Raw genomic sequence first — 56,195 nt, 5'->3', positions numbered from 1 at the left:
AACACGCTGCCCGGCACCGAGCCGGCGACCGCCCCGGCGGAGTGGAACGACACCGCCCGGGAAGGACTGAGAAAGACCCTCCCCAAGCTGTTCGAGACGCAGGCCCGGCGCGTCCCCGACCGTACGGCCGTCGTCCACGACCGCACCGAGCTGACCTACCGGGAGCTCAACGAGCGTGCCAACCGGCTGGCGCGGGTCCTGGTGGACCGGGGCGCCGGGCCGGAGCACCTGGTGGCCGTGGCGACGCCCCGCTCCGCCGAGACGCTCGTCGCGATCCTCGCGGTGTCGAAGGCCGGTGCCGCCTGGGTCCCCGTCGACCCGGAGTACCCGCCGGCCCGCGTCGCCGCGCTGCTCTCGTCCGCGGCGCCGCTGCTCGTGCTGACCACCGGGGCCGTGGCGGCCGGGCTGCCGGAGGGCACCGGGCGCGTCGTCCTCGACGCCCCGGACGTCGCCGCGCAGGTCGCCGGCCGGCCCGGCCACGACCTGACCGACGCCGAGCGGCTCGCCCCGCTCGACCCGGACCACGCGGCGTACGTCATCCACACCTCCGGCTCGACCGGCAAGCCCAAGGGCGTCGTGGTGACCCACGCCGGTCTGGCCAGCCTGGCGGCCGACCACATCGAGCGCTTCGGGATCACCGAGGGCGACGGTGTGCTGCAGTTCGCCTCGTTCAGCTTCGACTGCTCCGTCGGCGACATGCTGATGGCGCTGGCCTCGGGCTCGGCCCTCGTCATCCGCCCGGGGGACTGTCTGTCCGGGGACGAGCTGGGCGCGCTGATCGACCGGGCCGGCGCCACCCATGTGACCATCCCGCCGCAGGTCCTCGCCGCCCTGCCGCCCGCCGCGTACCCGACGCTGCGGACCATCGCCACGGCCGGTGACGTGTGCTCCGGCAAGCTCGTCGACCAATGGGCCCCGGGCCGGCGGATGTTCAACGCCTACGGACCCACCGAGGCCACCGTGGACGCGGTGGCGACGGAGGTCACCCCCGGCACCCCGGTGCCGCCGATCGGCCGGCCCGTGGTGAACACCCGGGTGTACGTGCTCGACGACGACCTGCGGCCGGTGCCGGTCGGCCGGGAGGGCGAGCTGTTCATCGCGGGCGCCGGGCTCGCCCGGGGCTATCTGGGGCAGCCCGGCCCGACCGCCGAGAGGTTCGTGCCGTGCCCCTTCGGGGCGCCCGGCGAGCGGATGTACCGCACGGGCGACCTCGCCGTGTGGCGCCCGGACGGGAACCTGGAGTTCCGGGGCCGGATCGACGAGCAGGTGAAGATCCGCGGTTTCCGTATCGAGCCCGGCGAGGTCGAGGCCGCGCTGGGCGCACACCCCGAGGTCGCCGACAGCGTGGCCGTCGCCCGCGAGGACCGGCCGGGCGACAAGCGCCTGGTCGCGTACGTCGTCCCCGCGCCCGGGGCCGCGCCGGACCCCGCCGGGCTGCGCCGCCACCTGTCCGGGCTGCTGCCCGGCCACCTGGTGCCCAGCGCGGTCGTCGTCCTCGACGCGTTCCCGCTCAGCCGCAACGGAAAGCTGGACCGCGCCGCCCTGCCCGCGCCGGACCTGTCCGGCACGGTCTCCGCGCGGGCCCCGCGCACTCCCCGCGAGGAACTGCTCTGCGGCCTGTTCGCCGAGGTGCTCAAGCTCGACCGGGTCGGCCCCGACGACGCGTTCTTCGACCTGGGCGGCGACAGCGTGCTGGCCATCCGCCTCGCGGCCAGGGCGCGGGAGGCGGGCTGGGTGCTCTCGCCCAAGGACGTGTTCACCCACCAGCGGGCCGAGGCGCTGGCCGGGCTCCTCGAACCGGCGCCGGCCGGCGGGACGGGCGAAGCCGCCGCGGCCGTGGAGACGCCGCTGCTGGAGCTGAGCCAGGACGACATCGACGATCTCACGGGGGAATGGACAGATGAGTTCTGACAGCCGGAAGCCGGCCATCCTGCCGCTGGCCCCGCTCCAGGAAGGGATGCTGTTCCTCTCCCAGTTCGACGACCAGGCCGCCGGCGTCTACATGCCGCAGCTGGTCGTCGAGCTCGAAGGACACGTCGAGGCGCCGGCCCTGGAAGCCGCCGTCCGCGCCCTGACGGAGCGTCACGCCAACCTGCGCGCGTGCTTCCGCATGGCCAAGAAGCAGGGCACCCCGGTGCAGATCGTCCCGCCCTCGGTGGACGTGCCGCTGCGGGAGTTCGACCTGTCCGGGCTGCCGGAGGACGCGCGCGAGAGCGAACTCGCCCGTCTGATGGCCGAGGACCAGGCGGTCCCCTTCGACCTGGCCAGGCCGCCCCTGCTGCGGTTCACGCTGATCCGGCGCACCGCCACGCGCTGGCGCCTGGTGATGACCCACCACCACATCCTGCTGGACGGCTGGTCCGTCCCTCCGCTGCTGGACGAGCTGCTCGCCCTGTACCGGCAGCGGGGGGACGCCGCGGGCCTGCCCCCGGTCGTGCCGTACGAGAACTATCTGCGCTGGCTGGCCGCCCAGGACCGCGACGTGGCGCGGGACGCCTGGCGGCGGGCCCTGGCGGGCGTGGAGGGACCCACCCTGGTCGCCCCCGGGGACACCGGCCGGCGCACCACCCCGCCCGTCACCCTGGAGAAGGGCCTGGGCGAGGACGTGACGGCGGCGCTGACCGCCCGCGCGCGCGGCGCCCGGCTCACCCTGAACACCGTCGTCCAGGGCGCGTGGGGCACGGTGCTCTCCCGCCTCACCGGCCGGGACGACGTGGTGTTCGGCGTCACCGTCTCCAGCCGCCCCGAGGAGGTCGAGGGCGTCGACCGGATCGTCGGCCTGCTGATCAACACCCTCCCGGCCCGGCTGCGGGTCACCGGCTCCGCCCCGCTGTCCGAGCTGCTCCGCGGCCTCCAGGACGAGCAGGCCGACCTGCTGCCCCACCACAACCTCGCACTGACCGAGATCCAGCAACTCGTCGGCCCGGGCCCCCTGTTCGACACCCTGATGGTGTTCCAGAACTACCCCGACCGGGCCCCGGACGAGACCGGCCGGGGACCCCGGATCGTCGACGCGTACGACATCGACGCCACCCACTACCCGCTCAGCCTGACCGTGCTCCCCGGCCCCGACCTGCGGCTCCGGCTGGAGCACCACGGCGACGCGCTCGACGGGGACACCGCCGGCCGCGTCCTGGACTGGCTGGTACGGCTGCTCGCCGCGTTCGCGGACGACCCGGACCGGCCGCTGTCCTCGGTCGACCTGCTGGGCGAGGCCGAACGCCACCGCGTCCTGGTGGAGTGGAACGACACCGCGCACCCGGTGCCCGCCGTCACGCTGCCGGAGCTCTTCGAGGCACAGGCGGCCCGCACACCGGACGCCGTGGCCACCGTCTTCGCCGGCACGGCGCTGACCTTCGCGGAACTCAACGCGCGGGCGAACCGGCTGGCCCGGGTGCTCATCGCCCGGGGCGCGGGCCCCGAGCGGCTGGTCGGCCTCTCGCTGCGCCACTCCCCCGAGATGATGGCCGCCGTCCTGGCGATCCAGAAGACCGGCGCGGCGTACGTGCCCATCGACCCGGACTACCCCGCCTCCCGGATCGCCCACCTGGTGACCGACGCCGCGCCCGTGCTGGTCGTCACCGCCGAGGAGCACGCCGCGTCCCTGCCCGAGGGCACCGGGCTGCTCCTCCTGGACGACCCGCAGGTCGCCGCCGCGGCGGCCGGACGGTCCGGCGCCGACCTCACCGACGCCGAGCGGGCCGCCCCGCTGGACCCCGCCAACGCGGCCTACGTCATCTACACCTCCGGTTCCACCGGCGTCCCCAAGGGCGTGGTGGTCGAGCACCGCAACGCCGTCAACCTCTTCCACAACCACCGCGCCGAGTACTTCCGGCCGGCCGCCGAACGGGCCGGCGCCGAGCGGCTGCGGATGGCACTGGCCTCGTCGATCTCCTTCGACGCGTCGGTGGCCGGCATGCTGTGGATGCTGGACGGGCACGAACTCCACCTCGTCGACGAGGTGTGCCGCTACGACCCCGCCGCGTTCGTCCGCTTCATCGACGAGAACCGCATCGACGTCGTGGACGTCACCCCCTCCTTCGCGGAGCAACTGGTGCTCGCAGGGCTGCTGACGGGCCGCCGGCCGGCGGTGCTCGTCATGGGCGGCGAGGCGATCGGCGAGGGGCTGCTGGCCGAGGTCGGCGCGCTGCCCGACATGGAGATGTACAACTGCTACGGGCCGACCGAGTGCACCGCCGACGCGACCAGCCCGCAGCGGCTGCGCGGCACCAGCGGGCAGAACATCGGCCGGCCGGTGTGGAACGGCCGGGCCTACGTGCTGGACGCGGACCTCTCCCCCGTCCCGGTGGGCGTCGTCGGCGAGCTGTACATCGCGGGCGCCGGCGTGGCCCGGGGCTACCTCGACCGGCCGGGGCTGACCGCCGAACGGTTCATTCCCTGCCCGTTCGGCACGGGCGAGCGGATGTACCGCACCGGCGACCTGGCCCGCCTGTTGCCGAACGGCGAGCTCGAGTACATCGGCCGCGCCGACGAACAGGTGAAGATCCGCGGCTTCCGGGTGGAGCTCGGCGAGATCGAGGCGGTGCTCCAGCAGCACCCCGCCGTGGCCCAGGCCGTCGTCGTGGCCCGGGACGGCGGGAGCGGGGGCAAGCGGCTGGTCGGCTACGCGGTACCGGCGGCGGACGGCGACGGCGACGCCGGCGGGCTCCCGGCGGAGCTGCGCCGCCACGCGGCGGAACGGCTGCCGGACTACATGGTCCCGGTCGCCGTCGTCGTGCTGGACGAGCTCCCGCTGACGCCGAACGGGAAGCTGGACCGCGCGGCCCTGCCGGAGCCCGAGCTGACCGGGGGCGCGGCGAGCCGGGCGCCGAGGAACGAGCTGGAGGAGACCCTCTGCGGGCTCTTCGCCGAGACGCTCGGCGGCGGACGCGTCGGCATCGACGACAGCTTCTTCGACCTCGGCGGCAACTCGCTGCTGGCCATGCGCCTGGCCGCCCGGGTCCGCGCCGTGCTGGACGTCGAACTCCCCGTCCGCACGGTCTTCGAGGCGACCACCGTCGCCGGCCTCGCCGGCCGGCTGGGCGGCGCCCCGGCGGCCCGCCCCGCCCTGCGGCCCCGGCCGCGCGGCGCGTCCGCGCCCGCCTCCTCCGGGCAGCGCCGGCTGTGGTTCCTCGACACGATGGACCCCGAGCACTCGCCCTACAAGATCCCGCTGGCCGTCCGGCTGGAGGGGGAGCTGGACCGCGACGCCCTCACCCACGCCCTCGCCGACGTCGTGGACCGCCACGAGGTGCTGCGCACGGTCTACCCGGAGCGCGACGGCGAGCCCTACCAGCACGTACTGCCCACCGGGCAGGCGGCGCCCGTCCCGGCGGTGCGCGAGACCACCGAGGACACGCTGGCCGACGCGCTGCTCGCCGAGACCTCCCGTCCCTTCGACCTGCGGACCGAACCGCCGCTGCGCGCCACGCTGTTCGCGCTCGGCGACCGCGCCCACGTGCTGCTGCTCGTGGTGCACCACATCGCCTCGGACGGCTGGTCGATGGGCCCGCTCGGCCGCGACCTCTCCCGGGCCTACGCGGCACGCCTGGACGGCACGGCGCCCGGCTGGGAGCCGCTGCCCGTGCAGTACGCCGACTACGCCGCCTGGCAGCTGGAGACGACCGGCTCCGAGGAGACCCCCGGCAGCCTGATGGCCCAGCAGGTGGACCACTGGAGGTCCGCCCTGGCCGGCCTGCCCGAGGAGCTGACCCTGCCGACGGACCGGCCGCGCCCGGCGGCCGGCGCGAACCGGGGCGGCGTCGAGCTGTTCACGGTGGACGCAGCCCTGCACGCCGCGCTCGGCGGCCTGGCCGCCGAGCGGCGGGCCAGCCTCTTCATGGTGGTCCAGGCCGCCCTGTCCGCCCTGCTGTACCGGCTCGGCGCGGGATCCGACGTGCCGATCGGGGCCCCGGTCGCCGGGCGCGCCGACGAGGCGCTGGACGACCTGGTCGGGTTCTTCGTGAACTCGCTGGTGCTGCGCGCCGACGTGTCGGGCGACCCGTCCTTCGCCGAACTGCTGGAGCGGGTGCGTCAGACCGACCTCGCGGCGTACGCGCACCAGGACGTGCCGTTCGAGCGCCTGGTGGAGGTGCTCAACCCGCCCCGCGTGCCCGGCCGCAACCCGCTGTTCCAGGTCGAGCTGGGCGTCCAGGAGAACGTCGCGGAGGAACTCGGCTTCCCGGGGCTGACCGCGACCGTGCTGCCGGTCGGCGCCGCCGCCGTCCCGTTCGACCTGTCCTTCGAGCTCAACGCCCGGACGGACGCGTCCGGCCCCGCCGGGGTGTCCGGCAGGCTGGACTACAGCACGGAGCTGTTCGACCCGTCGACCGCGCGCGCCCTCGTCGAGCGCCTGCTGGGGATCCTGCGGCAGGTCGCGGCGGACCCGTCGCTGCCGGTGAGCCGGCTCGACGTCCTCGGTGACGCGGAACGCGAGCTGCTGCTCACGGAGTTCAACCGCAGCGACCGCGAGACGGACCTCGGCGACCTGGTGGCCCACGTCCAGCGGATCGCCGCCGAACGCCCCCGGGCGGCCGCGCTCGGCGACGGCCGCGACGAGCTCGACTACGCCGCCCTGGCGGGCCGGGCGTCCGCCCTCTCGCGGCGGCTGACCGCCGCCGGGGGCGGGCCGGGCACCGTGGTGGCCGTGTGCGCGGCCCGTTCGGTGGCCGTGCCCGTCGCGCTGCTCGGCATCCTCGGCGCGGGGGCCGCCTACCTCCCGCTGGACCCCTCGGGGCCCGTCGCCCGCAACGCCGACATGCTGGCGCGCAGCGGCGCCCGCGTGGTGCTCGCCGACGCCGCCCACGCGGAACGGGCCGGGGAGCTCGCCGCCGCGGCGGGCGTGGGCACGGTGCTGGTGCTCGGCGAGGAGTGCGACCCCCTGGACTCCCTGGCCGCGCCCGTCGGGGAGCCGGACGACCTCGCGTACGTCCTGTTCACCTCCGGGACCACCGGCCGCCCCAAGGGCGCGATGGTGCACCGCCGGGGCATGGTCAACCACCTGCTGGCCAAGGTGGAGGACCTGGACCTCACCGAGGCCGACAGCGTCCTGCAGAACGCCCCGCTGAGCTTCGACATCTCGGTGTGGCAGATGCTGGCCGCCTTCGTGACCGGCGGGCGCACCCGGATCGCCGGTGACGACCTGGCGGCCGACCCGGACCTGCTGTTCGGCATGGTCGCCGCCGAACGGCTCACCGGCGTCGAGGTGGTGCCCTCGCTGCTGCGCACCGCCCTGGACGGCTGGGACGTCACCGGGGACGCGCCCGAACTGCCCCACCTGCGCTGGCTGATGGTCACCGGCGAGGCGCTGGCGCCCGACCTGTGCGCCCGCTGGTTCGCCCGCTTCCCCGGCATCCCCCTGGTCAACGCCTATGGTCCGACGGAGTGTTCGGACGACGTCACGCACGCGTGGCTGACCCCGGAGAACGCGCCGGGGTCCGGTCAGCGCGTGCCGATCGGGCGCGTCATCCGCAACACGCGGCTGTACGTGCTCGACGAGGCGCTGCGGCCGGTCCCGCTGGGCGCCGTCGGCGAGTTGTACGTGGGCGGCACCGGAGTGGGCTACGGCTATCTCGGGGACCCCGCGAAGACGGCGGACGCGTTCCTGCCGGACCCGTTCTCCGGGGTTCCGGGGGCGCGGCTGTACCGGACCGGGGACCAGGCGCGGTACCGGCCGGACGGGCAGCTGGAGTTCCTCGGCCGCAACGACCACCAGGTCAAGATCCGCGGCCAGCGCATCGAGCTCGCGGAGGTGGAGTCCGCCCTGCGCGCCCTGGACGGGGTCCGGGACGCCGTGGTGGTCGTCCGCGTGGATCCCGCCGGGCACAACAGGCTGGTGGGCTACTACACCGGGCAGGCCCTGGCGGACGACGTGTCGGCGCGGCTGACGGGCGTCCTCACCCCGGCCATGGTGCCCTCGGTGCTGGTCCCCATGGGCGTCCTGCCGCTGAGCGACAACGGGAAGGTGGACCGCAAGCGGCTGCCGGAGCCGGAGCTGCCGGCGGCCGGGTCCGGGCGTCCTCCCGCCACGGAGCGGGAGAAGGTCCTCTGCGGCATCTTCGCCGAGGTGCTCGGTGTGCCGTCCGTCGGCGTGGACGACGACTTCTTCCAGCTCGGCGGCCACTCGCTGCTGGCCGGCCGGGTGGCGACCCGGGTGCGCGCGGAGCTGGGCACCCGGCTGCCGGTCCGGCTGCTCTTCGAGGCCCCGACGGTCGCGGCGCTGGCCGGCCGGCTGGGCACCGAGGACCGGTCGGCGGGGCTGGGCGTGCTGCTGCCGCTGCGCCGCGCCGGCGAGAAGCCCCCGCTGTTCTGTGTCCACCCGGCCAGCGGCCTGGCCTGGCCGTACGCCCGGCTGGTGGGGCTGGTGGACCCCGGGCGGCCGGTGTACGGCCTCCAGGCCAGAGCACTGACCCGGCCCGATCTGGCGCCCGCCACGACCGGGGAGATGGCCGAGGACTACGTGGCGCGGATCCTTTCGGTGCGGCCGGAGGGCCCCTTCCACCTGCTCGGCTGGTCGTGGGGCGGGCGCATCGCCCACGAGGTGGCGGTGCGGCTGCGGCGGCTCGGCCACGAGGTGGCGCTGCTGGCGATCCTGGACTCCGAGCCGTCCGCCCCGGACTCCCGGGTGCCCGGCGAGGAGGAGTTCGTCTCCCACCTGCTGCACGAGGCGGGCCTCGGCCGCGAGGCGCTGGGGGACGGCCCGCCGACCCTCGGCGGGCTGCGGGCGGCCCTCGCCGACGGCGGCACGGCGGGCGCCGGGGCGCTCGCCGAGGCGGGCTCCCCGCTCGCCGGTCTGGAGGAGGACACGCTCCGGGCGGTGTACGACACCTTCCGCAACGAGGCCGGCATCGGTCTGGAGCCGCCCGCGGAGCCCTACGACGGGGACGTGCTGTTCTTCGCCGCGGGGCTCGACGCGCCGGAGTCGTCGTCACTGGCCGAGCTGTGGAAGCCGTACGTGACCGGCACGGTCGAGGAGCACGTCGTCGACTGCCGGCACCTGGAGATGACCGCTCCCGGGCCGCTCGGCGAGATCGCGGCCGCCGTCGAGAGCCACCTGGCGGGTACCGCGGAAGGACCATCGAAATGATCTTCGAAAGAGCCTCCGACGTCGTCCTCGACGACGTGTTCCTCCGGCTGCCCGGCTTCCTCCCCACCGCCGAGGTGTTCCTGAAACTGGAGGGACTCAACCCCGCCGGCTCCGTCAAGCTCAAGACGGCCGTCGCCCTCGTCGAGTCGCTGGAACGGGAAGGGGCGCTGCACACCGGCTCCCACGTCATCGAGTCCTCGTCCGGCAACCTCGGCGTCGCCCTGTCGGTGGTGTGCGCGGCGAAGGGCTATCCGCTGACGGTGGTGACGGACCCGAACGCCTCCCGCCACTCGCTGCGCGTCATGCGGAGCCTGCGCACCGAGGTGGTCGAGGTGACGACCCGGGACGCGCAGGGCGGTTTCCTGAACACCAGGATCAACTACATCCACCGGCGTCTCGCCGAGGACCCGACGCTGGTCTGGCTCAACCAGTACGCCAACCCCGCCGGGGTACGGGCCCACCGCGACCGGACCGCCGCGTCCGTCCACAAGGGGCTGGGCACCGTGGACGCGCTGTTCATCGGGGCCGGCACCACGGGCACGCTGATGGGCTGTGTCGAGTACTTCGCCGAGCACAGCCCGGACACCCGGGTCATCGCCGTGGACACCGTGGGCTCGGTGACCTTCGGCGGCCCCGCCGCGCCCCGCTTCATCCCGGGCCTCGGCACCAGCCGGCGGCCCGAGCTGTTCACCGACGGCGGCGGCTTCGAGAAGACCCTCATCGAGGAGCCCGACACGGTGGCGATGTGCCGGCGGGTCGCCGAGACCTACGGCCTGCTGGTGGGCGGCTCCACCGGAACCGTGCTCGCCGCCGTGCGGCAGCTCGGGCACACATTGGCCGACGGGTCCCGGGTGGCCGTCATCTCCCCGGACATGGGCGACAAGTACATCGACACCGTCTACTCCGACACCTGGACCGCCGAGCGCTACACCGGCATCCCCGAACTGGCCGGTCTCGGCCACACCACCACCAGCAGCCGATAAGGAAAAGAGCCCATGTCCGACTTCTTCGTCGTGCCCGGCGCGGCCGTCTCCGCGCTCCTCGCCGACGCCCACAAGGACGTCCTGCGCATCGTCGCCGACACCTACGTCGCCCACGAGCGAGGGCTCTCGGTGAACCCCGACAGCTACTTCCTGCGCTTCCCGGAGAAGCCCAACGCCCGGGTCATCGCGCTGCCCTCGTACCTCGGCGGCGACGTGGACACCATCGGCATGAAGTGGATCGCCAGCTTCCCCGACAACGTCCAGCAGGGGCTGCCGCGCGCCTCGGCGACGCTGCTGCTGAACGACTACGCCACCGGCTACCCGCTCGCCTGCCTGGAGGCGGCGGGCATCAGCGCCGTCCGCACCGCCGCGTCCGCCGCCGTCGCGGCCGCCGAACTGATCACCTCCACCGGGCCGGTGCGGCTCGGCGTCGTCGGCGCGGGCGTCATCGCCCGCACCATCCTCGACTACCTCCACGCGAACGGCGTGAAGGTCGCGGACGTCCTGGTGCACGACCTCGACCCCACGAGCGCGGGCCACCTGGCCGGACACGCGACGGCCCGCATGGGCGTGCCCGCCACCACGGGCGGCCTCGACGAGGTCCTCTCCCGCGACCTGGTGGTCTTCGCGACCACGGCGGCGACGCCCTACGTGCCCGCGGACACCGCGCTGCGGCCCGGCCAGGTCCTGCTGAACGTCTCGCTCCGCGACCTCGCCCCCGAACTGCTGCTGCGCTGCAACAACGTCGTCGACGACGTCGACCACTGCCTCAAGGCGCAGACCTCGCCGCACCTGGCGGAGCGGCTCACGGGCGGCCGCGACTTCATCACCGGCACCCTCGGCGCGCTGCTCCAGGGGAACGTGGCCCTCGACCCGGAGAAGCCCACCGTCTTCTCCCCCTTCGGTCTGGGCATCCTCGACCTCGCCGTCGGCCACCACGTCCTCCACGAGGCCCGGCGGCAGGGCAGCGCCGTCCGGATCCCGGACTTCATCGGCGAAACCAAGCGCTGGTAGCCCACCGGCAGGAGGCACAGGGGTGACGACCAATCCGCAGGACCTCGATGTGCTGTTCCCCAGGACGGACGTCCAGAGGGTGGACATCCAGCAGCTCGCGGCGCTCGCGCCCCTGGAGCCGGGCGCCGTGGAGATCTACGAGTACACGACGCGCGCCACGAGCGTCTCGCTGTCCGAGCTGATCCGGCTGACGGGCCGGCCGGAGGGCGACGTCGCGGAGTCCGTCCGGGTCCTGCTGCGGCTGCGCCTGCTGCGCTGGGCGGAGGGCGAGCCGACCCGGCTGACCGCCGTCTCCCCGGACAGCGCCGAACTGCACGTCCTGAAGCCCGCCGCCCAGAAGGTCGCCGAACTGCAGGAGGCGCTGGCGCAGGTGCGGGGAGAGCTCTCCGCCCTGTCCGACCTGTACCACGACGGGATCGTGCACCGGCTGCGCGGGGAGAGCACCGAGATCGTCACCGGTCCCGGCGAGGTCCGCGCCCGCGTCGACGATCTGGTCGAGCACGCGGCGCGGGAGATCCTCGTCGCCCAGCCGGGCGGGACACGGCAGGAGGGCGTGCCGTGGGAGTCCCCGGAGCGCGTCGAGGCGGCCCTCGCGCGCGGGGTGCGGATGCGGGTCCTGTGCCAGCACACCACGCAGTTCAGCCTCCCGGCGGTCGCCCGCGTCGAGCGGGTGACCGCGCTGGGCGCCGAGGTCCGCACGCTGGGGGACCGCGTCGAACGGGTCCTGCTCGTCGACGGGAGCGTCGCCGTCATCCCGCTGCGCGACGACCCGCGCGGCGCGGTGCTCGTCCGGGACCTCAGCACCGTCGACTTCATGGCCGGCACCTTCGAGCGGCTGTGGGTGCAGGGCACGCCCTTCCCCGCGAAGCTGGGCCGCGGGCCGGCCATCGCCGCGTCGGACGCCGTGAAGTCCGACATCGTCCGGCTGCTGATCGCCGGGGAGGACGACAAGGCCATCGCCCGCCGCATGGGCATGTCGGTGCGGACCTGCCAGCGGCACATCGCCGAGATCATGAACCGCCTGGGCGCCCGCACCCGCGTCCGCGCCGGCTACCTCCTGCGCGAGTCCGGCGAGTAGGGCACGCCGCCGGCGGGTGGGTACGCCGAAGCCCCTGCCCGCGGAGACCGCGGGCAGGGGGCTCGGGTGAGCGTTACTTCTTCTTGCCCTGGTTCTTCACGGCCTCGATGGCGGCCTTGGCGGCCTCCGGGTCGAGGTACGTGCCGCCGGGGACGACCGGGCGGAAGTCGGCGTCGAGCTCGTAGGCGAGCGGGATGCCGGTCGGGATGTTCAGGCCCGCGATGTCGGCGTCGGAGATGCCGTCGAGGTGCTTGACCAGGGCGCGCAGCGAGTTGCCGTGCGCGGCGACCAGGACGGTGCGGCCGGCGATCAGGTCCGGGACGATGCCGTCGTACCAGTACGGCAGCATCCGCGTGACGACGTCCTTGAGGCACTCGGTGCGCGGGCGCAGCTCGCTCGGGATCGAGGCGTAGCGCGGGTCGTCGCTCTGCGAGAACTCGCTGCCGTCCTCGAGCGCCGGCGGCGGGGTGTCGTACGAGCGGCGCCAGAGCATGAACTGCTCCTCGCCGAACTCGGCCAGCGTCTGGGCCTTGTCCTTGCCCTGGAGGGCGCCGTAGTGGCGCTCGTTCAGCCGCCAGGAGCGGTGGACCGGGATCCAGTGGCGGTCGGCGGACTCCAGCGCGAGCTGCGCGGTGCGGATCGCGCGCTTCTGGAGGGACGTGTGGACCACGTCCGGGAGCAGGCCGGCGTCCTTGAGGAGCTCACCGCCCCGGACCGCCTCCTTCTCGCCCTTCTCGTTGAGGTTGACGTCCACCCAGCCGGTGAACAGGTTCTTCGCGTTCCATTCGCTCTCGCCGTGGCGGAGGAGGATCAGCTTGTACGGTGCGTCGGCCATGCCCTTGAGCGTAATCGACCGTGCGAGCTGCCCGCGCCCGGGACGATTGACGCCGATCGTCAATTGAATGGCGTGGACACGATCACATACGTAAGGTGCGGAGAGCTTAGTACCACTTACTTTCGGGGGGCGCGGGAATGTCGGTCGCGAGTATCGGGCGGGCCGCGAGGCAGAGCGTCTCGGGGCTGCCCCGGGCGTTCTGGTGGCTGTGGACATCAACCCTGATCAACCGGATGGGCGCCTTCGTCGCCACGTTCCTGGCGCTCTACCTGACCGTCGACCGGGGCTACTCCGCCTCCTACGCCGGATTCGTCGCCGCGCTGCACGGGCTCGGCCAGGTCGTCTCCTCCCTCGGCGCCGGGGTGATGACCGACCGGCTCGGCCGCCGCCCCACGCTGCTGATCGCCCAGGTGTCCACCGCCGCCACCGTGGCGCTGCTCGGCTTCGTCCAGCAGCCCGCCGCCATCGCGGCCGTCGCCTTCCTGGTGGGCGTGACCAGCAACGCCTCCCGTCCGGCCGTCCAGGCGATGATGGCCGACATCGTCGCCCCCGAGGACCGCGTCCGCGCGTTCGCGCTCAACTACTGGGCCATCAACCTGGGCTTCGCGTTCTCCTCGCTCGTGGCCGGTGTCATCGCCCAGTACAGCTATCTGATCGGCTTCCTCGGCGAGGCCGTCCTGACCCTCGCCTGCGCGGTCCTGGTCTTCCTCAAGCTCCCCGAGACCCGGCCCGAGCCGGGGGCGAAGGAAGCGGCCGACGAGGCTGCGGTCGGGCTGGGGACGGTGCTGCGCGACCGGCGCTTCATGGGCGTCGTCGGGCTGTCCTTCCTGATGGCCCTGATCTTTATGCAGCACTCGGTGGCCCTGCCGGTGGCCATGGGCAAGGACGGCTTCTCCAGCAGCGACTACGGCATGGTCATCGCCGTCAACGGCGTCCTGATCGTCGCCCTCCAGATCCCCGTGACCCGCTTCATCGAGCACCGCGACCCCCAGCGGCTGCTCGTGATCTCCGCCCTGCTGGCCGGCTACGGCTTCGGGCTCACCGCCTTCGCGGGCTCGCTGGGCGTGTACGCGCTGACCATCTGCGTCTGGACCCTGGCGGAGATCATCAACTCGCCCACCCAGATGGGGCTCGTGGTCCGCCTCTCCCCCGCCCAGGGACGGGGTCGCTACCAGGGCGTCTACACCCTCTCCTGGTCCCTCGCGTCGCTGGTCGCCCCGCTGGCGGGCGGGTCCGTGATCGACGAGTTCGGGTCGGAGGTGCTGTGGGCGGGGTGCGCGGTCGTCGGCACGGTGGCGGCCGCCGGGTACTGGGGCTTGATGCGGGGGCTTCCGGCGGAAGGCGCCGTCGGCGCCTCGGGGGCGCCCGGAGCGGCCCCGGCCACACCGGCGGAGGCGGCGTCGGCCTGACGCCAGTGGGACCGGGGCTCCCTACCGCTACGGCACCTCGTCACGCGTCAGGCGCGCGAACGCGTCGAGGTTGCGCGTCGACTCGCCGCGCGCCGTGCGCCACGCGTATTCCTTTCGGATCGCGCTGGCGAACCCCATCTCCAGCAGCGTGTTGAAGCTGCCGTCCGCGTGCTCCAGGACCTGCCCCAGGATGCGGTCCACCTCGTCGGGCGTCACGGCCGCCAGCGGCAGCCGCCCGACGAGGTAGACGTCCCCGAGCCGGTCGACGGCGTACGCGAGCCCGTAGAGCTTGGTGTTGCGCTCCAGCAGCCAGCGGTGCACGGCCGCGTGGTTCTCGTCGGGGCACCGTACGACGAAGGCGTTGACGGACAGTGAGTGGTTGCCGACGACCAGGGAGACGGTCGTCGAGAGCTTGCGCGTGCCGGGGAGCTTGACGACGTACGTGCCGTCGGAGCCGGCCGGGCTCTCCCATTCGAGGCCCGCCTCGCGGAGCGCCTGCTCGATCGTGGTCTTCGCGTCGGTGTCGGACATGTGCCGAGCGTAGGCGACGCGGGGCGCGCGACGAGGGGCGGGCGTGCCGCCCGTGGCCGGGAGGCAGCGGGAACCACCACCGCAGGAGCCCTGCGAGGAAGAGAACCGCTGCCGCGAGGACGGCCACACCGACGACTACGGCCATGGCACGGCCTCCGGAACGCGCGCGTCCGCGTCGTGGAGCTCGAACCAGACCCGTTTGCCGGTCACCTGGTGCCCCGCGCCCCACGTCCACGTCACCCCGGACGCGGCGCCGAGCCTGCGCAGCAGGGTCAGGCGCGGGTGGTCGTCCGGCCGTCTCCCGTACTCGACGGGCGCCCCCTCGGGGTTGTCCGTCCCCACGGCGACGACGACGCGCGGCGGCAGCAGCATGATCTCGACGGCGAGGGGGCCGAGGATGCGCGGGATCATGTACGTGACGGCATCGGACACGCACACGCGCGCGTCCTCGATCAGGGCGGCGGGCGGTGGCGACGCCGTCGCCGTCAGGACCGCCCGTACGACGTCGCGGGCGACTCTGACGGATGGCGGGGTCGCGGGGGTGACGAAGCGGTAGGCCTCGGTCCCGGCGGTGGCATCGCGGGTGGTGTCGGGGGTTCTGAGCATGGCTGTACGCATGGGTTTCTCCCAACGGTCGCGGACCACACACCTCACGCCCGTCCGTGGCTCGGCCGCCCCCCGGGTGCCCCAACGGACATGCAGGCGGCTGCACTTCGGGTCTTCCCGACGTGAGTGTGCGGTGTGCCCAGGACGATAGGGCAGTTCGTCGAACCTCTGCTACTGGTTCAGGTAAACCCGTTAGCCGATCCTGTCGCCCAGCGATCCAACGTGACAGCATGGGCGCGACCATGGGGAGGCCGGGACATGCCACCGAGAGCAGCGCCCACCGCACGACAGCAGCGCCTGGGCGCGGAGTTGCGCAAACTGCGCGAGCACGCCGGGATGAGCGCTCCAGTCGCCGCCGAGCAACTGGGCACGAACCGAACGGGCATCAGCAATATCGAGGCCGGTCGCTTCGGCGTGAGCGCTGAGCGGGTCCGCGCGCTTGCGCGCATCTACGAGTGCGCGGACCAGGCCTACGTGGACGCGCTGGCGCGGATGGCCGAGGAGCGCGTCAAAGGCTGGTGGGAGGAGTACCGGGGAGCCGTCGCCGTAGGAGCTCTGAACGTGGCCGAGCTCGAATACCACGCCCGCAGGCTCCGTACAGCACAGCTCCTGCATATGCCGGGGCTATTGCAGACCGAGGACTACGCGAAGGCGGTTCTGTCCACGGCCGTCCCCACCCCGGCCCCGACAGAGCTGCGCCGCAGGCTCTCCTACCGAATGCGACGCCGAGACATTCTCGACAAGACCGAGCCGCCCCACTGCACTTTCCTCATCCATGAAGCGGCCATGCGCGTGGAATTCGGCGGTGCGAAAGTCACCCGGCGGCAGTTGGAGCACGTCATCGAGGCGTCGGAGCGGGAAAACATCACCGTCCGCGCGATCCCTTTCGCCGCCGGCGGCTTCCACAGCGCGGGGCTCTCGACGATGTACGCCTCCGGGCCGGTCCCCCAGCTGGACACGGTGCACCTTGACGTCGCCCACGGCAGTGCTTTGCTGGACGCAGAAACGCACCTTGCGAACTACCGCTCCGTTCTGGACCAGACGGAGAGCATTTCCCTCACCCCAGAGCAGACGCGTGACCTCATGCACGCCATCGCCCAATCACTGTAAAGGCGCAGGATGTCGGAATTTAAGTGGCAAAAGTCTTCGTTTTCCACCGAGGGGAACGAGTGCGTGGAACTCTCCCGATCGGGTGAGACCGTCCTCGTGCGCGAAAGCGACACCCCGAGCCTCGTCCTCACCACCGCCCCCGGCAAGCTCCGGGGCCTCCTGATAGGCGTCAAGGCCGGAGGTCTTACCCCCCGGAAGAAGTGACGCACGCGAGCGAACGCCCCTCTGTCAGCGGCCACAGGGGGGCGTCGGCATATCTCGTCGCACCCGTTCGACGTAAAACCCTTGCGACGCCGTAGCGCACCGGCTAGCTTCCCGTGGCATCGCCGCTTCGGTGGCGCAACTCCCCACGCCCGAAGGGCGGTTCGGGGAGCATCCCCGCACGCCCACCCAGGGAAGAGGGACGACCGACCATGGCCGTATACGCCCACGTCACCGACCGGACCGGCCGTCTGCTGATCCTGCGATGCGGCATAACGCGCGAGTGGGTGCTGCCCGGCGGCGACGCCGGCCCGTACGAGTCCGAGGCCGACGCCGCCGCGTATCACGTCCGCCGAATCCTCCACCTCGCGCTCCCGCCAGGCGAGAAACGCGCTGTCGTAGACGGCGACACCCTCGTCGACTGCGGGTCGCTGAGCCCGGAGCAGCTGTCCCGCGTCGAGCTGCCCACGCGGCGCGCGGGGCAGGCCGAACCGGAGTTCACAGCGCTCCGCTTCGTGCCGCCGTCGGCGCTGCCCGAACCTATGCCGGCCGGGCAGCGGCAGCTGTTGCGGTTTCGGCAAAAAAGTTAGGGCGGTTTTGCCACCAGGCCCGAGCATGTCGCCCATGACGACGACATCCCCGGCCGCCTTGGCCGCCCCACCCGTATTGAGCGCGCGCAGGCGCTGGACCGTGCTGGTCGTCTGTGCGCTGAGCATGTTCCTGGTCGGCCTGGACACCACGATCGTGAACGTGGGCCTGCCCCGGATCGGGCACGGTCTGGGCGTGGGCACCCGTGCTCTGGAGTGGGTCGTCGACGCCTACACCGTGGTCCTGGCCGCCCTCCTCATCGCGTCGGGCGCGCTCGCGGACCGGTTCGGGCGGCGGCGGGTGTTCCAGGCCGGGCTGAGCGTCTTCGGGGTCGCGTCGCTCGCGTGCGCGGTCGCGCCGTCGCTCGGGTTTCTCGTCGTGGCGCGGGCCGTGCAGGGGGTGGGGGCCTCGATGCTGAGCCCCGTGGCGCTGGCGATCGTGGTGAACGCGATGCCGGACCCCCGGGAGCGGGCACGGGCGATCGGTGTGTGGGCGGCGGTGTTCGGGCTGAGCATGGCGGCGGGGCCGGTCGCGGGCGGGGGGCTCATCGCGGCGTTCGGCTGGCGGTCGGTGTTCTGGATCAACGGGCCGGTCGTGGTCGCCGCGCTCGTCCTGGTCGCCTTGTTCGTACCGGAGTCCCAGGGAGAGCGGGCCCGGCGGCTCGATCTGCCCGGGCAGGCGCTGCTCACGGCGGCCTTGGGCCTGTCGGTCGGCGTGCTCATCGAAGGACCCCGCATCGGCTGGACGTCGCCCCTGGCGGCGGTCGGCTACACCCTGATCGGGGTCATGGCGGCCGGGTTCGTACGGGTCGAGCTGCGACAGCCCGAACCCTTGATGGAGCTCGGGCTCTTCCGGCGGCCGCCCTTCGCCATGGCGGCACTCGGCGCCGTGGCGGTATTCGTCGCGCTGAACGTGACCCTGTTGCTCACCACGTTCCAGCTCCAGCACGCCCGCGGCTGGACGCCGCTCGCGGCGGGCACGGCGGCCCTGCCCATGGCGCTCGGGGCGACCCTGTGCGCGCCGTGGTCCGGCGCGCTGGTGGGGCGGCTCGGGCCGCGACGGCCGCTCGTCCTCGCGGGCGGGTTCATCGCCGCCGGCGGGCTGTGCATGGTGGGTACCGGCCGGGACACGAGCGTCCTGCTGCTCCTGCTCGCCTATCTGCTCATCGGCATCGGGTTCGGGTTCGCCAACGCGCCGATCACCAACACCGCCGTCGGTGGACTGCCGCCGTCCCGTGCCGGGGTGGCCGGGGCGATCACCTCCACCGCGCGGCAGGTCGGTTCGGCGGTCGGCATCGCGATCGCGGGGGGCCTGGTCACGGGCGTCGGACCCGCCGGTCTCGCCGCGGCGTCCCGGCCCGGGTGGCTGCTCGTGACGGCGTGCGGGCTGGTCCTCTTCGCCGTGGCGCGCGCCTCCCGTCCCGCGGCCCCGGGGGTCTGACCCGCTGGGACGCGGCCCCCCGGGGGCTGACCGGCCGGGACGTCAGACGTGCGCCCCGCGCAGCCGGCGGCGGCGCTCGGCGATCGCGGCGGTGTAGACGTCCGCCGTGGCGGCGGCCGCCGCGCCCCAGCCGAAGGAGCGGGCGTGGTCGGCGGCGGCCGCGCCCATGGTGCCGGCCAGGGCCGGGTCGTCGGCGAAGCGGGCGAGCGCGGTGGCGTAGTCGGCCGGGTCGTGACCGTCGACGAGGAAGCCGCTGACCCCCTCGCACACGGCCACGGGCAGGCCGCCGACGGCCGCCGCGACGACCGGGGTGGCACAGGCCTGGGCCTCGATGGCGACGAGGCCGAAGGACTCGCTGTACGAGGGCATGACCAGCACGGACGCGGCGCGGTACCAGTCGGCGAGGCGGTCCTGGCCGACGGGCGGGCGGAAGCGGACGACGTCGGCGATGCCCAGGCGGGCCGCCAGCTTCTGGAGGCCCTCGGGCTTGGCGAGGCCGCTGCCGCTGGGGCCGCCGACCACGGGGACGACGATGCGCGAGCGCAGCTCGGGGCGCCGGTCCAGCAGCACCGCGACAGCGCGCAGCAGCACGTCCGGGGCCTTGAGGGGCTGGATACGTCCGGCGAAGAGCGGTATCAGGGCGTCGGCGGGCAGGCCCAGCCGCTCCCGGGCGGCGGCCCGGCCTCCCGCCGGACGGAAGCGGTCGAGGTTGACGCCGGGGTGGACGACGGCGACCTTCCCCGGGTCGGCGTCGTAGTGGTGGACGAGCTCGTCGGCCTCGCCACGGGTGTTGGCGATGAGCCGGTCGGCGGCGCGGACGATCTGGGTCTCGCCGATGACGCGGGCCGCGGGTTCGGGGGTGTCGCCGACGGCGAGCGCGGCGTTCTTGACCTTGGCCATGGTGTGCATGGCGTGGACGAGCGGCACGCCCCACCGCTCGGCGGCGAGCCAGCCGACGTGGCCGGAGAGCCAGTAGTGGGAGTGGACGAGGTCGTAGTGGCCGGGCCGGTGGCCCGCCCAGGCCCGCATCACGCCGTGGGTGAAGGCGCACAGCTGCGCGGGCAGCTCCTCCTTGGCCAGGCCCTCGTAAGGGCCCGCGTCGATGTGGCGCACCAGGACGCCGGGGGCCAGCTCCACGGTGGGCGGGAGGGCGGCGGTGGTGGCACGGGTGAAGATCTCCACCTCGATGTCGATCTCGGCGAGCCGCTTGGCGAGCTCGACGATGTAGACGTTCATGCCGCCCGCGTCGCCCGTGCCGGGCTGGTGGAGCGGGGAGGTGTGCACGCTGAGCATGGCCACGCGGCGCGGGCGCCGGGGGGCGCCGAGGCGCCGGAGCTGGGGCTTGGGGAAGTGGCCGAGCGTACGGCCACGGCGGGCGCCGAGCCGGGATGCGTACTGGCTCACCGTCTGTCCTCCGTCCGCCCGCTGAGGGACCGTCCCTGGGGCGTCCATCGCCTGTCCGACGGTGCAACACCGGATGGACCGGCTCCCATTTCCCCTTTACCAAACAGTGACGCAAAGCCCTGGTCAAATCGCTACGGGCGGCGGCGCGTGAGGGCGATGCCCGCTGCCATCTGGGCCGCCGCCGTCGCCAGGAGCAGCGCCATGGGGGCCGTCCAGCCGCCGGTGGCGTCGCGCAGCAGGCCCACGGCGAGGGGGCCGGACGCGGCCAGCAGATAGCCGAGGGACTGGGCGAGCGTCGACAGCGCCGTGGTCTGCGCGGGACCGCTGCCGCTCTGTGCGATCACGGTGAGGACCAGCGGAAACGAGCACAGCCCCAGCCCCACCAGCACCGCCCACACCAGGGGCAACGCCATGGGCGCCACGAGCAGCCCGGCGAAGCCGGCGAGCATCGCCGCCGAGACGGCCGCGAACGCCCCGCGCAGCCCCGCCGGGCCCTTGGCCAGGGCCAGGACCGCGAAGGACACGGGTATGCCCACGGCCTGGGCGACCGCCAGCACGACGCCCGCCGCGCCCTCGGACATGCCGTGACCGGACAGCAGCGAGGGCAGCCAGCCGGTGATGGCGTAGGCGTTGAGCGCCTGGAGGCCGAAATAGGCGGTGACCAGCGCGCCCAGGCGGGTGCGGGCCATGGCCCACGGGGAGATGCGCTCCTCCGGGGCCACGGCGACGTCGGGCGTCCGTGTCCGTACGCCCGTCCGGGCGGCCCAGACGGCCGTCGCCACCAGCGCGGGCAGCGCCCAGACCGCGAGGCCCAGCGACGGCGAGCCCACGGCCCCCGCCACGGGGACGGCCACGGCGGAGGCGAGCGTCGCCCCCAAGGCGAGGGCGGTGGTGCAGAGGCCGGTGAGCAGGCCGACGCGCCCGGGGAAGTGGGTGCGGACGAGCGTGGGCAGCAGGACGTTGCACAGCGCGAGCCCGGACATCCCGAGCACGGTGCCGGCCAGCAGCGCCCACGTGGCCGGTACGGCCCGTACCGCCAGCCCGGCGGTCAGCGCGGCGACGGCCGCGAGGACCGTGCGCTCCGCGCCGAGCCGGCGGGCCGGCGCGCCCGTACCGGCGCCCGCGGCGGCGAAGCAGAGCGACGGCAGCGTGGGCAGCAGCGCCGCGACGAGGGGCGAGAAGCCCAGGTCCGCGCGGAGGGCGTCCAGGAGGGCGGCGGCGCTGCTCATGCCGAGGCGGAGGTTGAGGGCGATGAGGAGCACGGCGACGGCGGTGAGCAGGCCGGCGCGGGTGCGGGGCGTGGCCATGGCGGAGGCGGAGGTGGGGGTGGGGGTGGGGCTGGCGGTGTTCTGGGCCATGAGGGCAAACGTAAGACGTCTGACGTTTGATGTCCAACGTGCGACGTGCGATGTGCTCTCCGGCCAGCCGGTACCGTGGCCGCATGACCGCCGACCCCGCCGACCCCGCCCTCGAACCGGTGCGCCGCCCGGCGCTCTCCGACGAGGTCATCGAACGGATCCGGGCCCGGATCGCCTCCGGCGACTGGCCCGTCGGCAGCCGCATCCCGCCCGAGCCCGAGCTGATGCGCCGGCTCCAGGTCGCGCGCGGCACCGTCCGCGAGGCCGTGCGCGCGCTCGCCCACACCGGGCTGCTGGAGGTGCGGCGCGGCGACGGCACGTACGTCAAGGCCAAGAGCGAGCTGTCCGGCGCGGTGACCCGGCTCTACGGCGGCAGCGACCTCGGCCAGCTCCTTGAGGTGCGCGAGGGGCTGGACGCACAGGCCGCCCGCCTCGCCGCCGCGCGCGCCGACGACGCGGCGCTCGACACGCTCGCCGACGCGCTGCGGCGGCGCACCACCGCGTGGGAGGCCGGCGACTTCGAGGCGTGGATCACCGCCGACTGGGACTTCCACTCCGGCGTCGCCGACGCCTCCGGCAACGCGCTGCTCGCCGAGCTCTACCGCAACCTCGCCGGGCCGCTGCGGGCGGCCATGGCCGAGGCCTGGTCCACGTCCGGCTTCCAGGGCGCGGACCCCGTCGGCCACGAGACCCTGCTGGCCGCGCTGCGCGACCGCGACCCCGCCGAGGCGGGGCGGCAGGCCGCCGCGAACGTCTCCGACACGCGGGCATGGGACGAGCACCGTGGCTAGAGCTCTGCGCCCCATCGGCTCCGCCACCCGCGGCACCACCAACCCCAACCGGCTGCGTCGCATGGACCGCTGGATCGCCGCCACCCACGCGGCCGCGCTGCGGCGCTCCGCCGACCCCGTGGCCGTCGACCTCGGCTACGGCGCCGCGCCGTGGACGGCCGTGGAGCTGCTGGGCCGACTGCGGCCGGTGCGGGCGGACGCGGAGGTCGTGGGCATCGAGATCGACCCCGCGCGGGTCGCGGCCGCGAAGCCGTACGAACGGGACGGGCTGGCCTTCCTCCACGGCGGGTTCGAGGTCCCCCTGCCCGGGGACGCGGGACGGCGCGCGCTGCTGATCCGCGCCGCGAACGTACTGCGGCAGTACGACGAGGGCGAGGTCGTCGCCGTCTGGGAGCGGCTGTGCGGGCGGCTGGCGCCGGACGGGCTGCTCGTCGAGGGCACGTGCGACGAGATCGGGCGCCGGCACGTGTGGGTGGCGCTGGGGCCGGAGGGGCCGCGCACTATTACGTTCGCGGCGCGCTTGGGCTCCTTGGGCATGCCGTCCGACCTCGCCGAGCGGCTGCCGAAGGCGCTGATCCACCGGAACGTTCCCGGCGAGCCGGTGCACGCGTTCCTGCGGGACTTCGACCGGGCGTGGGCGGCGTTCGCGCCGTACGGGGCGCTCAGTGCGCGGCAGCGGTGGATTCGGACGGCGGGGGCGTTGCGGGCGGACTGGCCCGTGGTGGATGGCCCGGCGCGCTGGCGTCAGGGCGAACTCACCGTCCGGTGGGAAGCGCTGGCGCCGGGTGGGTGAGGGGCCCCAACCCCGCCCTTTCACCGTTTCCTGGGGCTCCGCCCCAGACCCCGCGCCTCAAACGCCGGCGGGGCTGGATTTGGCGGGCTGAAATCAGCCCGCCCGGCGTTTGAGGGCCGGGGGTTCGGGGGCGGAGCCCCTGAAGGAAACGGTGAAAGGGCGGGTCAGGGGCAAAGGCCCAGCGCAGCGCACAGCGCGTCCACGAGCGGCCGGTCCCGTTCGTTCGTAAGGCGCGCCCGCGCTTCCAGGGGTGGCAACCACACCAACTGGTCCACCTCCCGGTTCGGCTCGAAGAATCCCCCCGTCATCTCCGCCGACCAGTACCGGACCTCCTTCGGCCGCCCGTCCACCACATAGCGGGACGTGGGCAGCCGCGCACCCACCGCGCAGTGCATGCCCGTCTCCTCCAGGACCTCCCGCAGAGCACCCAGCAGCGGATCCTCACCCCGCTTGAGCTTGCCCTTCGGCAGCGACCAGTCGTCGTACTTCGGCCGGTGGACGAGCGCCAGCTCGATCCCCCCGGGCGCCCGGCGCCACAACACGCACCCCGCCGCCCGCACCACTCCCGCCCCCGCCATCAGATCCGCTGCCAGATCCGGCCGAACGTGAAGCGCGCCGCCTCCACCTCGTGCCGCTGGTCGGCGTGGAGGACGCCCAGGGCGTACGCCGTCGCCGGGGCGATGCGCGGGGTGCGGGCGGCCGAGGCCGCCGCGGCGGCGGCCTCGGCGGCGTCGCGGTGGCGGTCCAGGGCCTGGCCCGCGCTGAGCAGCCGCACCGACAGGGACGGTTCCGCTTCCGACTGCCGCTGCTCGTCCAGGACCTCCTGGGCGTAGCGCCGCAGCCGGACCAGGCGCCGCACCTGCTGCCAGGGCGCGTCCTGGCGGGCCTCGGCGGCCGGGGCGTCGGCGGTGGGCGTCGCGGCCAGCCCGCAGGTGAGGGCCTCGGCGTTGTACGGCAGGCCGGCCGCCGACAGGGGCAGCGCGTCGACCGCCTCGGTGAGCCGCCGCTGGATCTGTTCCGCCAGGCGGGTCAGGGCCTCGCCGGCGGGCATCTCGTGCGCGGCGGGGTCCAGCGGCACCTCGGAGGCCAGCACGGCGACCGAGTCCGCGACGCCGTGGAAGCGCGCCGAGCCCAGTGCCTGGAGGGCCGCCGAGTGGGCGCGGGTGCGGGCCAGGGTCAGCTGACGGTCCAGCAGCGCCCCGGCGCGCGCGGCGCCCACGGTCGGGGTGCCGTCCGCGCCGGACAGCCGGTGCAGCGCGCCCCGCAGCCGGGCCAGCCGGGCCGTGTAGGCGTGTTCGCGGCCAAGTACGTCCGAGAGCCACACCAGTTCGGTGCGGAGCTGATCCGTCCAGGCGACGTCCGTGAGCGGCCGGTAGACGTGGAGCGTGCCGGCGACGCGGCGCGCGGAGCGCCGCAGCAGCCGGACCGCCTCGCCCGCGTCCTCGGCGTCGGAGCGGCTCTCGCCGTGCAGCCGCAGGCTGCGCAGGAATTCGGTGGCCTGGGTGTGGAGGTAGCCGGAGAGGACGTCCCCGGCGGTGGCCGCCTCCAGGCCGTGGGGGGCGCCGCCGTCGAGTGCGGTCCGCCCTCCGGAACGTTCCGTCGTCATCACTTCGTACTCCCCGGGCACGGACGCCGGCGCGGTGACCGTAACCGGCGGGTCATGAGGTCGCTGAGCCACGCCGGCGCCTCCGGGCGTCGATGAGCATCTCCTGCACATTGCGCAGCGGCCGGCCGTCGGCATCGGTGGCGTGCCGGGTCCAGTTGCCGTCCGGGCCCAGGTGCCAGGAGGCCGTGCGGTCGGAGACGCCGAGTTCCAGCAGCCGGTTGAGGGAGGCCCGGTGGCCGGGGTCGGTGACCCGGACGAGGGCCTCGATGCGGCGGTCGAGGTTGCGGTGCATCATGTCGGCGCTGCCGAGCCACACTTCGGGCTCGCCACCGTTGCCGAAGGCGAAGAGGCGGGAGTGTTCCAGGAACCGGCCGAGGATGCTGCGGACCCGGATGTGCTCCGAGAGGCCCACCACGCCCGGCCGCAGCGCGCAGATGCCGCGCACCCAGACGTCCACCGGCACCCCGGCGCGCGAGGCGCGGTACAGGGCGTCGATGACGGCCTCGTCCACCATCGAGTTGACCTTGATGCGGATGTACGCGGGCCGTCCGGCGCGGTGGTGGGCGACCTCCTTGCCGATCCGGGAGATCAGCCCGTCGCGCAGGGACTTGGGGGCGACGAGCAGCCGCCGGTAGGTCTCGCGCCGGGAGTAGCCGGAGAGGCGGTTGAAGAGGTCGGAGAGGTCCGCGCCGACCTGCGGGTCGGCGGTGAGCAGGCCGAAGTCCTCGTAGAGCCGGGCCGTCTTGGGGTGGTAGTTGCCGGTGCCCACGTGGGCGTAGCGGCGCAGGGTGTCGCCTTCCTGACGGACGACCAGCGACAGCTTGCAGTGGGTCTTGAGCCCCACCAGCCCGTAGACGACGTGGCAGCCGGCCTCCTCCAGCTTCCGGGCCCATTTGATGTTGGCCTGCTCGTCGAAGCGCGCCTTGATCTCGACGAGGACGAGGACCTGCTTGCCGGATTCGGCCGCGTCTATGAGCGCGTCGACGATCGGCGAGTCGCCGGAGGTCCGGTAGAGGGTCTGTTTGATGGCCAGGACGTCCGGGTCGGCGGCGGCCTGCTCCAGGAAGGCCTGGACGGAGGTGGAGAACGAGTCGTAGGGGTGGTGCAGCAGGACGTCGCGCTCCCGCAGCGCCGCGAAGATGTCGGGCGCGGAGGCGGACTCCACCTCGGCGAGGTCACGGTGGGTGCCCGCGACGAACTTCGGGTACTTGTGCTCGGGCCGGTCCAGGGAGCCGATGGCGAAGAGCGCGGTGAGGTCCAGCGGGCCGGGCAGCGGATAGACCTCGGCGTCGCTGATCTTCAGCTCGCGGACGAGCAGGTCGAGCACGTACGGGTCGATGGTCTCCTCGACCTCCAGCCGTACGGGCGGGCCGAAGCGGCGCCGCATGAGCTCCTTCTCCAGGGCCTGGAGGAGGTTCTCCGCGTCGTCCTCCTCGACCTCCAGGTCCTCGTTGCGCGTCACCCGGAACATGTGGTGCGCGAGCACGTCCATGCCGGGGAAGAGCTCTTCGAGGTGGGCCGCGATGACGTCCTCCAGCGGGACGTACCGCTGCGGGGAGACCTCCAGGAAGCGCGGCAGCAGCGGCGGCACCTTCACGCGCGCGAAGTGGTCATGGCCGCTCACGGGGTTGCGGACGACCACGGCGAGGTTGAGCGAGAGCCCCGAGATGTACGGGAAGGGGTGCGCGGGGTCGACGGCGAGCGGGGTGAGCACGGGGAAGATCTGCTGCCGGAAGAGGGTGAAGAGCCTGCCCTGCTCCTTCTCGGTCAGCTCGTTCCAGCGGATCAGGTGGATGCCCTGCTCGGCCAGCTCGGGGGCGACGTCCTGCTGGTAGCAGGCGGCGTGCCGGGCCATGAGCTCCCGGGAGCGGGTCCAGATCAGCTCCAGGACCTCGCGCGGCTGGAGGCCGGAGGCGGAGCGGGTGGCGACGCCGGTGGCGATGCGGCGCTTGAGGCCGGCGACGCGGACCATGAAGAACTCGTCGAGATTGCTGGCGAAGATCGCCAGGAAATTGGCGCGTTCCAGCAGGGGGGTGGCCGGATCCTCCGCCAGTTCCAGCACCCGTTCGTTGAAGGCGAGCCAGCTGCGCTCCCGGTCCAGGAAGCGGCCGTCGGGCAGCGGCTCGGCGTCCACACGGCCGTCGCCCTCGTCCCCGTCGTCGAGATCCTTGATCTCGTACGTGTCGAGATCGGGCCCGAGCCGGGGCACGCCCGCGACCACGGCGGCCTTCGGGCGGTGGGCGGCGATGAAACCCACCGATTCGGTGGAGTCGGTGCTGTCGTGTGCCTGTGCGCTGGACGACTGGCTCATGTCTTCATTGTTCCGCGCCGGTGGCCGCACGGGCGCGTCGGAGGGCGACGCGGGGGCGGCGCGGAGCCGTCGTTCGGAGGCGCGGGGCGCGGCGGGCTGCATTCACCAAGGCTCGCAACCGAGGTTTAATCGCGGGTAACGTCCACATGGCGTTAAGGAAATGCGGCCGCTTCCAGCACGGGACGCGGGCCCCCGCCCCAGGCCCCCCGCCACCCCAGGAAATCGGTCAGGGATCGGTCAGGGATACGTCCTGCGGATCACCCAGAGCGCCGCACCGGCCGCGAACGCCGCCAGGCCCACCGCCACGCCCGCCTCCGCCCACTCCAGCGGCCACAGGTGCGAGCCGGGATGCCAGTCCACGTACCACCCGGCGGCATGGTGCCGGGCCAGGCAGTCATCGGGGCCGACGCCCACGCCGCACCGGGGTTCCGGGATCCGGCCGCCCGTCCGCGTCACCATCCCGTGCTCGACGATCCAGTCCTCGTCGCCCCTGATCAGGGCCGGCGCCCCCGCCGACAGCTCAGTGGCCGGGCTCAGCAGGCGCGGCCGCAGCTCCTCCAGCAGCCCCGAGAGCGCCCCGAAGACGATCAGCGTGGCCCCCATGGCCAGGACCGTCCGCTTGACCAGCAGGCCCACGAGCGCGCCGACCGCCGTCGCGAGCAGCGCGTGGGCCACCGGCGCGGGGCCGAGCATGTCGAAGGACCGGTCCCAGCGCTGCCCGGGCAGCAGCCCGGCGGGGGCGGCGCTCCAGGTCCAGGTGTAGACGGCCGCGAGCGCGGAGACCCCGGCCAGGACGGCCACCACCGGCACGGCGAGCTTCGCGGCCAGCCAGCGCACCGGGGTCACGGACTGCGCCCACACCAGCCGGTGCGTACCGCTCTCCAGCTCGCGCGCGACCATCGGCCCGGCCACGAACAGGCCGGTGAGCAGCGGCAGGTACTCCAGCAGCATCCCGTTGTAGTGCAGGTAGTCGCCGTACGTGGAGCGGAACCGATCGACCTGCCCCATGAGGTCGGCGGCGCAGTCGCTGCCCCCGGTGCCCGGCACGCAGGCCGTCCGCAGGCCGGGGTGGGCGTCGAGGTGGCCGGTCATCGCCAGGCGCAGCCACACCAGCTCCGCGAGCAGCGCGGCCAGCAGGGCCAGGGCGAGCCAGGCCGTGGTGCGGTGCTGGCGCAGGACGAACCAGGCGAGACCACGGCCCCGGACGGGGGTGCGTGCCGCGGGGGAGGCGGGGGCGGAGCTGATCGCCGTCATCACGCCGCCGCCTTCAGGCCGGCCGGGCGCGGTTCCGCGCTCGGGGCGAGGAGCGCCGGGGCGCCGGGCGCGCGGAGGTGGGCGAGCAGCAGCTCCTCCAGGGAGGGCTCGGCGACCTCCCAGTGCCCGCCGATCGGCCCGTCGGTCCGTACGAGCGCGGTGAGCTGACGGCCCGTCGTCCGCGCCTCGACGATCGTGTGGGCGGCGAACTCGCGGGGCGTGCCGGCGTCCTCGTAGCGGCCCATGACGAGCCGGTGGGCGGAGAGCAGGTCCTCGACCTCGCCCGCGAGCCGCACCCGGCCCCCGGCGATCAGCAGCAGGTAGTCGCAGGCGCCCTCGAGTTCGGCGACGACGTGCGAGGCGATGACGACGGTGGTGGCGTGCTCGGCGGCCTGGGCCATCAGGGCGGCCATCATCTCGTGGCGCACGAGCGGGTCGAGGTCGCTCATCGGCTCGTCCAGCAGCAGCAGTTCGGGCCGTTTGGCCAGGGCGAACGCCAGGGCCACACGGCGGCGCTGGCCGCCGGAGAGGGAGTCGACGCGGGCGCCGGGCCGGATGCCGCCGCTCTCGTGGACGAAGCGCTCGGCGGCTGCCTGGTCCCAGGAGCCGGGGTTGAGCTCACGGCCCAGGCGCAGGGTGTCGGCGACCGTGAAGTGCGGGTAGAGGGGGTTGTCCTGGGCGACGTAGGCGACGCGGGGCCGGACGTCCGCGCCGCCCGGCGCGCCGCCGAGGACGCTCAGCCGGCCGGCGGACGGCTTGCGCAGCCCGGCCGCGAGGGACAGCAGCGTCGACTTGCCCGCGCCGTTGGGGCCCACGAGCGCGCACACGCGCCCGGCGGGCAGCCGGAACGAGCAGTCGCGCAGCGCCCAGCCGCCGCGGTACCTCGCGCCCAGGTCCACCGCCTCCAGGGCGGTGCGGTCGGGCAGGAATGTCAGATCGTTCATGCGGTCCCCTCGCTCACGTCGTCTCGGCCCCGCGCGCCTTCCCCGGTCCCGGTTGGTCACTCCGGTCGCGGTCGTCGAAACGGGTCTCGTCGAGGACGGACGCGACCAGCGCGGCCACGTCCTCCCGTTCGAGCCCGGCCGCGCGGGCGCGGGCCATCCAGTCGACAAGTTCGGCGCGCAACGGCGAATCGGCGGCAGCGCCGGGCCTGGCCAGCGATCGCCGGACGAACGTCCCCAGTCCGGGGCGCGCCTCGACCAGGCCCTCGCGATCGAGCTCGCGGTAGGCCTTCAGGACGGTGTTGGGGTTGATGGCGGTGGCCGCGACGACCTCTTTGGCGGTGGGCAGCTTGTCGCCGGGAGCGAGCAGACCGAGCCGCAGGGCCTGTTTGACCTGCTGGACGATCTGCACGTAGGCGGCGGTCCCACTGCGTCGGTCGATGCGGAACTCGACCACGCGACATCACCCTTTCACTACTTGACTAGTGAAAGGGTGATGGAGCCGTCCGGGTGCTGTCAAACAACGACGTCGGGCAAGGGGGTGGTCAGCTCTCGGTCCGGTACATCAGGTCCGTCTCGTGGGTGAGGAAGCCGAGCCGCTCGTAGACCCGTACGGCCGGGGCGTTGTCGGCGTCCACGTAGAGCATCGCGGTCGGCAGCCCCTTGGCCTCCAGGTGCCGCAGGCCGATCGTGGTGAGCGCCTTGCCGAGGCCGCCGCCCTGGGTGCCGGGGCGCACGCCCAGGACGTACACCTCGCCCAGCTCCTCGGCGGCGTGGATCTTCGTCCAGTGGAAGCCGATGAGCTCCCCGCCGCGCTCGGCGAGGAAGAAGCCCTCCGGGTCGAACCAGCCGGCGGCCTTGCGGTCGTCGAGGTCGGCCTGAGTGAGCGAGCCCTGCTCGGGGTGGTGGGCGAAGGCCTCGGCGTTCACCGCGAGCCACGCCGCGTCGTCCTCGCCGGGCCGGAAGGCCCGTACGGTCACGCCCTCGGGCAGGACGGGGTCGGGGAGGTCGAGGCCGGCCAGCGGGCGGCGCATCTGCCGCAGCTCGCGGAAGAGGCTCAGCCCGAGCACCTGCGCGAGGTGCCGGGCGGCCGGGTGGCCGCCGTGCGCCCAGACCCGCAGCCGCTTGCCGGACTCGTGCAGCAGGGCGCTGCCGAGCGCCCGCCCGTGGCCGCGCCCCCGGGCGTCGGGGTGGACCACGAACTCGCCCGCCGGGGCCTCCACGGGGTCGCTGTCCTCCAGTTGCCCGTAGCCGATGAGCTTCCTGTCCATGTCGCTCAGCAGGACGTGCCGTACGCCCGCGCGCCGCCCCTTGAGCTGGAGGCGCCCCTGCTCGGAGACGGCCGGCTGCCCGTCCACGGCGGCCGCCTCGTCGATCAGCCGCAGCACGTCGTCCCGCACGCCGGGTGCCAGCTCGCGCAGCACCTCGATCCGGCGCTGCCCGCTCACGTCCACGTCATTCACCACGTCACTCATGGTGCGAGCCTACGGCCAGGGCGCGGCGGGCGACGGTGCGACGACGTTCCGGTGCGACACACCGAAGCGCTACCGATTCGTCACCTCACCCCACCTGCCGCACTACGCGCGTTGACCGTAGGCTGCCGCCGACCGCATTTACCTGATCTTCATGCGCGCCTTCTCGCCAATTGCACAAAGGGGAACAAATGCACGCGACGCCGCCACGGAAGCGCCTCGCAAGACGGCTGACCGCGACGGCGGCCGTACTGGCCGCCACCGCCGGTGTCCTCTCCACCGCCGCCCCCGCCGGGGCGTCGACCGCGTCGTACGGCCACGGCCACGGCCACGGCCACGGCCATGGGCACGGCAACGGCCGGACCGTCGACGTCCAGCTGCTGTCCTTCAACGACCTCCACGGCAACCTGGAGCCCCCGCAGGGCTCCTCCGGCACGGTGACGGAGACCCAGGCCGACGGGACGAAGAAGGTCATACCCGCGGGCGGCGTGGAGTACCTGGCCAACTCGCTGCGCACGGCGCGCAAGGGCCACGAGTACTCGATCACCGCCGCGGCCGGCGACATGATCGGCGCCAGCCCGCTGATGTCCGGCCTCTTCCACGACGAGCCCACCATCGAGGCGCTCAACAAGCTGAAGCTGGACGTCACCTCCGTCGGCAACCACGAGTTCGACGAGGGCCGCGCCGAGCTGACGCGCATGCAGAAGGGCGGCTGCCACCCGAAGGAAGGCTGCTTCGAGAAGGGCAAGAAGTTCAAGGGCGCCGACTTCCCCTACCTCGCCGCGAACGTCCTCGACGAGAAGACCGGCAGGCCCATCCTCAAGCCCTACACGATCTGGCAGCACAAGGGCGTGAAGATCGGCTTCATCGGCGTCACGACCAAGCACACGCCGGACGTCGTCACGGCCGAGGGCGTCAAGGGCCTGAAGTTCGCCGACGAGGTCGAGACGATCAACAAGTACGCCAAGGAGCTCGACCGCCAGGGCGTGAAGTCGATCGTCGCGCTGATCCACGAGGGCGGCATGCCCGCCAACGGCTCGTACAACTTCGACTGCGACACCCCGGGCGCGGGCGCGGGCATCTCCGGCCCGATCGTCGACATCGCCAAGAAGGTGACCCCGAAGGTCGACGCCCTCGTCACCGGCCACACCCACCAGGCCTACGCCTGCACCATCCCCGACCCGTCCGGCGCCCCGCGCACGGTCACCTCGGCCGCCTCCTTCGGCCGGCTGTTCACGGACACGACCCTGACGTACGACCGCCGCACCAAGGACATCGTCCGCACGGCCGTCAAGAGCCCCCGCGCCGGCAACCACGTGGTCAACCGCGACCAGCCCAAGGCCGCGGACATGACCGCGCTCATCGACCGCTGGAAGACCCTGGCGGCCCCGATCGCCAACAAGCCCGTCGGCTACATCTCCGCCGACATCAACGGCCGCGGCTCGGAGGCCCTGGAGCAGCCCCTCGGCGACGTCATCACCGACGCCCAGGTCGAGGCCCTCGCCCCGGCCGGCAAGGGCGGCGCCCAGATCGCCTTCATGAACCCCGGCGGCATCCGCTCCGACCTGGCCTACAAGGCCTCGGGCGGTGAGGGCGACGGTGTCGTGACGTACGGCGAGGCGTTCACGGTCCAGCCGTTCACCAACATGATGCAGACCAAGGACCTCACCGGCGCCCAGGTGCTCGCGGTCCTCCAGCAGCAGGTCAGCGGCGCCAACGCCGACCAGCCGAAGATCCTCCAGATCAGCAGGGCGCTGACCTACACGCTGGACCTGACGAAGAAGGGCGCGGACCGCGTCGTCGCGTCGTCCGTCAAGGTCAACGGCGCCCCGCTGGAGGCGGCGAAGACCTACCGCGTCGCCGCGAACGAGTTCCTGATGGGCGGCGGCGACGGCTTCCCGGCCTTCAAGGACGGCACGAACAAGCTCGTCGGCCCCTCCGACCTGGACGTCTTCGTCGCCTACCTGACGGCCCACTCGTCGAAGGCCGCGCCTCTGGCGCCGCCGAAGGCGGACCGCATCACGATCGTGAAGTAGCACGCGCCTCAAGGCACTTGCCCGTACGCCCCCGCACCCTTTGGCGCGGGGGCGTACGCCGTGTCGGGGGCGGCGCGCGGTGGTAGATCGCCCGGGACGACCCGCCCGCCTGTCCACCGCACGACGAGGAGACCCCATGAAGCGCACCCTCCACCGCGTCCTGGCCACCGCCGCCGCGACGGTCCTCCTGGGCCTCGGCAGCGCGGCCCTGGCGACCCCGGCCCACGCGGAGGTGGACGGCACGGTCCTGGGCGGGCTCCTCACGGCCCACGCCAACGACGGCATCGACGCGGCGGCGCTGGGCGGCCAGTTGGTCCACCTCATGAACCCCGTCGAAGGCTTGATCTGATCCTTGCCGGGGGCGCGGGACAGACCCATGATCACTTCTCGTATCGAGTCGGTCACTCACAGGACTGGAGACGAGACGTGTCATCCCGTATCGCGTTCCGCGCCCTCACCGCGATCGTGGCCACGGCTGCCTTGAGCGTGCCCTTCACGCAGGGGGCGTCGGCGGCGACGCCTGCCACCCACGTGGTGAAGGCGGACGAGAACCCCTTCCGCTGGATGGACCTCGACGGCCTGCGCGCCGAATACCGCTTCATGTGCCCGGCGGGCCACTGCGTCGGCTACTGGTCGCTCGTCCTGACGGACGAGGTCGCGAAGCGCTCGTACAAGGGCGGCGAGTTCTTCGCCTACGCCCCGGCGTCCGGCGACTTCGGCTTCTTCCTGGACACGGACATCGCCACCCGCACGGTGAAGCACGCACGCCAGGTCCGCCTCGTCGACAGCGACTTCACCCGCTCCCACCCCCGCTTCGAGGTCCGCTACGGCGATCCGGCCCAGCCGAAGAAGGCGCGGGTCGTGGCGACGGCCACGACCTGGATGTAGCGCACACGTTTATCCCGCGTCGATCCGCTGTCGATCACCCCTTGTTTCGCTGTCGCCCGGCGAGAAGCACACGCACCTCGCCGGACGACAAGCGAAACAGGAGACACACGATGCGCAAACTCCCCTTGATGGTGGCCAGTCTTGCCGCCCTCGCCCCTCTCATGCTCGCCGGGCAGGCACCCGCCTACGCCGACGGCAACCGTGACGGCATCGACGCGTGCGCCCAGGAGGCGAAGCTGGCCGGGTTCGCCAAGGACAAGTCCGCCGAGGGCCGCAACGACGACGCGATCCACGCCGTGGCGATAGCCATGGCCGAGTCCGGCTGCCGCCACGACGCCAGACACCAGAACAACCCCAACGACCCCGACCCCGGCTCGTGGGACCTGGGCGCGTGGCAGATCAACGAGCGCTGGTACCCCGAGGTGCACGGTCACGACGCCGGCATCGTGACGGCCGAGAACTGGCAGGACATGGGCTGGTCCGCCCGCAAGGCCCGCCAGATCAACGAAGACGGCACGGGGCGGGGCTGGGCCTCCTGGGCGGCGTGGAACCTGGGCACGTACCGGCAGTACCTCGGCCAGGCCCGCGACGCGGTCTACCGCAACTGGTGACGGTGGCGCCGGACGGCGCCCAGCAGCGCCCGTAGCGACGCGGGGGTGACGGCCAGGACGGTGTCCGGGTCGTCGCTCTCGCGGAGGCGGAGGGTGCCGTTGCCTTCGTCGGCCACGGTCAGGCAGTTCGCCCCTTCATGGCTGTACGAAGACGCCTGCCAGGCGCTCACCGTTCACCCTTGTACGTCAGCCGGTCGGCTTTGATCGCTCGCAGGAACCCGCGCAGAGTCCCGGATGCCGGCGCCAGGATTACGCCCGGAAAGTCGCTCTCTCGCAGGCGTAATGTCCCATCGCCGACGGCGGCTATGTTGACGCAGTTCGACGAGCTGGCGCTGTAGGAGGACTTCCTCCACTGATGTGCAGACACTGATCACCCTCACATTCCTTGCAAGAGGCCGTGGATGAAGTCCCGTGACCTGACCGGGTCAAGAGAGCCTGCCTCCATCCGTTCCACGACAGCCCTGTACCTTGCCAGCTCGGCCTCCGCGTCGAGGAACTGGATGTCCCAAGCGACATCGAGCTGCACGGTGTCGAGCTGTGACACTGCCCCATGCACATAGTCGATCGACTGCCCCGTTCCTGGGAACGTCCCTTGCCCGAACGGAATCACTCGAATGTCGACGTTTTCCATCTCGCTCATCTCGATCAGGTGCTTGAGCTGCGCCTGCGCGGTAGCCGGACCGCCGAAGCCCATGCGCAGAGCGGCCTCGTGGATGATCGCCGTGTACGGGATCGGATTGTCACCGTAGAGGATCGCCTGCCGCTTCATCCGGTGGGACAGGCGATGTTCCACCTCATACGCACGCATCGGCGGGGCCGCCTCTCGGATCACCGCACGAGCATGGTCAACCGTCTGCAGGAGACCGGGAACATGGCTGACCAACGCGACGTGAAGGCCACGGGCGTGGTGTTCCAGCTCGGCCAAATCCGCGAAACTGGCCGGGAGATGCTCGCGGTACTCGTCCCACCACCCCCGCGTGCGCCCGCCCGTCATGTCGGCCAACGCGTCGGTGAGCTTGTCGTCGCCGCATGAATAGGCGCGGGCCATAGCCCGCACCCGGTCGGCGCTCACCGCGTGGCGGCCCGCCTCGATCATGCTCATGCGCGCCTGCTGAAAGCCGAAGCGCGCTGCGGCGGCTGTTGACGAAAGTCCGGCGCGCTCGCGGAGCTTGCGCAGCTCGGCGCCCAGGCGTCGTTGCCTGAGTGTAGGTGGGTGGCTCGGTGGCATGGCGCCCACTGTAGGGCCGACGCCAGGGGTGCCCTGTCACCCACACGAGGGGGATTTCGTAGCTCTACGAGCGAACCGGTGTTAGCCCTATGGGCGCAGGCCCTACCGTCTCATCAAGCCACTCCCAACGCGGCCCGCCGCGAACGCGGAAGCGCGCGCGGCAGCGATGACCGTAAGGAGCCACTATGGCAACCGTATCGCCGGAGACCCCCTGGTCCTACTCGCTCCCCCTCCCCCACGACCCGCGCTCAGCGCGGATCGCCCGGATCACACTCCGCAGCGCGGTGGAAAGTCATGGCATGGACGAACTCGCCGAAGTCACCGAGCTGGTGGTGAGCGAGCTCGTGACGAACTCGTACCTCTACTCGGACGGGCCGACCGAGGTACGGCTGAAGTACGTGGCCGACGACCGGCTCCGGATCAGCGTCTGGGACCGGAATCCGGAGGTCCCGGCGGCGTTCGAGCGGCCCGTTCGGCTCGGCAAGGGGCGGATCCCGGAGATCGACCTGGAGGCGAGCCGAGGTAGGGGCCTACGGGTCGTGCGGCTCTGCGCCGACAACTGGGGCAGCTGGTCGGCCAGCGCGGCGTACATGGGGTTGCACGGGAAGCTCCTGTGGTGCGAGGTGAGCCCGTCGTCCGTGCCGTTCGCTCTCGCCGCAACAGCGGCATAGTCACTGCGCGTTGATGACGCTACGGCAAGAGCCGAACGCATCGCCGTTCTTCACCGACCCCTCCCCGAACGCTGTGTTCAGCGCTGCCGCGAACTGCGGGGTGACGCTCAGAGCGATGGTGAACGGGATGGTGACCTTGGGCGTCGGCATCAGCTCCAGCTGTGGTGACAGCGGCCCCGACGGGACGTAGGTGAAGGCCGGGGTACGTGTGCCGGACGGGTCGGCGGGGGTTTTGACGAGGAACGTCAGTACGCCCTGGAGAAGGTTCTCGGCGCTGCTGGGGATCTCGGGGTCTGATGCCTCGATCATGTTCCCCGCCCCGTCCCGCAGCGAGAATCCGCCTTTCGCCTCACCGGTGATGGTGATCGCGCGTGTCAGAGCGGCCGCATCCGCGACGAGCGAGGGGAGATCCCCCTCGCCCGCGATCTCGACCCTCCCCGTGCCGTCCGTCGTGGCGAAGGAGCCCGGCGCGGCGCCCGGTGTCAGCGGGGCGAAGGCGACTCCCGGCTTCCGCCAGGAGACGGCGCACTCACCCCTCGCACCCTCGGTCGTGAGGGAGACGGGGTCGGGCACGAACGCGGCCCACCCCGTGACCGCGGCGCCGGTGAGCGCGGCGGCCGCCAGGGCGACCACAGCCTTCCGGTTCACGGGGCGACGCCTCCTCGGGCTTGGGCTCGGACCACGCTGGCATCCTCGCCCCAGCGGGAATCACGCGCATCCGCCCGCCGCCGTTGGGATGACCGCTGTCCGAGTCATCCGGTCTTGCACATGTCGCGTGGTCGTCGCGACTCCCCCGAGCCCGTGCCATGAGATCACGCTAGAGGCCTTTACAGGCCACCGGGAAAAGCCGCGGCGCAACGGCCGGAAACCGCCCCGAGATCTGCGCGTATTCGTGCTAAGACTCGCGTTCGAACAACCCGCCAAGAATGCGCCAGTACTGGCGGTAGCCCTTGCGGTCACCGGCCTCGGCCATGGTGGGATGTGTCGATGCGAACCCCCACGCGCATACCCGCCCGTCCCCCCAACCCCTACGAGGAACTGGCGGCACTCGCGGATCCCGAGCCACCGCCCGAACCACCGCCGTACGACGAACCACCCGAACCGCCCCTCATATCCGCCGGCCCCCACGCCGGCACGAACGCCTATGTTTCCGCCGGTCCCGGCGGCGAGCAGCCGTGGGCCCCGCCCGGCCACCGCCGCGCCAAGCGCCGCGGAAGCCGCCGCGCCCGCCGTCGGCCCCGCGCCCGGTCCCGGCAGCGGTGGACCCCCAGTCCCCTCCGCTTCCTCCGCCGCGTCGTCAAGCTCCTCCTCTTCCTCACCGCCGGCGCCGCCCTCCTCTTCCTCGCCGACCGCTGCGCCGCGATGTACGCGGAGAAGAAGGCCCAGCAGCAGCTCCAGAGCGCCCTGCACCTGACGGCCGAACCCCAGGTCGACATCAAGGGGTTCCCGTTCCTCACCCAAGTGGCCGCCAAGCGCCTCGACCGGGTCGACGTCACCGTCCCCCACGTCGCCGCCGACCGCGTGACGCTGGCGCGGGTACGGGCGAGCGCCCGTGACATCCGGCTCACCGGCAGCCTGCCGACCGCCATCCGGGGTGCCGTCATCGGCGACCTCGACGGTGAGGTCCTGCTGGCCTTCGCCGACATGGACCGGGAGCTCGGCGCCTCCCAGGTCAGATTCCGCGACCTCGGCGGGAACGCGATCGGCGCCCGGGGCCGGCTGAGCGTCGCCGGGCAGGAGCTGGTCGTCCAGGCACAGGCCCATCTGCGCCGGGACGGCGGGCGGGGCGTCACCACCGAGATCGACGGGATGAGCCTCGACCTCCCCCACGTGGCCACCTACCGCCCCGGCGGCCAGGGCCCTGGCGACCGCAGGAGTCTCGTCCTGCACCGCGAGGCCGCCGAGCGGATCGCCAAGGACGCCGCCCGGGTGAAGGCCCTGTTCTCCGTCCCGGCGATCGTCGAACGGCTCGGCGTGCCGGAGGAGGCGGTGGAGGCCGCGCTGGGCAGCGAGGAGAAGTTGCGGGAGGTGGCGGGGACGCCCCGGTTCGTCGACGGGCTCACCCGGCTCAACCTCGTCGACGTACTCGTCGACCACCCGTGGCTGCTCGAGAAGCTCGGCATCGATCCCGGGCTGCTCAGCGCGCTGACGCGGCTCCAGCCGCCCGAGCTCGCGGACCGGTTCTCCTTTTCCTTCAGGCTTCCGCCGGAGGCGGCGCGCCTGCGGCTGCGCGACCTGACGGTTGGGCCCGATGGCATCCGCGCCGAGCTGTCGGCTACCGAGCTCGCCGTTGGCAGATAGCCCCTGCGGGCCGGTGGGGGCTGGTCGCGCAGTTCCCCGCGCCCCTTACGGGGCGTGCGGCGGTTCCGTCGCCGCGCCCGGCAGTCTTACGCTCGCCACCGTGCCGCCGCCCTCGGCAGCCCGTAGGGCCACCTCGCCGCCCGCCTGCCGGATCGTCCGGGCGACGATCGACAGGCCCAGGCCGCTGCCCGGCATGCCGCGCGCGGACGGGGAGCGCCAGAACCGGTCGAAGACGTGCGGGAGTTCCTCGGCCGGAATGCCGGGGCCGTGGTCGCGGACGGTCAGTTCGCCCTTCACCAGACGGACCTCGATCACACCACCCCTGGGGCTGAACTTCACTGCGTTGTCGAGGAGGTTGACCACCGCCCGCTCCAGCGCGGCCGGCTCGGCGCGGACGAACCACGGGTCGAGCTCGGCATCGATGGTGAGCCCGGCGCCGCCGGCCCGTAGCCGGGCGCGCTCGACGGCCCGTCCGGCGGCCTCGTGGAGGGCGACGACCTGGAGCGGTCCGCTGTTCTCCGGGCCGTCCGGGCGGGAGAGTTCCTGGAGGTCACCGATGAGCTCGGCGAGCTCCGTCATCTGCGCCTTGACGCTCGCGAGCAGCGCCTTCCGGTCCTCCGGGGGGATCGCCCGGCCGGTCTCCTCGCTCCGCACGAGCAGATCGATGTTGGTGCGCAGCGAGGTCAGCGGTGTGCGCAGCTCGTGCCCGGCGTCGGCGATGAGCTGCTGCTGGCGGTCGCGGGAGGAGGCGAGCGCCTCGGTCATGGAGTTGAACGAGCGCGACAGGCGGGCGATCTCGTCCTCGCCCTCGACGGGGATGCGTACGGCGAGGTCGTCCGTGCGGGCGATGTGCTCGACGGCGTCCGTCAGCCGGTCCACCGGTCGCAGCGCGGCGCGGGCGATCCACAGGCCGGCGGTGGCGGCCAGCACCACGCCCACTCCGGCCGTGAGCACCAGGACCAGGGCGAGGGAGTTGAGGGGCTTGTCGGTCTCGCTCAGCGGCTGGGCGATGGAGACGGCCGTGTTGGGGAGCTGGTCGCTGCGGTACGTCGAGACGCGCATCTCGTTGCCGTCGGTCGCGACGCTGTCGTGCAGGGCCTCCTCCAGCCGGCCGTCGGCGACGGCCAGGTCGGCGGCGGTGACCTTGATGGGGGACTTGCCGGGCATCGTGCAGACCACGCCAGTGGCCGTGACGACCTGCACGGTGTACGAGCCGGGGGCCGGGGGCAGGCCGGGCGGATTGGCGCCGCAGCTGCGGACCAGGGCCTGCACCGACCGTTCGTCGAGGCGCTTGCTGGTCAGGGTGGTGTCGCGTTCGCTGCCGAGTTGTTCCTTGGTGACGAACCAGCAGGCCCACGCCGCCAGTGCCACCGCCACCGCGCAGGCGCCGGCCGTCAGCAGTGCCAGCCGGGAGCGCAGTGGGAGCCCGCGGAATCTGGTCGCGATCATTCCGTGCCGCCGTCGGCCCGCAGGACGTACCCCACCCCGCGGACGGTGTGCACGAGCCTCGGCTCTCCGCCGGCCTCGGTCTTGCGGCGCAGGTACATCACGTACACGTCGAGGGAGTTGGACGACGGCTCGAATTCAAACCCCCAGACGGACTTGAGGATCTGCTCCCGGGTGAGCACCTGACGGGGGTGGGTCAGGAACAGTTCCAGCAGGGTGAATTCGGTCCGGGTCAGCTCCACGCGCCGTTCGCCCCGGGTCACCTCGCGCGTGGCGAGGTCCATGCGCAGCTCGCCGAAGGACAGCGTCTGCGAGTCGGCGTCCGCGGGCGCGGCGGTCGTGGCGTAGGAGCTGCGGCGCAGCAGGGCGCGGATGCGGGCCAGCAGCTCGTCGAGCTCGAAGGGCTTGACGAGGTAGTCGTCGGCTCCGGCGTCGAGGCCGGTGACGCGGTCGCCGACCGTGTCGCGGGCGGTCAGCATCAGGATGGGTACGGTCACTCCGGAGGCGCGCATCCGCCGGGCGGCCGTCAGGCCGTCCATGCGGGGCATCAGCACGTCGAGCACGATCATGTCGGGTTGGTGGGCGGCGACCCGCTCGACCGCGTCCAGTCCGTCGACGGCCAGCTCGGTCGCATAGCCCTCGAAGGCGAGGCTGCGGCGCAGCGCCTCGCGCACGGCGGGCTCGTCGTCCACGATCAGGATGCGGGCGGGCGTCTCGCCGTGCTCGGCGGGGCTCATCGGCGGTACCTCACGGTTGTCACTGGGCGGCAAGGGGTTCGTCTCTCCTCAGCCTCGCACGCCCTGCGGTTTCTCAGGCGCCACTGCCGCCCGCTCGCAGCTTGGCCAGGTCGGCCTTGACCGTGTTGACGGGGATGGCGAACCCGAGGCCCACGCTGCCGGCGGTGTCACTGGAGCCCGCGTTGTACATGGCGGAGTTGATCCCGATGATCTCGCCGTTCATGTTGATGAGGGCGCCGCCGGAGTTGCCGGGGTTGAGGGAGGCATCGGTCTGGATGGCCTTGTACGTGGTCTTGGAGGAGCCGGTGTCGCCGTTGTACTGGTTGCCGCCGAACTCGAACGGCCACTGCGGGAGGCCGCGCTGCTGCTGACGCTGCTGGTCCTGGCCGCCGCCGCTCTGCCCCTGTTCCTTGGCGACGGTCACGTCGCGGTTGAGGGCGGAGACGATGCCGCTGGTCACGGTGCCGGTCAGGCCCTCGGGGGAGCCGATGGCGACGACCTGGTCGCCGACCCTGAGCTTGCCGGAGTCGCCGAGCTTGGCGGCCTTGAGGCCCTTGGCGTCCTGGATCTTGATGAGGGCGAGGTCCTTGCCGGGGTCGGTGCCGACGACCTTGGCGGTCTTGGACGTGCCGTCGCTGAGGGTGACCTTGACCTCGTCGGCGCCGGCGACGACGTGGTTGTTGGTGATCACTTCACCGTCGCCGGTGATGATCACGCCGGAGCCGGTGGACTGGCCGGAGGCGGTCGTCGCCTTGATCTCCACGATGCTGGGGCTGACGGCGCCCGCGACGGCCGAGACGCCGGTGCCCTTGAGGGAGACGTTCTGGACGGACGTGGACTGGCCGCTGTCCCCGCGCCCGCCGGTCAGCTCCCCGACCAGGGCCGCCGACCCGCCGCCGACCACGGCCGCGACGATCGCGGCGGCGGCGAGCAGCGCGATCGGGCGCTTGGCGCGGGTGCGGTGGGATGCGGGGTAGGACGGGGTGGGCACCTCCGGCCCCGCCGGGGCACCGAACTGGGCGTACGGGGCGTACGCCGGGGGCGCGGGGTACTGGCCAGGGTCCTGGGGGCCGCCGGGGCGGGGGGTTTCCGTCATGGGTATGACTGTGCTCCGCCATCATGAGAGGAGTCTGAGGACGGGCTGAGAAGGGGTGCAGAACCCTGTTCACCCGGCATAAGGACGCCGCCCCGCGCCGGGGGCCCGGGGACGGAGTCCCCGGTCAGCCACAGCCGCAGGAGCGGCGGATCACCAGGCGGGACGGGAACTGCTTCAGGCGCTCGCGCCGCGAGCCCGCGAAGCGGAGGCCGTCGTCGAGGACGAGGTCGACCGCCGAGCGGGCCATCGCCTGGCGGTCGGAGGCGACGGTGGTGAGCGGCGGGTCCGTCAGCGCCGCTTCCTTCACGTCGTCGAACGCCGCCACCGCCAGCTCCCCCGGCACGTCGATGCGCAGCTCGCGGGCGGCCCGCAGCACGCCGATGGCCTGGTCGTCGGTGGCGCACATCAGGGCCGGCGGCCGGTCGGGGCGGGAGAGGAGCTCCAGGGCGACCTTGTACGCGTCGTAGCGGTTGTAGGGGGCCGGGAAGAGCCGGCCCTCCAGGGACAGCCCGGCCTCGCGCATGGCGCGCCGCCAGCCCTCGACGTGGTCGGTGACGGGGTCGCCCACGGCCGGCGTCGACTCCGTGCCGCCGAGGCAGGCGACGTACGGGTGGCCGTGCTCCAGGAGGTGGCGCGTGGCGAGCTGGGCGCCGCCGATGTCGTCGGTCACGACGGCCACGTCGTCGATCGCGTCGGGCCGGCGGTGCATCAGGACGATCCGGGCGTCCCAGGCGTCGATCTCCATGGCGGCGGTCTCGCTGGGGCCCTGGCTGATCAGGATCAGGCCGGAGACGCGCATGCCCAGGAAGGCGCGCAGGTAGTGCACTTCGCGCTCGTCGAGGTAGTCGGAGTTCCCGACGAGGACCATCTTCCCGCGCTCGGCCGCCGCCTGCTCGACCGCGTGCGCCATCTCCGCGAAGAAGGGCTGGCGCGCGTCCGGGACGATCAGGCCTATGAGGTCCGTCCGTCGTGACGCCATCGCCTGGGCGACCCGGTCGGGCCGGTACCCCAGCTCCTTGATCGCGGCCAGCACTCGCTCCCGCGTCGCCGGTGCCACCGGGCGCGGTCCATTGTTGATGACGTAGCTGACGACCGCGGTCGACGTCCCCGCAAGTCTCGCCACATCGTCCCGCGTCACCTTGGCCACGCGCGGCAGTCTACGCGGGTCCACCTACCGTTTCACCGGGCGAACGGCCTCGGTTCGGTCACTGAGGGAGGCGTTGCGCGAACCGTCCCGCGCCCCGTCCCGTGAGCCGTTCCTCGAGCCGTTCGGCGAGGAAGGGCCCGAGGACTCGGCCCTGTCCTTCTCCGCCCTGTCCTTCTCCGCCTTCTCCGCCTTCTCCAGCTTCTCCGGCAGCACGAACCGGTAGCCCACGTTCCGGACGGTGCCGATCAAGGACTCGTGCTCGGGGCCCAGCTTGGCGCGCAGCCGCCGGACGTGGACGTCCACCGTGCGCGTACCACCGAAGTAGTCGTAGCCCCAGACCTCTTGGAGGAGCTGGGCGCGGGTGAAGACCCGGCCGGGGTGCTGGGCGAGGTATTTGAGCAGCTCGAATTCCTTGAAGGTCAGGTCCAGGACCCGGCCCTTGAGCTTGGCGCTGTAGGTGGCCTCGTCCACGGAGAGGTCGCCGGTGCGGATCTCCATCGGGCTGTCGTCCATGGAGATCTGCTGGCGGCCCATGGCCAGCCGCAGCCGCGCCTCGACCTCGGCGGGGCCCGCCGTGTCGAGGAGGACGTCGTCGACGCCCCAGTCGGCGGTGACGGCGGCGAGGCCGCCCTCGGTGACGACGAGGAGCAGCGGACAGCCCGGCCCGGTGGAGCGCAGCAGCTGGCAGAGGCTGCGGACGTGGGGCAGGTCGCGGCGGCCGTCGATCAGTATGACGTCGGCCCCGGGGGTGTCCACGAGGGCCGGGCCCTCGGCGGGGGCCACCCGCACGCTGTGCAGCAGCAGACCGAGCGCCGGCAGCACCTCGGTCGAGGGCTGGAGGGCATTGGTCAGGAGGAGCAGGGAGCTCATCGGCAACCACCCGCCCGGGTCCTCGTACGGCTCGTACGACCCGTCGGGGTCGCGCTCTCTTGTCGTGCGCGTTCTTGTCGTGCGCTTCGCTCGCCCATTACGTCGGTTCCTCCTCGGTCCCTGCGAGGACGGTTGGGGCACTGCTCGTCGTCCGAATGCACAAAAGGACCCGGGGGCCACTCTGCCCGGATCCTCTCTGCGCAGCAGAATAACCCACCCGACTTTCGACGGCGCGGACGATTTTGCATGAGCTTGTGTTTCGTCGGTCACTTCGAGTGGTCATCGCATCGCACTCTTGACAGCGGACGGCAGTGGGGCGGCGTCCGGCGCGGCGGTCGCGGGACGGAGCGTCCCGCACCGTCCAGTCTCGCGCACCCACCGGCCGGCGGACGGCCGGATGGGGGTGTGCTGCGGCACGGAGGGCGCACGGAAGCACGCGCCGGGGTACGCGCCGTCGCGACGGCGCGTACCCCGGTACCGATACGCCGGACGGCCCTACGCCTCCGCGACCGGCTCCGCGAACTGCGCCTCGTACAGCCGGGCGTACGCCCCGCCCGTCGCCAGCAGCGAGTCGTGGGTGCCCTGCTCCACGATGCGGCCGGACTCCATCACCAGGATCACGTCCGCGTCCCGGATGGTGGAGAGCCGGTGGGCGATCACAAAGCTGGTGCGCCCGGAGCGCAGCCGGCCCATGGCCTGCTGGATCAGTACCTCGGTGCGGGTGTCGACGGAGCTGGTGGCCTCGTCGAGGACGAGGATCTCCGGCTCGGCGAGGAAGGCCCGCGCGATGGTGATCAGCTGCTTCTCGCCGACGCTGACGTTGGAGCCCTCCTCGTCTATCACCGTTTCGTAGCCGTCGGGCAGCGTACGGACGAAGCGGTCGACGTGGGTGGCCTTCGCCGCCTCCACGATCTTGTCCATGGAGACGCCCTCGGGGGCGCCGTAGGCGATGTTCTCCGCGATCGTGCCGCCGAAGAGCCAGGTGTCCTGGAGGACCATGCCGATGTGGGAGCGCAGCTCCTCCCGGGACATCTCGGCGACGTCGACGCCGTCGAGCGTGATGCGGCCGCCGTTGACCTCGTAGAAGCGCATCAGCAGATTGACCATCGTGGTCTTGCCTGCGCCGGTCGGGCCGACGATGGCGACGGTCTGGCCGGGCCGGACCGTCAGCGACAGGTCCTCGATGAGGGGACGGTCGGCCTCGTAGCGGAAGGAGACCTTCTCGAAGGCGACCTCGCCGCGCACCCGGTCCGGACGGCGCGCGTCCACCGGGTCGGCGGACTGCTCCTCCGCGTCCAGCAGCTCGAAGACGCGCTCGGCCGAGGCCACACCGGACTGGACCAGGTTGGCCATGGAGGCCACCTGGGTCAGCGGCTGGCTGAACTGGCGCGAGTACTGCACGAACGCCTGGACGTCACCGATCGACAGCGAACCGGTCGCCACGCGCAGACCGCCGACCACGGCGACGAGCACGTAGTTGAGGTTGCCGATGAACATCATCGCCGGCTGGATCAGGCCCGAGATGAACTGCGCCTTGAACCCGGCCTCGTAGAGCTCGTCGTTCTCCTTGCGGAAGGTCTCGGCGGACTCCTTCTGGCGGCCGAAGACCTTCACCAGCGAGTGGCCGGTGTACATCTCCTCGATGTGGGCGTTGAGCTTGCCCGTGGACTTCCACTGCGCCACGAACTGCGGCTGCGCCCGCTTGCCGATGCGGGTGGCCACGATGATCGAGACCGGCACGGTCACCAGGGCGACCAGGGCCAGCAGCCAGGAGATCCAGAACATCATCGCCAGCACGCCGACGATCGTCAGCAGGGAGGCCATGATCTGGCTGAGGGTCTGCTGGAGGGTCTGCGCGATGTTGTCGATGTCGTTGGTGGCCCGGGAGAGGACCTCGCCGCGCTGCTGCTTGTCGAAGTAGCTCAGCGGCAGCCGGCCGAGCTTCTCCTCGACCTCCTCGCGCAGCCGGAACACGGCCTTCTGGACGACGTTCGTGGCGATGCGGGCCTGGACGAGCTGGAAGAGGGACGAGCCCACGTAGATCAGCGTCACCCACAGCAGCACCGTGCCGATGGCGCCGTAGTCGATGCCCTGGCCCGGGACGAAGTCCACGCCGGAGAGCACGTCGGCGATCTTGCCGTTGCCCTGCTGCCGCATCCGGTCCAGGGCCTCGGCCTTGGTGGCGCCGCCCGGCATCTGGGCGCCGACGACACCGGCGAAGATCAGGTCGGTGGCGTGGCCGAGGACCTTGGGGCCGACGACGGCCAGCGCCACGCTGGCCACGCCGAGCGCCAGCGCGACGGAGACGACCGCCCGCTCGGGGCGCAGCCGGGCGAGGAGGCGGCGGCCCGAGCCGGTGAAGTCCATGGACTTCTCGGTGGGCTGGCCGCCCATGAAGCGGGCTATGCCGACAGCGGGCGCGGGGCCTCTGCGCTGGGGGGCGGCGGGACCGCCCCCGGGCTTGCCACCCGGGCCGCCGGGGTTTCCGTCCGGGCCGCCGGGTTTTCCGTCCGGGCCGCCGGCGGCCGCCTCGGTGGGCTTCGCGGCGGGCTTCTCGAGGGACGTCACGCCGCCTCCTCCTCGGTGAGCTGGGAGAGCACGATCTCCCGGTAGGTCTCGTTCGTCCCCATCAGTTCGGTATGGGTGCCCGTGCCGACGACCCGGCCCTCGTCGAGGACCACGATGCGGTCGGCGTCGCGGATGGTCGACACCCGCTGCGCGACGATCACCACCGTCGCGTCCCCGGTCTCCCGCGACAGCGCGGCCCTCAGCCGGGCGTCCGTCGCGTAGTCGAGGGCGGAGAAGGAGTCGTCGAAGAGGTAGATCTCCGGCTTGCGGACCAGGGCCCGCGCGATCGCCAGGCGCTGCCGCTGACCGCCGGAGACATTGGTGCCGCCCTGGGCGATCGGCGCCTCCAGCATCCCGTCCATGGCCGCGACGAACTCACGGGCCTGCGCGGTCTCCAGCGCCTGCCACAGCTCCTCGTCGGTCGCGTCGGGGCGCCCGTAGCGCAGGTTCGAAGCGACGGTGCCGGAGAACAGGTACGGCTTCTGGGGGACGAGCCCCACGGCCGCCGACATCGCGGCCGGCTCCAGCTCCCGTACGTCCACGCCGTCGACGAGGACGGCGCCCCCGGTGGCGTCGAACAGCCGTGGGACGAGACCCAGCAGGGTCGACTTGCCACTGCCCGTGGAGCCGATGACGGCCGTGATCTCGCCGGGCCGGGCCACCAGGGAGACGTCCCGGAGGACCGGCTCCTCGGCGCCCGGGTAGCCGAACTCCACCGCGCGCAGCTCCAGGTGACCGCGCCCCCGCAGCTCGGTCACCGGGACGGCGGGCGGTGCCACGCTGGACTCGGTGGTCAGGACTTCCTGGATGCGCTCGGCGCAGACCTCGGCACGCGGCACCATCATGAACATAAAGGTGGCCATCATGATCGCCATCAGGATCTGCATCAGATAGCTGATGAACGCCGTGAGCGCGCCGATCTCCATGCCGCCGTCACCGATGCGGTGGCCGCCGAACCAGACGACGGCGACCGAGGACAGGTTCACGACCAGCATCACGGACGGGAACATCAGCGACATCAGCCGGCCCGCGCGCAGCGAGACGTCCATCAGCTCGGTGTTGGCGTTCCGGAATCGTTTCCGCTCGTGGTCGTCGCGGACGAACGCGCGGATGACGCGGATGCCCGCGATCTGCTCGCGCAGCACCCGGTTGACCGTGTCGATACGGGCCTGCACCCCGCGGAACACCGGCCGCATCCGCCAGATGATCACGCTCACGATGGCCGCCAGGACCGGGACGATCACCAGCAGCAGCGAGGACAGCGGCACGTCCTGCTGGACGGCCAGGACGATGCCGCCCGCGCACATGATCGGCGCCGACACCATCAGCGTGAACGCCATCAGGGTCAGCATCTGGACCTGCTGGACGTCATTGGTGGTGCGGGTGATCAGCGAGGGCGCCCCGAACTGCCCCATCTCGCGCGCGGAGAAGGACTGGACCCGGTCGAAGACCGCGGCGCGCAGGTCCCGGCCGACCGCCATGGCCGTCCGGGCGCCGTAGTACACCGCGCCGACGGCGCAGACGATCTGCGCGAGGGTCACGGCGAGCATCAGCCCGCCGGTGCTCAGGATGTATCCGGTATCTCCTTTGACGACACCCTTGTCGATAATGTCCGCGTTGAGATTGGGGAGGTAGAGAGTGGCGAGGGTCTGAACGAGCTGCAAGAGCACGATCAGCGCGATCGCTCCGGTATAGGGCCGCAAAGACGACCGTAGAAGTCGCACCAACACACAAGAAGCCTATGCGAGCACCTCTCGATGGGGCCTCTCCTTTACCGGGCGGGGACATGCCGGGCCCGGCACCCGTCATCATGGAGGCGGCAAGAAACCGAAAGGGGTCGCCGTGGCGACGACACACACGGCTCGTCCGGCATCACTGCCGGCACAGCCGGGGCCGCCGGAACCTCCGGCCGGCACGATCCGGTACTGGGCCGCGGCCAAGGCCGCCGCGGGCACGGCCGAGGAGCCGTACGCCGCGCGCACGCTCGCGGACGCGCTGGTCGCGGCCCGGCGGACGCACGAAGCGGCGCCGGAGTTCGCGCGGGTGCTCACGCGCTGCTCGTTCCTCGTGAACGGTGACCCCGTCGGCACGCGCGACCACTCGACGGTCCGACTGACCGAGGGCGGCACGGTCGAGGTGCTCCCGCCCTTCGCAGGAGGGTGACCCGGCAGCATGAGCGAACAGCACCACCGCAATCCCCATGACCGGTACGACCAGCACGGGCAGTACCCGCAATACCCGCAGTACGAGCAGCCGCAGGGCTACGGGTCGTACGGCAACGGGCCGGACGGGCAGACCGACGGCCGGGCCGACGGCTCGGCGTACGGCTACGGCCACGGCCACAGCTACGACGGCCAGCAGGCGCAGCACGCGCAGCACCCGCATGCGGCGCAGCACCAGCAGCCCGCCGCGTGGCCGCAGGCGCGGCAGGACTACCAGCAGCACGACGAGCCGCACACCCAGACCTGGCAGACCCAGACCTGGGAGACCCACACCTGGCAGGAGCCGCTCGACGAGGGCCGGGATCACGCTCCCGCGGCCCCGGCCACGCCCGCGCCCGTGCCCGCGTCCTCGTCCTCGTACGACGCGTCGTGGGCGACGGGCGGCGGCGAGGGCGCGGCGTCCTGGGACCGGCAGCAGCCGTCCGGCTACGAGCCCGCCGGGGCCGGGGCGCTGCCGGTGCCCCGCCCGGAGGGCGTGGTCGCGACGGCGGCGCCGATCGCCGGCGAGGTGGCCGAGCGGCCGATGACGGCGGCCGAGAAGGCGAAGGCCGAGGGCCGCCCGCAGATCGTGTCGCCCGGTCTCCAGCCGGCGCTGATCACCGCCGTGCTCGCCGGGCTGCTGGCCGCCGCGGCGCCGCTGGCGCGGCCCGCGCTGGCCGTGCCCGTGGTGCTGCTCCAGGCGGTGACGGCGGCGGGCTGGTTCCGGCTGAACGGCATGTGGCCCGCCCGGCAGGGCATCGCGCTGGCCTTCCTCGGCGGCGTGGTCGCCGACATCGGCCTGCTGGCCACCGACACGGCCAAGGCGCCGACGGTCCTCCTGGGCACCCTCGGCGTATGGATCCTGCTGGTCGTCGTCCTCCAGCTGCGCAGCCACGCCTCGCCGGACGAGCGGCTCTACGGGCTGACGGCGGCCACCGCCTCGACGGCCCTGGCCGTCATGGCGGGCGGCCACCTGGCGGCCGACCCGGACGCGGTGGTGATCGGCGCGCTCGGCGTGGCCGCGGCCGTCCTGGCCCGCGCCCTGCCGCTGCCCTCGGTCGCCGCCCCCGTCGTCGCGCTGATCGCCGCGACGGGCGCGGGCATCGCGGGCGGCCAGCTGACCGGCTTCGGCCCGTCGGCCGCGCTGCTCGGCCTGGCGGCCGGCGTCTGCGCCCTGGCCGGTCTGCGGGTCGCCAGCTACGACTACCCGTCCCGCTTCGTCCACCTGACGGCGGGCGTGGCGCTGCCGCTCGCGCTGGCCGCGCCGGCGGTTTATGTCCTGGGCCGCGCCCTGGGGTAGCACCCCCGGACCGCGCTCCGCGCGGTGTCCTCGAACGCCGGACGGGCTGACCATGTCAGCCCGTCCGGCGTTCGAGGACCGGGGGTCCGGGGGCGGAGCCCCTGGAAGAAACGGTGAAAGGGCGGGGCCGGGGCAAGAACCCCCAAACGGTTACAGACCGGTGACACCCATCCCCGCATCCACCGCCCCCACCCGGTTAGGCTCACGGGAAAGCCTGACCGAGAGTGGGGGACGAACGAACCGATGCGCGCGATACGCAGGCTCCTGATCGTCGCCATAATCCTGGCGGCCCTGTTCGTCGGCGCCGACCGAGCGGCCGTCTACTTCGCCGAGAACCAGGTCGCCGACAAGATCCGCAGCTCCCAGGGCCTCTCCGGCACCCCGGACGTCTCCATCAAGGGATTCCCCTTCCTCACCCAGGTCGCGAGCTCGCGGCTCGACGAGGTCGAGATCAAGCTCTCCGGTGGCGTCACCGCCGGCGCGGGCGACCGCTCCATCACGGTGAGCGGCTTCGACGCCACCCTGCACGACGTCCGCGTCGACAGCAGCTACACCTCCGCCACCGCCGGCCGCGCGAGCGGCACCGCGCACCTCACCTACGCGGAGCTGACCAAGGCCACCGGCGACCCCGACGCGACCGTCGGCTACGGCGGCAAGGAGGCCACCGGCGGCAACCAGGTGAAGGTCTCCGGCAAGGTCACCGTCATGGGCCAGACGTCGCAGCAGAGCGTGATCTCCACCGTGACGGTCGTGAACGGCGACACCGTGCGCGTCCGGGCGAACGAGGTTCCCGCGCAGGGCATCCCCGGCCTGGAGCGGAAGATCCGCGAGAAGACCGACTTCGACCGGAAGATCACGGGCCTGCCCAAGGGCCTCAAGCTCGACACGGTCGTCGCGACGCCGAACGGCATCGACATCACCCTCACCGGCACCGACGTCAACCTGGCGGGCTGAGACCACCGTCCACGGTACGAGACGCCCCCGTCCGCACATCAGTCCACGTAAGCCCGTGGAAGGGCCGGACGGGGGCCGCCGGGCCTTCCGTGAAGATTTCGGTCCCAGCATGCGGAATTCTTTGTCTCATTATCCGGCACCCCGGTGACAGGGCTCCCGCCCCTCCCTACGATCCCCCTTATGAAGCGACAGGCGGATCTCACCAAGCGGCGGGCAGTGGACCTGTGCCGCGTTGCCGCCATGCTGTGTCGCCGTGTCTGACGGGGCCCGCTCAACCCGCTTATCGGACCCCTTTCGGCCCCCGGGCCGCCTCCCCGCATCACCGCACCATCCGCCGGGCGGTGCCGCAGTCACACCCTCGCGCACCGCCCCCGCCGGCATACCGCAACCGCCCCGGAGGAGATCAGCATGAGCCGCAGTGACGTCCTGGTGGACGCCGACTGGGTCCAGGCCCGCATCGACGAAGCCCACCCCAAGACCGTCATCGTCGAGGTGGACGAGGACACGTCCGCGTACGACAAGAACCACATCAAGACCGCCATCCGGATCGACTGGAAGACCGACCTCCAGGACCCGGTCCGCCGCGACTTCGTCGACCAGGCCGGCTTCGAGAAGCTGCTGTCCGAGAAGGGCATCGCCAACGACGACACCGTCGTCCTCTACGGCGGCAACAACAACTGGTTCGCGTCCTACGCCTACTGGTACTTCAAGCTCTACGGCCACCAGGACGTGAAGCTCCTCGACGGCGGCCGCAAGAAGTGGGAGCTCGACTCCCGCGACCTCGTCGCCGAGGTGCCCAAGCGCCCGCAGACCGACTACCGGGCGCAGCCGCAGGACCTGTCCATCCGCGCCTTCCGCGACGACGTCGTGGCCGCCATCGGCGAGCTCAACCTCGTCGACGTGCGCTCCCCCGACGAGTTCAGCGGCAAGCTGCTCGCCCCGGCGCACCTCCCGCAGGAGCAGTCGCAGCGCCCGGGCCACGTCCCGACCGCGCGCAACATCCCGTGGTCGAAGTCGGCCAACGACGACGGCACGTTCAAGTCCGACGAAGAGCTCACGGAGCTCTACCGGGGCGCGGGCGTGGACCTCGGCAAGGACACCATCGCCTACTGCCGCATCGGCGAGCGCTCGGCGCACACCTGGTTCGTCCTCCACGAGCTGCTCGGGCAGCAGAACGTCCGCAACTACGACGGCTCCTGGACCGAGTACGGCTCCCTGGTCGGCGTGCCGATCGCGCTCGGCACCGACAACTGAGCCCCCGGGCCAAGCACCCCGCGCCAACGGAAAGGAACACACATGTGTGGAGCGAAAGCAGGCGGCCCCGACGCCTCGACCGTCAAGGCCGGTGAGACCACCATCCAGGGCTCGGTGACCCGCGACGGCGAGCCCGTCACCGGCTACGTCCGGCTCCTGGACTCGACCGGCGAGTTCACGGCGGAGGTGCCCACGTCCGCGACCGGACAGTTCCGCTTCTACGCGGCCGAGGGCACGTGGACGGTCCGCGCGCTCGTCCCGGGCGCCACGGCCGACCGCACGGTCGTGCTCACCGAGAAGGGCGCGCTGGCGGAGGTCGCCATCGCCGTCTGAGCGGGTCGTGAAGACCGCACCGGACTCGAAGGGCCGCACCCCGGGGTTGGACGCCTTGTGGGGGGTGCGGCCCTTCGCGCGGACCGGCCCGCGGTCGTACCGTTGAGAGGTGCTCGCCAGGCGTAAGCACCTCTACTTCGCCATGATGGGGACCTGCATCTTCCTCTTCGTCATGGCATGGGCCGTCGTGCGCCTGTGGTCGGTGCCCGCCGCCGTGGGGCTGTGCCTCTTCGCCATGGTCATCCCGCCCGTCGCGGCCATCGTCGCGAACCGGCGGGGGCCCGACGACCGCTGGTGGGACGATCCGTCGGGCGACCCGAAGTCGGACGAGTGGTGGGACGAGCTGGACGGCAAGCGCCGCCAGGGCCCGCGCGACCCCTGGGGCCGGGACTAGTGCGGGGTCAGTAGACGAGCGCCTGCGTGCCGTCCGCCATCGCCTCGCTGACGAACACCTGCGCGCCCGCGATCCGGGCGCCCTCGATCAGGTCCTTCTCCTCGATGTCCCGCCGCGCCGCGCACTGTGTGCACAGCGTGATCATGCCGCCCCCGGCGAGGATCCCGTCGATGAGGTCCGGCAGCGGCGCCGCGTGCGGCAGCTCGAACTCCGCGGCGCGCCCGGGCAGCGCGAACCACGACGACTCCCCCGTCAGCCACAGCGACACCTCGACGCCGCTGGCCACGGCCACGGCGGCCACCGTGAACGCCTGCGAGCACCGCTCGGGCGCGTCCGCGCCCGCCGTCACCTTGATCACGAGCTTCTTCGCGTTCGCCATACCGGTCACTCTAGGACGGCGGGAGGGCCGACCTCACAGCGCCGTCCCCGAGGCGGCCGACTAGACTCCTGTCCGGTCCGTACCGACATAGATCTCCACTCCGACCGAGGAGCGCGCTCGTGCTTGAAGGCTTCTTCACCACCCTGCTGGTACTGGTCGCCGTCGGCGTCATGGCCTTCGCGGGCCTGACCTGGAAGAAGCTGTACCAGGGCCAGCGCTGACCCCCTTCGTCCGCCCGCCTACAGATCGCCTGAGCTCATGATCGAGATTCCGTCCGACCTTCACCCCGACCTGGTCCCCCTGGCGTTCCTCCTCGGCACGTGGGAGGGCGCGGGCGTCCACGACTTCCCCGGCGCCGAGAAGTGCAACTTCGGGCAGGAAGTCGTCTTCAGCCACGACGGCCGGGACTTCCTCGAGTACGTCTCGCGCTCCTGGGTGCTGGACGACGCCGGCAAGCCGGTCAAGCCGCTGGAGACCGAGACCGGCTACTGGCGGATCGACAAGAACCGCAAGGTCGAGATCGTCATGATCCGCGACGCCGGTGTCGTCGAGGTCTGGTACGGCGAGCTGGCCGACCAGAAGCCGCAGATCGACATCGCCACGGACGCCGTCGCGCGGACCGCCGCCTCCGGCCCGTACTCGGGCGGCAAGCGCCTGTACGGCTACGTCAAGGGCGACCTGATGTGGGTCGGCGAGAAGGCCACCCCCGAGGTGCCGCTGCGCCCGTACATGTCGGCGCAGCTGAAGAAGGTCCCGGCGGACCTCCAGGACTGGGCGCGCAACCTGCCCGACGACCTGCCGGACGGCGTCTCCTTCTTCAACCCCGACGGCACGCCGTACAAGCCCGAGGAAAAGTAACCTCTTTCGCGCCCCGCGGGGGAAGCCGGTCGAAGTCCGGCGCTGACCCGCAACGGTAGGTGCGAGGCCCCTCGAAGGGGCCTCGCACAAGCCCGATCGCCCGCGGCGGCGCGGTTCCCAGCACACTCGCCGTGGACTGCGAGGGGACACCCGTACGCGCGGACGCGTCGCATCGTCACGTATCCGCGGGCGGAGCCACGGCCCGAGGCGAAGGCGAACCGCCCGTGTCGACAGATCTCCCGGCCGTCGCGCGCCGAACGGCCGGACCGGGGCCCGGCAGGCCGCGCCCCGCACCCCGCGGGCCGCTCCCCCTGCCACCCCTCCTGGCCGCCCTCTGCGCCGCTCTCCTCGTCTCCCTGCTGTGCTGTGTGGCGCTCGGCGCGTCCGGCGTCGGCTGGGGCGGGACGATGCGCCATCTGTGGGCGGGTCTGAGCGGCGGGACCATCGCCCCGGACGAGGTCCCGGCGTACACGATCGTCTGGGAGCTGCGCTTCCCGCGCGCCCTGCTGGCCGCCGTCGTCGGCGCGGGGCTGTCCGCCATCGGGGTGGGCGTGCAGGCGATGGTGCGCAACGCCCTCGCCGATCCCTTCGTCCTCGGCATCTCCTCCGGCGCCGCCGTGGGCGCCAACGCCGTGCTGCTCTTCGGGGCGCTGGGCTCGCTCGGGGTGTGGGCGCTGTCCGGTGCCGCGTTCGCCTCCGCGCTGGCCGCGATGGCGCTCGTCTACGCCGCGGCGCGCACCCGGCACGGGCTGACGCCGCTGCGGCTGGTGCTGACCGGCAGCGCGATGTACTACGGCTTCTCCGCGATCACCACGCTGATGGTGTTCAGCGCCGACCGGGGCGAGGCGGCGCGCTCGGCGATGATGTGGCTGCTGGGCGGTCTGGGCGGGGCCACCTGGTCGTCCGTGCCGATCGCGGCGGCCGTGGTGCTGGCCGGGACCGGGTATCTGCTGTGGTCGGCGCCGCGGCTGAACGCGCTGGCCATGGGCGACGAGACCGCCGCCACGCTGGGTGTGGACGCCGAGCGGCTGCGGCGGGTGCTGTTCGTGGTGACGGCCGCGGTCACCGGGGCCGTCGTGGCCGTCAGCGGCGCGATCGGCTTCGTCGGGCTGATGGTCCCGCACGTCACCCGCATGCTCGTCGGCGCCGACCACCGCCGGGTGCTGGCCGTGGCGCCGCTCATGGGCGCGGTGCTCCTGCTGTGGGTGGACGTCGTCTCCCGGCTGCTGCTGGCGCCGGTGGAGCTGCCGGTCGGGGTGATCACCGCGCTGATCGGGGTGCCCTGCTTCGTGCTGCTGATGCGGCGGCGCGGCTATGTCTTCGGGGGGTCGTGATGCGGGTCGACATCGAGGGGCTCGCGGTCGACATCGCGGACGCGCGGCTGGTGGAGGACATCGCGCTGAGGGCGGACAGCGGGCAGTTCGTGGGGCTGGTGGGGCCGAACGGCAGCGGCAAGTCCACGCTGCTGCGCTGCGTCTACCGGGCGTTGCGGCCTGCCGCCGGGCGGGTGCTGCTGGACGGCGACGATCTCCACGCGCTCACCGCCCGCGAGGGGGCGCGGCGGCTGGCGGCGCTGCCGCAGGAGTCGGGCAGCGAGTTCGACTTCACGGCCTCCGAGGTCGTGGCCATGGGCCGACTGCCGCACCGGGGTCCGGGCGGCCGGGCCACGGCGGCGGACGCCGAGGTGTGCGCGGCGGCGCTGGCGCGAGTGGGCGCCTCGCACCTGGCCGGGCGGGGCTTCCTGTCGCTGTCCGGGGGCGAGAAGCAGCGGGTGCTGATCGCGCGGGCGCTGGCCCAGGAGCCGCGGGTGCTCGTCCTGGACGAGCCGACGAACCACCTGGACATCGCCCAGCAGCTGGAGGTCCTGTCGCTGGTGCGTGCGTCGGGGGTGACGGTGCTGGCAGCGCTGCACGACCTCAATCTCGCCGCCGGGTACTGCGACGCGCTGTACGTCGTCGCCGGCGGGCGGATCGTCGCTTCCGGCCCGCCGCACTCCGTGCTGACCGCCGAACTGCTGGCCGAGGTCTTCGGCGTACGGGCGCACCGTGTGCCGCACCCGGTCTCCGGCGCCCCGCAGCTGCTCTTCGACCGCCTCCCGTAAGGACCGTAAGGA

52 protein-coding genes and 1 riboswitch (1 of these 53 cut by a window edge) are annotated in these 56,195 nt (G+C 72.6%); of the genes, 28 read left to right on the top strand and 24 right to left on the bottom strand.

The window, feature by feature from the left end:
* The 5 genes in view from ACFYZR_RS04010 to ACFYZR_RS03990 are tightly spaced (at most 22 nt apart) and all read left to right on the top strand, a layout consistent with a single transcriptional unit that may run on beyond the window.
* Positions 1-1,911, top strand: partial view of an amino acid adenylation domain-containing protein gene (locus ACFYZR_RS04010; RefSeq protein ID WP_391904659.1) — the 3' portion only. Its footprint begins 3 nt before the window's first position; only the last 1,911 of its 1,914 coding nucleotides appear in the window; the start codon falls outside the window, past its left edge; it ends in the stop codon at positions 1,909-1,911.
* Complete coding sequence (locus tag ACFYZR_RS04005) at positions 1,901-9,085, top strand: amino acid adenylation domain-containing protein (RefSeq protein ID WP_391904656.1); 7,185 nt, start codon at positions 1,901-1,903, stop codon at positions 9,083-9,085. Before ACFYZR_RS04010 ends, ACFYZR_RS04005 begins: the two co-directional genes overlap by 11 nt.
* Positions 9,082-10,068: a 2,3-diaminopropionate biosynthesis protein SbnA gene (sbnA, locus tag ACFYZR_RS04000; RefSeq protein WP_391904653.1), complete on the top strand. Its 987-nt coding sequence runs from the start codon at positions 9,082-9,084 to the stop codon at positions 10,066-10,068. Before ACFYZR_RS04005 ends, sbnA begins: the two co-directional genes overlap by 4 nt.
* A gap of 12 nt (positions 10,069-10,080) precedes the next feature.
* Entirely contained in the window at positions 10,081-11,082 is a 1,002-nt protein-coding gene (gene sbnB / locus ACFYZR_RS03995) for a 2,3-diaminopropionate biosynthesis protein SbnB (RefSeq protein WP_391904650.1), read from the top strand.
* 22 nt (positions 11,083-11,104) lie between these two features.
* The gene (locus tag ACFYZR_RS03990; protein WP_391904647.1) at positions 11,105-12,160 is read left to right on the top strand and encodes a LuxR C-terminal-related transcriptional regulator; all 1,056 of its coding nucleotides are present in this window, start codon (positions 11,105-11,107) and stop codon (positions 12,158-12,160) included.
* Positions 12,161-12,233: 73 nt separating this feature from the next.
* Here the strand turns inward: ACFYZR_RS03990 and ACFYZR_RS03985 are convergent, their stop codons facing one another.
* Positions 12,234-12,995, bottom strand: a complete 762-nt coding sequence (locus tag ACFYZR_RS03985) for a phosphoglyceromutase (protein WP_391904644.1) — start codon at positions 12,993-12,995, stop codon at positions 12,234-12,236.
* 137 nt (positions 12,996-13,132) lie between these two features.
* Here ACFYZR_RS03985 and ACFYZR_RS03980 point away from each other — a divergent pair, with 137 nt between their 5' ends.
* Entirely contained in the window at positions 13,133-14,404 is a 1,272-nt protein-coding gene (locus ACFYZR_RS03980) for an MDR family MFS transporter (RefSeq protein ID WP_391904641.1), read from the top strand.
* Between the two features lie 27 nt (positions 14,405-14,431).
* On the opposite strand, the gene ACFYZR_RS03975 is transcribed toward ACFYZR_RS03980, so the two are convergent.
* Together ACFYZR_RS03975 and ACFYZR_RS03970 are read right to left on the bottom strand one after the other, a co-directional pair.
* Complete coding sequence (locus ACFYZR_RS03975) at positions 14,432-14,935, bottom strand: YbjN domain-containing protein (RefSeq protein WP_391904638.1); 504 nt, start codon at positions 14,933-14,935, stop codon at positions 14,432-14,434.
* Positions 14,936-15,070: 135 nt separating this feature from the next.
* Positions 15,071-15,553, bottom strand: coding sequence for a hypothetical protein (locus ACFYZR_RS03970; RefSeq protein ID WP_391904635.1), 483 nt, complete (start codon positions 15,551-15,553; stop codon positions 15,071-15,073).
* 246 nt (positions 15,554-15,799) lie between these two features.
* Here ACFYZR_RS03970 and ACFYZR_RS03965 point away from each other — a divergent pair, with 246 nt between their 5' ends.
* The 4 genes from ACFYZR_RS03965 (at position 15,800) to ACFYZR_RS03950 (ending at position 18,880) form a co-directional block, all read left to right on the top strand.
* Positions 15,800-16,651, top strand: a complete 852-nt coding sequence (locus ACFYZR_RS03965) for a Scr1 family TA system antitoxin-like transcriptional regulator (RefSeq protein WP_391904633.1) — start codon at positions 15,800-15,802, stop codon at positions 16,649-16,651.
* Positions 16,652-16,660: 9 nt separating this feature from the next.
* Positions 16,661-16,855, top strand: coding sequence for a DUF397 domain-containing protein (locus ACFYZR_RS03960; protein ID WP_391904630.1), 195 nt, complete (start codon positions 16,661-16,663; stop codon positions 16,853-16,855).
* A gap of 209 nt (positions 16,856-17,064) precedes the next feature.
* A complete protein-coding gene (locus ACFYZR_RS03955) occupies positions 17,065-17,442 on the top strand; it encodes a hypothetical protein (protein WP_391904627.1) in 378 nt (125 codons plus the stop codon).
* Positions 17,443-17,476: 34 nt separating this feature from the next.
* Positions 17,477-18,880 carry an MFS transporter gene (locus tag ACFYZR_RS03950; protein ID WP_391904625.1) on the top strand — a complete coding sequence of 468 codons (1,404 nt, stop codon included), beginning with the start codon at positions 17,477-17,479 and terminating at the stop codon, positions 18,878-18,880.
* 42 nt (positions 18,881-18,922) lie between these two features.
* Here the strand turns inward: ACFYZR_RS03950 and mshA are convergent, their stop codons facing one another.
* On the bottom strand, positions 18,923-20,284 hold the full coding sequence (mshA, locus tag ACFYZR_RS03945; RefSeq protein WP_391904622.1) for a D-inositol-3-phosphate glycosyltransferase: 1,362 nt from the start codon (positions 20,282-20,284) through the stop codon (positions 18,923-18,925).
* Between the two features lie 131 nt (positions 20,285-20,415).
* The gene (locus ACFYZR_RS03940; protein ID WP_391904619.1) at positions 20,416-21,642 is read right to left on the bottom strand and encodes an MFS transporter; all 1,227 of its coding nucleotides are present in this window, start codon (positions 21,640-21,642) and stop codon (positions 20,416-20,418) included.
* Positions 21,643-21,725: 83 nt separating this feature from the next.
* Here ACFYZR_RS03940 and ACFYZR_RS03935 point away from each other — a divergent pair, with 83 nt between their 5' ends.
* Positions 21,726-22,433, top strand: a complete 708-nt coding sequence (locus ACFYZR_RS03935; RefSeq protein WP_391904616.1) for a FadR/GntR family transcriptional regulator — start codon at positions 21,726-21,728, stop codon at positions 22,431-22,433.
* Positions 22,426-23,226 carry a class I SAM-dependent methyltransferase gene (locus ACFYZR_RS03930; RefSeq protein ID WP_391904613.1) on the top strand — a complete coding sequence of 267 codons (801 nt, stop codon included), beginning with the start codon at positions 22,426-22,428 and terminating at the stop codon, positions 23,224-23,226. Before ACFYZR_RS03935 ends, ACFYZR_RS03930 begins: the two co-directional genes overlap by 8 nt.
* A gap of 164 nt (positions 23,227-23,390) precedes the next feature.
* On the opposite strand, the gene ACFYZR_RS03925 is transcribed toward ACFYZR_RS03930, so the two are convergent.
* The 7 genes from ACFYZR_RS03925 to mshD all read right to left on the bottom strand — a co-directional run bounded on the left by ACFYZR_RS03925 (position 23,391) and on the right by mshD (position 30,813).
* On the bottom strand, positions 23,391-23,804 hold the full coding sequence (locus ACFYZR_RS03925; protein WP_391904610.1) for an NUDIX hydrolase: 414 nt from the start codon (positions 23,802-23,804) through the stop codon (positions 23,391-23,393).
* Positions 23,804-24,832 carry a CHAD domain-containing protein gene (locus ACFYZR_RS03920; RefSeq protein WP_391904607.1) on the bottom strand — a complete coding sequence of 343 codons (1,029 nt, stop codon included), beginning with the start codon at positions 24,830-24,832 and terminating at the stop codon, positions 23,804-23,806. Before ACFYZR_RS03920 ends, ACFYZR_RS03925 begins: the two co-directional genes overlap by 1 nt.
* A 52-nt stretch (positions 24,833-24,884) precedes the next feature.
* Complete coding sequence (locus ACFYZR_RS03915) at positions 24,885-27,143, bottom strand: RNA degradosome polyphosphate kinase (protein WP_391904605.1); 2,259 nt, start codon at positions 27,141-27,143, stop codon at positions 24,885-24,887.
* Between the two features lie 237 nt (positions 27,144-27,380).
* Entirely contained in the window at positions 27,381-28,397 is a 1,017-nt protein-coding gene (locus tag ACFYZR_RS03910; RefSeq protein ID WP_391904602.1) for a hypothetical protein, read from the bottom strand.
* Entirely contained in the window at positions 28,397-29,341 is a 945-nt protein-coding gene (locus tag ACFYZR_RS03905; RefSeq protein WP_391904600.1) for an ABC transporter ATP-binding protein, read from the bottom strand. The genes ACFYZR_RS03910 and ACFYZR_RS03905 overlap by 1 nt, the downstream gene beginning before the upstream one ends.
* Before the next feature lie 13 nt (positions 29,342-29,354).
* Positions 29,355-29,795, bottom strand: coding sequence for a GntR family transcriptional regulator (locus ACFYZR_RS03900; protein ID WP_391904597.1), 441 nt, complete (start codon positions 29,793-29,795; stop codon positions 29,355-29,357).
* A gap of 88 nt (positions 29,796-29,883) precedes the next feature.
* Positions 29,884-30,813, bottom strand: coding sequence for a mycothiol synthase (gene mshD, locus ACFYZR_RS03895; protein WP_391904594.1), 930 nt, complete (start codon positions 30,811-30,813; stop codon positions 29,884-29,886).
* A gap of 188 nt (positions 30,814-31,001) precedes the next feature.
* Here mshD and ACFYZR_RS03890 point away from each other — a divergent pair, with 188 nt between their 5' ends.
* From ACFYZR_RS03890 to ACFYZR_RS03875, 4 genes are all read left to right on the top strand, one after another.
* Complete coding sequence (locus tag ACFYZR_RS03890) at positions 31,002-32,846, top strand: bifunctional metallophosphatase/5'-nucleotidase (RefSeq protein ID WP_391904591.1); 1,845 nt, start codon at positions 31,002-31,004, stop codon at positions 32,844-32,846.
* Positions 32,847-32,982: 136 nt separating this feature from the next.
* Positions 32,983-33,195: a hypothetical protein gene (locus ACFYZR_RS03885; protein ID WP_391904589.1), complete on the top strand. Its 213-nt coding sequence runs from the start codon at positions 32,983-32,985 to the stop codon at positions 33,193-33,195.
* A gap of 77 nt (positions 33,196-33,272) precedes the next feature.
* A complete protein-coding gene (locus ACFYZR_RS03880) occupies positions 33,273-33,734 on the top strand; it encodes a hypothetical protein (protein ID WP_391904586.1) in 462 nt (153 codons plus the stop codon).
* A gap of 110 nt (positions 33,735-33,844) precedes the next feature.
* Positions 33,845-34,345, top strand: a complete 501-nt coding sequence (locus tag ACFYZR_RS03875; RefSeq protein WP_391904583.1) for a hypothetical protein — start codon at positions 33,845-33,847, stop codon at positions 34,343-34,345.
* Here ACFYZR_RS03875 and ACFYZR_RS03870 read toward each other — a convergent pair.
* From ACFYZR_RS03870 to ACFYZR_RS03860, 3 genes are read right to left on the bottom strand one after another with little or no spacing between them, the layout of a single operon-like run.
* The gene (locus tag ACFYZR_RS03870; protein ID WP_391904580.1) at positions 34,330-34,515 is read right to left on the bottom strand and encodes a DUF397 domain-containing protein; all 186 of its coding nucleotides are present in this window, start codon (positions 34,513-34,515) and stop codon (positions 34,330-34,332) included. The two genes, ACFYZR_RS03875 and ACFYZR_RS03870, sit on opposite strands and share 16 nt — an antisense overlap.
* Positions 34,512-34,712 (bottom strand): DUF397 domain-containing protein, encoded by a 201-nt coding sequence (locus ACFYZR_RS03865; RefSeq protein WP_391904577.1) that lies wholly within the window; start codon positions 34,710-34,712, stop codon positions 34,512-34,514. The genes ACFYZR_RS03870 and ACFYZR_RS03865 overlap by 4 nt, the downstream gene beginning before the upstream one ends.
* A gap of 9 nt (positions 34,713-34,721) precedes the next feature.
* Positions 34,722-35,573, bottom strand: coding sequence for a helix-turn-helix domain-containing protein (locus tag ACFYZR_RS03860; protein WP_391904574.1), 852 nt, complete (start codon positions 35,571-35,573; stop codon positions 34,722-34,724).
* A 185-nt stretch (positions 35,574-35,758) separates the two neighbouring features.
* Here ACFYZR_RS03860 and ACFYZR_RS03855 point away from each other — a divergent pair, with 185 nt between their 5' ends.
* Positions 35,759-36,244, top strand: coding sequence for an ATP-binding protein (locus tag ACFYZR_RS03855; RefSeq protein WP_391904572.1), 486 nt, complete (start codon positions 35,759-35,761; stop codon positions 36,242-36,244).
* Here the strand turns inward: ACFYZR_RS03855 and ACFYZR_RS03850 are convergent, their stop codons facing one another.
* Positions 36,245-36,892 carry a hypothetical protein gene (locus tag ACFYZR_RS03850; RefSeq protein WP_391904569.1) on the bottom strand — a complete coding sequence of 216 codons (648 nt, stop codon included), beginning with the start codon at positions 36,890-36,892 and terminating at the stop codon, positions 36,245-36,247.
* A gap of 339 nt (positions 36,893-37,231) precedes the next feature.
* Here ACFYZR_RS03850 and ACFYZR_RS03845 point away from each other — a divergent pair, with 339 nt between their 5' ends.
* Positions 37,232-38,545 carry a DUF2993 domain-containing protein gene (locus ACFYZR_RS03845; protein ID WP_391904566.1) on the top strand — a complete coding sequence of 438 codons (1,314 nt, stop codon included), beginning with the start codon at positions 37,232-37,234 and terminating at the stop codon, positions 38,543-38,545.
* A 45-nt stretch (positions 38,546-38,590) separates the two neighbouring features.
* Here ACFYZR_RS03845 and ACFYZR_RS03840 read toward each other — a convergent pair whose 3' ends face one another.
* The 7 genes from ACFYZR_RS03840 to ACFYZR_RS03810 form a co-directional block, all read right to left on the bottom strand.
* Positions 38,591-39,994: a sensor histidine kinase gene (locus ACFYZR_RS03840; protein ID WP_391904563.1), complete on the bottom strand. Its 1,404-nt coding sequence runs from the start codon at positions 39,992-39,994 to the stop codon at positions 38,591-38,593.
* Positions 39,991-40,728 (bottom strand): response regulator transcription factor, encoded by a 738-nt coding sequence (locus ACFYZR_RS03835; protein WP_391904561.1) that lies wholly within the window; start codon positions 40,726-40,728, stop codon positions 39,991-39,993. The genes ACFYZR_RS03840 and ACFYZR_RS03835 overlap by 4 nt, the downstream gene beginning before the upstream one ends.
* Before the next feature lie 73 nt (positions 40,729-40,801).
* Entirely contained in the window at positions 40,802-41,824 is a 1,023-nt protein-coding gene (locus ACFYZR_RS03830; protein ID WP_391904559.1) for a S1C family serine protease, read from the bottom strand.
* Positions 41,825-41,948: 124 nt separating this feature from the next.
* Complete coding sequence (locus tag ACFYZR_RS03825; protein ID WP_391904556.1) at positions 41,949-42,971, bottom strand: LacI family DNA-binding transcriptional regulator; 1,023 nt, start codon at positions 42,969-42,971, stop codon at positions 41,949-41,951.
* Positions 42,972-42,995: 24 nt separating this feature from the next.
* Positions 42,996-43,841 (bottom strand): response regulator transcription factor, encoded by an 846-nt coding sequence (locus ACFYZR_RS03820; protein ID WP_391904553.1) that lies wholly within the window; start codon positions 43,839-43,841, stop codon positions 42,996-42,998.
* Between the two features lie 495 nt (positions 43,842-44,336).
* The gene (locus ACFYZR_RS03815) at positions 44,337-46,235 is read right to left on the bottom strand and encodes an ABC transporter ATP-binding protein (protein WP_391905978.1); all 1,899 of its coding nucleotides are present in this window, start codon (positions 46,233-46,235) and stop codon (positions 44,337-44,339) included.
* 170 nt (positions 46,236-46,405) lie between these two features.
* Positions 46,406-48,139 carry an ABC transporter ATP-binding protein gene (locus ACFYZR_RS03810; RefSeq protein ID WP_391904550.1) on the bottom strand — a complete coding sequence of 578 codons (1,734 nt, stop codon included), beginning with the start codon at positions 48,137-48,139 and terminating at the stop codon, positions 46,406-46,408.
* Between the two features lie 145 nt (positions 48,140-48,284).
* Between ACFYZR_RS03810 and ACFYZR_RS03805 the strand changes: the two genes are divergently transcribed.
* From ACFYZR_RS03805 to ACFYZR_RS03775, 7 genes are all read left to right on the top strand, one after another.
* On the top strand, positions 48,285-48,572 hold the full coding sequence (locus ACFYZR_RS03805; RefSeq protein WP_391905975.1) for a MoaD/ThiS family protein: 288 nt from the start codon (positions 48,285-48,287) through the stop codon (positions 48,570-48,572).
* A 9-nt stretch (positions 48,573-48,581) separates the two neighbouring features.
* Positions 48,582-49,910 (top strand): hypothetical protein, encoded by a 1,329-nt coding sequence (locus ACFYZR_RS03800; protein WP_391904547.1) that lies wholly within the window; start codon positions 48,582-48,584, stop codon positions 49,908-49,910.
* A 243-nt stretch (positions 49,911-50,153) separates the two neighbouring features.
* Positions 50,154-50,864, top strand: coding sequence for a DUF2993 domain-containing protein (locus ACFYZR_RS03795; protein WP_391904544.1), 711 nt, complete (start codon positions 50,154-50,156; stop codon positions 50,862-50,864).
* A gap of 180 nt (positions 50,865-51,044) precedes the next feature.
* Positions 51,045-51,125 carry a putative leader peptide gene (locus ACFYZR_RS03790; protein ID WP_356454418.1) on the top strand — a complete coding sequence of 27 codons (81 nt, stop codon included), beginning with the start codon at positions 51,045-51,047 and terminating at the stop codon, positions 51,123-51,125.
* A gap of 147 nt (positions 51,126-51,272) precedes the next feature.
* Entirely contained in the window at positions 51,273-52,118 is an 846-nt protein-coding gene (locus ACFYZR_RS03785) for a sulfurtransferase (RefSeq protein WP_391904541.1), read from the top strand.
* A 42-nt stretch (positions 52,119-52,160) separates the two neighbouring features.
* Positions 52,161-52,451 carry a DUF1416 domain-containing protein gene (locus ACFYZR_RS03780; protein WP_391904538.1) on the top strand — a complete coding sequence of 97 codons (291 nt, stop codon included), beginning with the start codon at positions 52,161-52,163 and terminating at the stop codon, positions 52,449-52,451.
* Positions 52,452-52,560: 109 nt separating this feature from the next.
* Positions 52,561-52,845, top strand: a complete 285-nt coding sequence (locus ACFYZR_RS03775; protein WP_391904535.1) for a DUF3099 domain-containing protein — start codon at positions 52,561-52,563, stop codon at positions 52,843-52,845.
* A 7-nt stretch (positions 52,846-52,852) separates the two neighbouring features.
* Here the strand turns inward: ACFYZR_RS03775 and ACFYZR_RS03770 are convergent, their stop codons facing one another.
* Positions 52,853-53,224 carry a DsrE family protein gene (locus tag ACFYZR_RS03770; RefSeq protein ID WP_358633118.1) on the bottom strand — a complete coding sequence of 124 codons (372 nt, stop codon included), beginning with the start codon at positions 53,222-53,224 and terminating at the stop codon, positions 52,853-52,855.
* A 258-nt stretch (positions 53,225-53,482) separates the two neighbouring features.
* Here ACFYZR_RS03770 and ACFYZR_RS03765 point away from each other — a divergent pair, with 258 nt between their 5' ends.
* The 3 genes from ACFYZR_RS03765 to ACFYZR_RS03755 all read left to right on the top strand — a co-directional run bounded on the left by ACFYZR_RS03765 (position 53,483) and on the right by ACFYZR_RS03755 (position 56,183).
* Positions 53,483-54,082: an FABP family protein gene (locus tag ACFYZR_RS03765; protein ID WP_391904532.1), complete on the top strand. Its 600-nt coding sequence runs from the start codon at positions 53,483-53,485 to the stop codon at positions 54,080-54,082.
* A riboswitch (cobalamin riboswitch) is annotated at positions 54,072-54,205 on the top strand. (Overlaps the previous gene by 11 nt.)
* 188 nt (positions 54,206-54,393) lie before the next feature.
* Entirely contained in the window at positions 54,394-55,416 is a 1,023-nt protein-coding gene (locus ACFYZR_RS03760) for a FecCD family ABC transporter permease (protein WP_391905972.1), read from the top strand.
* Positions 55,416-56,183 carry an ABC transporter ATP-binding protein gene (locus ACFYZR_RS03755; RefSeq protein ID WP_391904529.1) on the top strand — a complete coding sequence of 256 codons (768 nt, stop codon included), beginning with the start codon at positions 55,416-55,418 and terminating at the stop codon, positions 56,181-56,183. The genes ACFYZR_RS03760 and ACFYZR_RS03755 overlap by 1 nt, the downstream gene beginning before the upstream one ends.
* The last annotated feature ends 12 nt before the right edge of the window (positions 56,184-56,195 follow it).

This window comes from Streptomyces sp. NPDC001678 (assembly GCF_042892945.1).
GTDB lineage: Bacteria > Actinomycetota > Actinomycetes > Streptomycetales > Streptomycetaceae > Streptomyces.
Note: the sequence above shows the minus strand (reverse complement) of the source record. Positions and strands in the feature narration are given on the sequence as shown.

Bases quoted from the DNA above. Each gene is read 5' to 3' on its own strand.
- ACFYZR_RS04005 (WP_391904656.1), top strand. From the start codon at position 1,901: ATGAGTTCTGACAGCCGGAAGCCGGCCATCCTGCCGCTGGCCCCGCTC.
- sbnA (WP_391904653.1), top strand. From the start codon at position 9,082: ATGATCTTCGAAAGAGCCTCCGACGTCGTCCTCGACGACGTGTTCCTC.
- sbnB (WP_391904650.1), top strand. From the start codon at position 10,081: ATGTCCGACTTCTTCGTCGTGCCCGGCGCGGCCGTCTCCGCGCTCCTC.
- ACFYZR_RS03985 (WP_391904644.1), bottom strand. From the start codon at position 12,995: ATGGCCGACGCACCGTACAAGCTGATCCTCCTCCGCCACGGCGAGAGC.
- ACFYZR_RS03980 (WP_391904641.1), top strand. From the start codon at position 13,133: ATGTCGGTCGCGAGTATCGGGCGGGCCGCGAGGCAGAGCGTCTCGGGG.
- ACFYZR_RS03975 (WP_391904638.1), bottom strand. From the start codon at position 14,935: ATGTCCGACACCGACGCGAAGACCACGATCGAGCAGGCGCTCCGCGAG.
- ACFYZR_RS03970 (WP_391904635.1), bottom strand. From the start codon at position 15,553: ATGCGTACAGCCATGCTCAGAACCCCCGACACCACCCGCGATGCCACC.
- ACFYZR_RS03965 (WP_391904633.1), top strand. From the start codon at position 15,800: ATGCCACCGAGAGCAGCGCCCACCGCACGACAGCAGCGCCTGGGCGCG.
- ACFYZR_RS03960 (WP_391904630.1), top strand. From the start codon at position 16,661: ATGTCGGAATTTAAGTGGCAAAAGTCTTCGTTTTCCACCGAGGGGAAC.
- ACFYZR_RS03955 (WP_391904627.1), top strand. From the start codon at position 17,065: ATGGCCGTATACGCCCACGTCACCGACCGGACCGGCCGTCTGCTGATC.
- ACFYZR_RS03950 (WP_391904625.1), top strand. From the start codon at position 17,477: ATGACGACGACATCCCCGGCCGCCTTGGCCGCCCCACCCGTATTGAGC.
- ACFYZR_RS03940 (WP_391904619.1), bottom strand. From the start codon at position 21,642: ATGGCCCAGAACACCGCCAGCCCCACCCCCACCCCCACCTCCGCCTCC.
- ACFYZR_RS03935 (WP_391904616.1), top strand. From the start codon at position 21,726: ATGACCGCCGACCCCGCCGACCCCGCCCTCGAACCGGTGCGCCGCCCG.
- ACFYZR_RS03925 (WP_391904610.1), bottom strand. From the start codon at position 23,804: ATGGCGGGGGCGGGAGTGGTGCGGGCGGCGGGGTGCGTGTTGTGGCGC.
- ACFYZR_RS03920 (WP_391904607.1), bottom strand. From the start codon at position 24,832: ATGACGACGGAACGTTCCGGAGGGCGGACCGCACTCGACGGCGGCGCC.
- ACFYZR_RS03915 (WP_391904605.1), bottom strand. From the start codon at position 27,143: ATGAGCCAGTCGTCCAGCGCACAGGCACACGACAGCACCGACTCCACC.
- ACFYZR_RS03910 (WP_391904602.1), bottom strand. From the start codon at position 28,397: ATGACGGCGATCAGCTCCGCCCCCGCCTCCCCCGCGGCACGCACCCCC.
- ACFYZR_RS03905 (WP_391904600.1), bottom strand. From the start codon at position 29,341: ATGAACGATCTGACATTCCTGCCCGACCGCACCGCCCTGGAGGCGGTG.
- mshD (WP_391904594.1), bottom strand. From the start codon at position 30,813: ATGAGTGACGTGGTGAATGACGTGGACGTGAGCGGGCAGCGCCGGATC.
- ACFYZR_RS03890 (WP_391904591.1), top strand. From the start codon at position 31,002: ATGCACGCGACGCCGCCACGGAAGCGCCTCGCAAGACGGCTGACCGCG.
- ACFYZR_RS03885 (WP_391904589.1), top strand. From the start codon at position 32,983: ATGAAGCGCACCCTCCACCGCGTCCTGGCCACCGCCGCCGCGACGGTC.
- ACFYZR_RS03875 (WP_391904583.1), top strand. From the start codon at position 33,845: ATGCGCAAACTCCCCTTGATGGTGGCCAGTCTTGCCGCCCTCGCCCCT.
- ACFYZR_RS03860 (WP_391904574.1), bottom strand. From the start codon at position 35,573: ATGCCACCGAGCCACCCACCTACACTCAGGCAACGACGCCTGGGCGCC.
- ACFYZR_RS03855 (WP_391904572.1), top strand. From the start codon at position 35,759: ATGGCAACCGTATCGCCGGAGACCCCCTGGTCCTACTCGCTCCCCCTC.
- ACFYZR_RS03845 (WP_391904566.1), top strand. From the start codon at position 37,232: ATGCGAACCCCCACGCGCATACCCGCCCGTCCCCCCAACCCCTACGAG.
- ACFYZR_RS03840 (WP_391904563.1), bottom strand. From the start codon at position 39,994: ATGATCGCGACCAGATTCCGCGGGCTCCCACTGCGCTCCCGGCTGGCA.
- ACFYZR_RS03835 (WP_391904561.1), bottom strand. From the start codon at position 40,728: ATGAGCCCCGCCGAGCACGGCGAGACGCCCGCCCGCATCCTGATCGTG.
- ACFYZR_RS03830 (WP_391904559.1), bottom strand. From the start codon at position 41,824: ATGACGGAAACCCCCCGCCCCGGCGGCCCCCAGGACCCTGGCCAGTAC.
- ACFYZR_RS03820 (WP_391904553.1), bottom strand. From the start codon at position 43,841: ATGAGCTCCCTGCTCCTCCTGACCAATGCCCTCCAGCCCTCGACCGAG.
- ACFYZR_RS03815 (WP_391905978.1), bottom strand. From the start codon at position 46,235: ATGGGCGGCCAGCCCACCGAGAAGTCCATGGACTTCACCGGCTCGGGC.
- ACFYZR_RS03800 (WP_391904547.1), top strand. From the start codon at position 48,582: ATGAGCGAACAGCACCACCGCAATCCCCATGACCGGTACGACCAGCAC.
- ACFYZR_RS03795 (WP_391904544.1), top strand. From the start codon at position 50,154: ATGCGCGCGATACGCAGGCTCCTGATCGTCGCCATAATCCTGGCGGCC.
- ACFYZR_RS03790 (WP_356454418.1), top strand. From the start codon at position 51,045: ATGAAGCGACAGGCGGATCTCACCAAGCGGCGGGCAGTGGACCTGTGC.
- ACFYZR_RS03785 (WP_391904541.1), top strand. From the start codon at position 51,273: ATGAGCCGCAGTGACGTCCTGGTGGACGCCGACTGGGTCCAGGCCCGC.
- ACFYZR_RS03780 (WP_391904538.1), top strand. From the start codon at position 52,161: ATGTGTGGAGCGAAAGCAGGCGGCCCCGACGCCTCGACCGTCAAGGCC.
- ACFYZR_RS03770 (WP_358633118.1), bottom strand. From the start codon at position 53,224: ATGGCGAACGCGAAGAAGCTCGTGATCAAGGTGACGGCGGGCGCGGAC.
- ACFYZR_RS03765 (WP_391904532.1), top strand. From the start codon at position 53,483: ATGATCGAGATTCCGTCCGACCTTCACCCCGACCTGGTCCCCCTGGCG.
- ACFYZR_RS03755 (WP_391904529.1), top strand. From the start codon at position 55,416: ATGCGGGTCGACATCGAGGGGCTCGCGGTCGACATCGCGGACGCGCGG.